Here is a 55,481-nt window from a genome sequence, read left to right on the forward strand (position 1 = left end):
TATCAATTAATTCCAAGCATAAATGGAATATTATAACGAATAAACTTGCAATCTATTGTGTATATGCCGATTAAATTTCTAACTACCCCCAGTCAAAAAGAAAAAAATACAATATACTTTGTTTCAAGATGTCTTTTTTTTTACTTCTTAAAGACCCAAAATTTTTGCAAAACAAAATTAAATCCTAATGAAACAATCAGTTCTACTATCAATTTAGAAAGCAAATAGTGACAGCTCAGAACTTCAACAAGAACATATATACCGGAAGATTTGAGCAAGATACTGCCCAATACGACGATAATAAATTTCCACAACTGACTACCGATAGACTGTCCTGTACGAGCAAACGACCAATATCTGTTTATGGTAAAATTGACAACAGCACCTAGAGCACCGCTGATAGCATTCGAAATGTGTGCTGGAACTCCCAATACGCTATAACAGAAAGAATATATCCCAAAATCTGCTACACCTCCTATAAAAGCAGACACTTGCGCCTTTAGAAATTCTTTCAGCTTGAATGCCATTTATCCTACATTTTGACCTTCTTCTCGCAACTTAGCTTGCTTCTCTTCTTTATCCTTCATATCCCCTAATGTCAATAATTTTTTTGTATCGCCCACATTGATAAAGAACAAAATGATACAAATCCCCAACACACTATAATCGATAGAACCTTTGACCAGAACCTCCAACAGAAGAACCAAGCAGATAATCACCCGTATCTCAGTAGGCCCCAACAGACCGGCATCTATAGTGTATTTGTCGGTAATACGATAACGCAATTGAGAAATAATCATCGCCCATCCATACAAGGATACTAACGCAAAGCCCAAATACTTAAAATCTCCTACCGTATAGAGAATATAGCCCAACCCAATAAACACAGTACTGACCCAATCCATGACAATATCTAGAGCAAATCCATACCATTTACGTGATTTATTGCGATAATAAGCGATACGACCGTCTAGTGAGTCTCCAAACCATTGAATGAAAAAACCAGGAATAGCAAACAGCAACAGATCTCTATTCACATATTCAGCCAACAGAAAACTGCCTAAAATCATCAGGGATCCTAAAAAACCTATCGCTGTCAAGCCATCCGAAGATATCCAGTTTGGTATTTTGGGCACCAAATAAGAAATCAACTTTTGTTCAGGCCGGCTTAAGATATTTGTACGTTTTCTGTCTTGGAATAGTTTCTTGTTAATTTTCTGTTCGATCATCATTCAATCATTTTAGAGCCAATTATTCTCTTTATACCACAATAATGTTTCCCGCAAACCTTTTTCCAGATCATATATAGGATTGAATCCTAACACTTCCTTGGCCTTAGAAATATCACATCCCCAGTTTTCTGCCGTCAATTCCTTCAGGCGCTCCGGATAGAGCACAGGAGTTTTGGAAGAACTTCTATACAGTCTTTGCGAAACATCCGCTACCACCTTTACCATGCCATAAGGCACGTGCATTCTCCACAATTTCTTTTGAAAGACCTCACGGAATATTTCAGCCATTCTATACCTTGAATACACCTGTCCATCCGTAATATTATAAAATTGCAGTCCTTCTTGAGGCAATACACACCCCTGAAGCAATACATCCACAAGATCTTTCACATACACAAAACTCAATTTTTGTGGTTTATTACCAATGTAAAGATCCAAACCGCGACTCATGGTCTCAAATACAAGAAATATATCACGCTCACGGGGACCATACACAGCTGTCGGGCGAAAAACAGAAATAGCCTTCTCTCCAAATTTTTCCTGTATCATCAATTCCGTTGCCGATTTGCTTCTTCCATACACTGTCAATGGACGATATGGCGAAGCCTCATGCATCCACGCAGAGGAGTCATAACCTATAGGCCCCAAAGCAGCCAAACTGCTCACATAGCAAACTCTCTCCAAAGGAAATTGAGCCGTAAAGGCAGCCTTCAGTATGCTTTCGGTATACCCCACATTGACATCCCACATAATCTCTTCGTTCTTGGCTCTTGTCAAAGCCGCAGCATGGATGATGTAATTATATTGTTCCCTGTCAAAAAGATATTTTAACGATTCAGTATCGCCGAGGTCGGGATAGACAAACTTATCAACAAAGGGACGGATATCTTCGATATTACTAGAAGGGCGGACAGCAGCATGCACTTCCAATCCCAGAGCCTTTGCAGCTCTCACAAGATGGTACCCCACAAAACCACTCGCTCCAGTAATAAATATTTTCATCGAACAAATTATTCTTTTCAAAGTGATGAAACATGTCTGCTTACCACAGGCATGAATTATTTTTCACTTCTTATATGTTTTTAGCAGCGTTCAAGAACTCTCCCGATGTAGCCTTCACGAGGCAGTGGGACGTATCAAAGTCGCTTAGCATTAGCTCATGCCTTTTATGTCCGTACGGATCATATTAAGTTTCTTTATGATGATAGAGCTTTTTCAAAAAGCCTGTAACGCTTGTAGAGATCGGCATTAATCTGCTCGATAGCATGGTTCATCAGATAATTATCATCTAGCATCCAAGAGCATTCGGCCTCCAAGATACCCGAAGGCATGGCATTCCGGATGAGATGACCATACAAACAAGCCTCTATTCCTAATTTTCTGTAATTTTCTAGTACACCCAACATCAATACACGCAAAGATTTTATTTTCTTCTTTCCAAACAATAATTTGAAAATACCTGTAGGCAACAGACGTCCTCTTTTTATTTTAATTAGAATCTCATTAATATTAGGAATACCAACCACAAAACCAATGATCTCGTCACCTTTTTCTGCGACTATACAATATTTAGGATCAACGATCATTTTCAAATCCTTAGCCGTATAATCAAATTCTTCGTCCGTCATAGGCACAAAACCCAAATTCTTATTCCAAGCCTTGTTGTATACAGACTTGATCTTTGCAGCTTCGTTCTTAAAATCCTTGAGATTGATTTCCCTCAAAATGATGCCCGAACGTTTCAAGCGCTCTTCCAGCTTATCCAGTAACAGTACTGAACGCTGACTAGCCTGATTTTTGGTCACTAGATACGCGCGGAGATCCGTTTTTTTATCAAAACCAAAACCTGTAATAAGATCTTGGTAATATGGATAATTATAGGGCATCATGGCCATAGGAGGACGGTCAAAGCCTTCTATCAATAAACCGCAAGTATCATTAGTGGTCAGGTTGATTGGACCTACCAGTGTATCACCTCCTTTATTTTTGATCCAATTTAGAGCAGCCCCAAGCAATTTGTCGGCCACTTCCTGGTCATTGATGCAGTCAAAAAAACCAAACTGTCCTTCTTGTGTCTGATTGAACGTATTGTTGTTCACATTCCAGATTGCTGCTATTCGCCCTACAATCTTCTCATCCTTATATGCCAAAAACAACTGTGCTGATGAATGCTTGTAAAAAGGATGCTTTTCTGGATTGAGCAGGTCTTCTTGCCCTAAAAACAACTCCGGAACATAATTGGGATCATTCTCATACAAGTCGTGCGGAAAATCGATAAACTTTGTACGTTGTTTCTTGTTTTCTACAGGTATGATAGTAATCATGTCCTTCACGATTTAGGTTTAACTGGCTACCGTTGCAATCTCCAATGCTTTGAAAACCTTAGCCATCTTTTCGACAGCCTCCTCTATCTGCGCAAAAGAATGCGTAGCCATTAACGAGAAACGTATCAGAGACTCCTCTGCTGGAACCGCTGGAGCCACGACCGGATTGACGAACACACCGTTATCTTGCAGCATTTTTGTAACAATATATGTTTTTTCGTTATTGCGCACAAAAATTGGAAGAATAGGGCTCTCGGTAGCACCAAGGTCAAAGCCATTATTCAACAACAATTTCTTTGCATAATGTGTATTTGCCCACAATCTCTCGATATGCTCTGGCTCTGTACGAATAATCTCAAGTGCCTTCAAAGTCGACGCCACCGAAGCCGGCGTCATACTGGCGCTGAACATCAATGATCGAGCTCGGTGCTTCAGAAACTCTATAGTATCCTTATCTGCTGCCACAAATCCCCCCAATGAAGCCAGAGACTTACTGAAAGTCCCCATAATCAAATCCACTTGATCAGTAAGGCCAAAGTGACTACCTGTGCCCGCTCCTTTCTCGCCGATGACACCTAGACTATGCGCATCATCACACAAGATAGCAGCATCATATTCCTCTGCTACTTTGATCAATTCGGGAAGATTCACAATATCACCTTCCATGGAAAAGATACCATCAGTCGCAATCAACTTCAAGCTGTCCTCAGGTAGCCGAGCCATTTTTGATCGCAGATCTTCCATATCATTGTGTGCATATTTAATGACTCTGGAAAAGGATAAACGACTACCATCAATGATGGATGCATGATCACGTTCATCCAATAGGATGTAGTCATTACGCCCTGTAAGACAAGACAGGGGGCCCAAATTGGATTGAAACCCCGTACTAAATAATATCGCAGCCTCTTTTCCGACATAATCGGCCAACTGTTCTTCTAATTCTACGTGGATATCCAGTGTCCCATTCAAAAATCTTGAACCGGCACAACCCGTTCCGTATTTTGCAAGAGCATTCTGCGAAGCTTCAATAATCCGAGGGTCTGTGGTCAACCCTAAATAAGAATTTGACCCAAACATCAAAACACGCTTGCCGTCAATCTGAACTTCCGTATCCTGCTTGGACTGAATGGGCCTAAAATAGGCGTACAAATCATTCGCCTTGATCGGCTCAAGCTCTCTCGTTAAGAACGCTGAGGTTCTTTCGCTTAATTTTCCCTTGCTCATACAGGTATATCTATTTCTCTTAACAATACTTCTTTTTACTTTTTGACCAAAAAACAATAATCGTCAAAATTATAAAACTATGGCCTATCTGTATATTTTTAGTCATTAAATGACGCTAATATAACATAATATAAGGGCATACAAATCCCTTCGGCCCAAATTCGATACGTTTTAATCGATTAAAAATCGTGCAAACATACAAAACTTCAACTTATTTTATTGTATCTACAAGTATTTAAAATAACATATAAATCTCATAAAGTTAAAGGATTGTTAACAAAACTGCAATAGCAAATATTTTAAGAACATCCAATGCATCCCCATTTACATCTTAAAATGCTTACCTTTGCCTACCAAATAATGTTTTTATATGGCTTTAGCACCTCAGATTAGTATAAAAAATAAAAGAGCATCCTTTGAATACCATCTGCTAGATAGATATACGGCTGGTATCTGCCTGTTGGGAACTGAAATCAAATCGATAAGAGAAGGAAAAGCCAATATCAACGACAGTTTCTGCACATTTTTCGAGGATGGACTATATATCCGCAATATGCACATCGCCGAATATTCCTTTGGCTCATTCTACAATCACGAAGCCAAACGTGACAGGAAACTATTGCTGACGAAAAAAGAACTGAAAAAATTGAAGGAAAAAGGTGAAGAAAAAGGATTCACCATTGTTCCCTTGCGGATATTCATCAGCGAGCGTGGTATCGCCAAGATGGAGATTGCGCTCGCACAAGGTAAAAAGGATTTTGACAAACGGGAAACCATCAAAGAAAGGGAAAGCAAACGCGAACTCAACCGGGCAATGAAACGCTAAGCTAATTACGTCCCGTCACTATCTCTGTCTGTTGGACCAAAGTGGTTTTGTACAACCGGATAGGAGTTTAATATCCATCTAAACCTAACCCTTCCAACACGGCGACTGGTTTTCTATCATCATCCAATGCCACAAAGGTAAATCTTCCTTGAATAGCCAGCTCCCTTCCTTCTTCGTACATGTGCTCCAGGTAAATTTCTACCTTAACCTTCAAGCTGGTACGCCCCACACTTTCCACACGAGCAATAGCCTCAATGATACTACCCGAAGGTATAGCTTTCTCAAAATCAATTTTATCGGTAGATACTGTCACCAACCTCTTTCGGCAAAAACGTGTCGCTGCCATAAAAGAAACCTCATCCATGATGGCCATAGCTTTGCCTCCGAACAAAGTATCGTGATGGTTGGTCAGAAAAGGAAAAACCGTCGTGCAAACTCGTGTTTCGGATAAATCAATTTTTTCTTGAAGTGTCATTCTTCTTGTTGTATTATATTACACCCTCACTCCCCTACCTCTATTCCGATACCTTTCAACAGCATCGAGGCATTGAAAACTGTGCATTTTCCATTCTTCAATTTGTAGTCAAAAAGCATTTCGCCATGCTGAACCTGTATATCAAAATGGTAGTTCTTGATCATCCCCGGATATTCTTCTTCCAAAGTTGACAGTTGCAAATCATGCGTTGCTACCATCCCTTTGCCTTTCATCCCTATCAATTTCTTGATAATAGCCCGTGACCCCAGGTACTTATCTACCGAATTTGTTCCTCTCAACATTTCATCTATCAAGAAAAAACTATCCGATGCCACTTCTACCACCCCTAATATAAATTTCATCCTATCCAATTCAGCCTTGAAAGTGGAAGTACTTTCGTTGAGATCATCTTTGATCCGCATATAAGTCACAAGACGATATATAGGTACACTAAAATAATCAGCACAGACGACTCCGCCTGCATACGCCAATACCGCATTGACACCGATCGTCCGCAGAAAAGTACTCTTTCCCGCCATATTGGACCCTGTGACTAAGGCCACACGATGATCGACCGCACTGTAGTCATTCGCCACAGCTTGTCCAGTCGGAATCAAAGGATGGTTCACCGCGCGGACTTGCAATCGATCTTCCTTTGGGTCATCCAGGATGACCGGATCACACCAAGTCGAATGGTTGTTACGCAAGGTGGCTAAGCTTAGTAACGCTTCAAAGTCTGCGATCACATCAAAGGTGTGCAAGACATTCCCTTCATAACTCCGCTTCCATTTTTGGATAGCTATCACTTGCTTGAAATCCCAAAGAAAAATCATGTTCAGGATGGCTCCTATCAAAATATTGTTGCGGGCATCCAATTTATCAACCAATAACCCTAGGTTTTTAAAGGCCCTTGAAAGTTTTTGGTTATCCGCTGTACGTAGTTCTTCTTGCAGTACCTGACTTAGCCCTGCCGAAAATTGCTCTTCTTCGATCATCTCAATAGCATCGGAATATGCAATCAGCGTAGCTCCAATTTTGTCAATCCGGCTCGAAAAATAACTCACCTTTCCCGCAAGAAATAAAGTCCATAATAAATGCACAATGACCAGCAACAACAAAATATTCCATATCGGCAACACAAATAAAGAAAACAGCACGCCCGCTAACAATAGAAAAGGAGCAACCGGAACATAAAACCGCATAAACGCATTCCCAAAGCGGAAAGCCTCATCTTGCAGATAACGCTGTAGAAAAGTCTTGATATTTACTTTTTGCCCCAAATTGAACAAAAGTTTGGTTTGGAGCATCTGTGTCCAAGCATGCTTACCGGCCAATTCCCGCGATGCTTCCTGCCGACGAAGTATGGCATCTTTGCCACTTGCTGAGGTCAACCAATTTGCCAAGCGTCCAACACCTTCAGGCGTAGCTGCCCTATTGATTTTTTCGAAAAGTGAATGCGGTCCAAAGACATCTAAATCAGATGCATAGGGATGCTTTCCATCTGCATACTCCACACCATCCAGATATATATTAGGCTGACCAGTTGCTACCTGTATCTCGTTCTCATTGACACGTAGAAAAGCTTTGGTCTCATCACTCTTCTTCTCCAATCGGCTCTGCCGTCTGACCAAGGCAGCAAAAACAAAAACAATGGTGAAAACGACGAGGAGCAACAGTCCTATATTATTGGTCTGAAAGACCTTGAACAACACAGCACCTCCTCCGACGATGACGATCAACCGAAAAAGGCTGTTTCTATTGATTTGTTTCTCCAAAAGCGCCAGTTCCTGTTTCGCTTTTTGAATGTTATTTTGATAAAAATCTTGCATCATGTATGTATACTATTACCATGCTTTGTCCCCAACCAACGGAACAAAACGGAAAGTATCGAGTTCAATACGTTCAAAATCATTCTCTCCCACCCGCAATATAGTGACCATTTTTTGCTCTTTCTCGTCTCCTACAGGGATGACCAATATACCGCCCAGCTTGAGTTGCTTGAGCATGACATCCGGCACAAAAGGTGCCCCAGCGGTCACAATAATCTTGTCATAAGGAGCATGTCGAGGTATGCCCTTAGAGCCATCTCCCAGAAAAAAATGTGCTTTATAACCCATATAAGGTAACACTTGAATCGTGCGGTTGTAGAGACTTTCCTGGCGTTCAATCGTGTACACCTCCGCTCCCAACTCCAAAAGAATACAGGTCTGATAACCTGATCCTGTTCCGATTTCCAGAACTTTATCTCCTTGTTTCACATGCAACAATTCAGATTGATAAGCAACAGTATAGGGCTGGGAAATGGTCTGTCCATCTCCTATAGGAAAGGCAATATCCCGATAGGCTTGTTTCCAAAACGTTTCGTCAAAAAAGAAGTGTCGGGGAACTTTACCTATGGCTCGCAAGACATTCTTGTCTTCAATACCCTTCTTCTCCAACTGTTTGACCAGTTGCTTCCTTGCTCCTTGTTCACGATAGTTGTCTACAAACTTATATGCCATTCTTCCCCAAAAATACCATTGTTAACCCATATTTTCATGTTTTAAATGTAAAACATTTGCGTTCAATTGCTTGGTAAGGGAATAAGGATCATAGAGGGGCAAAAACATTTTTCGTCTGTAATCAACAAAAAGGAAAAATTTAGAATTAGGCTTTTTTCAAAAAAAAGCCTAATTTGCCCCTATGAAAAAGATCATTCTATTATTCACAATTATCGTTGTCCTATTTACGACCACCACAGCACAACAAACAAACACAAATATTCTAAAAGTATTGGCCATCGGCAATAGTTTCTCTGAAGATGGTATAGAAAATTATTTGTACGACCTGGCCAAAGCGGCCAATAAACAGATTATCATCGGAAATATGTATATCGGCGGAGCTCCCGTCAAACGACATGTGGACAATGCCCAAAGCAATAAAAAGGCGTATGCCTATCGCAAGATAAATTTAGAAGGACAGAAAAAAAACACGAAAGGAGTCAGCCTTGAAGAGGCCCTAAAGGATGAGGATTGGGATTTTATTAGCCTACAGCAGGCCAGTCCTTTGTCTGGACAATACGATGTCATCATGCAAAGCTTACCTCAACTGGTTGAATACGTCAAAAAACTTGCACCCCAAGCCAAACTGGTTTACCATCAAACCTGGGCCTATCAACAGGATTCAAAGCACAAAGGCTTTGCCAATTACGACAAGAGCCAGACAAAAATGTACAACGGTATTGTAGATGCCACCAAAAAGATAGACAAGTCCAAGGTCTTTACATTTGTTGTTCCCGCAGGGACAGCTATCCAAAATGCACGTACGTCCAGTGTAGGAGACACCTATACGCGGGATGGATATCATTTGGAACTAAACTATGGAAGGTTTACAGCTGCCTGCACATGGTATGAAAAACTGTTCGGTTTGGATGTCCGCAAAAATCCTTGGAAGCCTGAAAAAGTCACAGACGTACAGGCCAAAATTGCCAAGGAAGCCGCGCATAAGGCTGTAAAAAAACCTTTCAAAGTTTCGAAAGTAAAGCTGTGAGTATATTAACCTTAGGAAAATGTAAGGATAGTTTTTACTGAGGGATAGGGATCACGATCTTGCAAACCGAAGTAAAGGGATAATATCTCCTGCGTCGGCAGATCGTATAGCCGAAAGATATGCCGACCTTGTATCACCCTGTGCGACAAGGTCGGCTGCACCCCAGGAAAACACAGGCTTCTTGAATATCTTATCGATAATAATATCTGCTATCAAACGGCTATGTCTTCCATTTCCATTGGGAAAACAATGAATGCTGACGATGCGATGTTTAAATCGTAACGCAATCTCATCCGGTGAATATATCTGGTTTTCTACCCAATAACGAGCATCATCCAACAGATATCTCAACTCCGTGCGGATAAGCCAACTTTTAACGCCGATATTTTTCTCGGTCGTCCTGAAACCACCTGCCCAAGCCCATACATCTCCATACATACGCTTATGTAATTGACAGATAAATTCTTCGGTCAGAATACGCTCTCTTTTGAGCGAATGGGAAAGTACCCATTGCATAGCTTGCTCAATGTTCTGCTGTTCGAACTCGTCGAGTTCCCCTTGTGTCGCAATGGAATCAATGAGCAGCCCATCGATCTCATTTGCATCCAAGGGTGTCTGTCCACTACTATACCGAAAGGCTAATCCCATAGTATCTTTGGCATTTCACGCGCTAAATCGATTGCTCTTTCTTCGATTGCTTTTTCAATACGATAATCGGAATTTTTCTGATTTTCCAGCTTCATCGTATTGGAGGTGCGCAATACAATTTCTTTTGCCAGTTCTTTTGCTTTGCGCTCTATCATAAGCTCCAAGGTACCATCCTTGGGTACGAAGCCATACACCAAATCCATATCCAAAGCTTTCGCAGCTTGGCGCAACGATTTAAGGGTCAAGGAGCCTTGTTGCTCTCTTCTTTCAAGATCTTGAACGCTTTGTTTGGTGATAGCCAATTTATCTCCCAATTGCTGCATGGACATTCCTAATGCTGTACGTATAGCTCGTATCCAGCCATTGGGAGGGACTGCTATATTTTTTATGGGAGCGAGTGCCTGCATTTTATCGCTCAAGTGCTGCACTTGTAATTTTTTCTTTGCCATGAGTCAGATTCTATCCTTACAATACACAACAAATGTATGGTTATATTATGACATTTAAAAATTTTTGTCAACATATATTATGACTTTTTATTAAAATAAGTAAGTTTATAATATGACAAAAATAAATAAAGGGCTTATGACTAGAATATGGGATGGTGATTGATTATGATCTAACTACTAATACGGATCTACGTCAACCTGTACATATACACCGGCGTTTTTTTTATCGAGTTCAAAGGCGGACAATGTATTTCTGATCAATTCTTTGACTTTGCCGATATGTATATGCACGCGTTCTATCTTCAGTATGATAGTCTGGATATAATGATTGCGTACACGGGAAACCAATGGTGGCTCGGGTCCTAGCACTCTATTGCCCAAATGGGTACGTAAGGCTTGAGCGAGTTTATGGGCTGAATCCTGTGCTTTTTCCTGGTCGGTATGTTTCACGTCAAGACGGATCAATCTTACAAAGGGTGGGTAATGAAAGTTCTTTCGCTCGGTCACTTCTCGCATAAACATCCCTTCGTAATCATGTTGTATCACTTGCTCGATAACACGATGTTGGGGAGTATAGGTCTGAATGATGACCTTGCCTTCTTGACTGCGTCGACCTGCCCTACCCGCCACCTGCTCGAACAACGAAAAAGCACGTTCGTAAGCCCGGAAGTCAGGAAAATTAATGATACCGTCTGCATTGATAATACCGATCAGGCTCACACGGCCAAAATCTAATCCCTTGGCCACCATTTGTGTACCGATCAATACATCAAATTCGTGGTTGTCAAAAGCATTGATAATCTTGTCAAAACCATACTTCCCTTTTGTCGAATCCAGATCCAATCGACCAATCCGTAGATGAGGCATGAGTATTTCCAATTCCTCTTCTATACGTTCTGTACCATAACCTTTGCTTTCCAGATGTGGCATACCACATGCAGGACAGATCTGAATGGGGTTTTCGTTGTGTCCACAGTAATGGCAATGCAGCATATCCGAGGTCTTGTGATAGGTCATGCTCACGTCGCAATTGACACATTTGGCGACGTAACCACAGGTACTACATTGGAGAAATGTCGTATGCCCACGTCTGTTCTGAAACAGGATAATCTGTTCTTTCCGCTCCACTGCCTGCGAGATGCTTTCCAATAGAGAAAGACTAAAATAAGCTCGCATCTCATCTTTACGGCTGGCCTCTGCGATATTTACGATCTCAATACTAGGCAATTGGGCGTCTCCATAACGCTTCAGAAGCTGTACCAAGCCATATTTGCCAGCTTTAGCATTGTAATAGCTCTCTATAGAGGGGGTAGCTGAGCCCAACAATACTTTGGCTCCGTGCATTCCGGCCAAATAAATAGCCGTATCTCGTGCATGGTAGCGGGGAGCCGGATCAAACTGCTTGTACGAGGTTTCGTGTTCTTCATCCACAATGACCAGTCCCAGGTTGGTAAAGGGCAGGAATACAGCCGATCTAGCTCCTATGACGACCTTAAATTCGTCGTTGAGTACCTTGTGCCAGACTTCAGCTCTTTCATTGTCATTGAATTTGGAATGATAAACCCCTAGCTGATTGCCAAAATGCAGTTTCAACCGTTCGGTGATCTGTGTGGTCAAGGCGATTTCGGGCAGTAGGTACAAGATATTTTCACCTTTGGCCAACACTTCCTCTATCAGCCGGATATACAACTGTGTCTTGCCCGAAGCGGTCACTCCGTGTAGCAAAACAACTTCCTTTTCAGAAAAAAGCGATTTTATTTGTGAAAGAGCAGTAGATTGCTCTTCGTTGAGCGTAAAATCCTTTTCCACCAAAACATCTACCCCCGCAAAACGGCTAACGACCCTCTCGTGTACTTCCAAAATACCCTTGTCGATCAGACCTGTAATTGCTCCTGCTCCACAGCCCGAAGCCTCCATAATATCCTGACGGCTGATATGGTCATGTTGTTTGCGCAATTGGATGAGGGCAAGCAAAGCATCCTGTTGCTTTGGAGCCCTGTTCAAGCTATCCAAGACTAGACGTAACCCCTCCGAATCCGCATATTCGGATGCTAAGGTCAGAAAGGTTTTGGTTTTGGGTTTATAACGCTCCTTGATTTCCTCGGAAATCAAAATAAATCCTTTTTCAAAGAGTGATCGCAGCAACGGAAATACGGTCTTCTGCCCCAGAATCTTTGCTATATCGCTGATTCGCAGTTCACCGGCTACGTCTAGTGCTTCCAACACCATATAGGCTTTATCGGACAATACCGCCCTATCAAAATCCCCATTGTCGGCTGCGACAATCTTGGTTTCCGAAGCCATCTTCAAGGCTGCCGGCAAAGCAGCCTGCATCACCTCACCCATATGGCACATATAATATACGCTGATCCATTCCCACAGCTCAAACTGCTTGGCTTGGACAATGGCCTGTTCGTCCACGACATCCAGAATATATTTTGCTTCGTATTGTACGGGAGCTTCTGTCGAAATCGATCTTACCAAAGCAGCGTAGATTTTGTTCTTGCCGAATTGTACGATGACACGCCCCCCTACAGATACACGAGAGGACATCTCAAACGGGACACGATACGTGTAGGTCTTTGCAATAGCCAAGGGCAAAATGACCTCTACAAAATAAGTCGTACGCTGTGCAAAAAGTTCGGTCGTGGACATACACAAACTTAGATAAAATTATCGAATTTCAACGACCCACACCCATTGCCTTGAACTTCAGCTCAAGGCAATGGATGATCCCTCAACACCTCAGCTACCACAAAATTGCTCCCGCCAATAAAGATGAGATCGCCTGTCTTGTAATTAGACTTAGCCTTATGCAAAGCATTAGAAACTTCACCGCATATATAACCATGCAGATCATACATTGCAGCCTTCATTTCCAGTTCTTCGGCTTCCATAGCGCGTGGCATATCTGGACTGCAAAAATAGTACATCGCATCTTTGGGTAGGTAAGGCAACATATGATCCAAATCTTTGTCTTTCATTGCACCAATAACAATATGAAGCTGGTTATAAGATATATTTTGCAGGTTTTTAATAACTTCTTTTATGCCGTCTTCATTATGTCCCGTATCACAGATCACCAAGGGATCCGTGGATAAGGTTTGCCAACGACCTTGAAGACCGGTAAGTTTTTGTACGTTAGCCAATGCAGTATATAAGGTTTCGCCTGAAATGTCGAAATCCTTCTTTCGAAGCTCGTCAACGACACTAAGTACTCCCAATATATTCTTCTGCTGATAAGAACCTGTCAAATCCAACGTAAACTCCCGACAATCTCCTTTCTCACACACATCCACAACTTGTGTGCTTGCAGTCTTTTCCTTCAAGGACAACACATACTTTTGATCCGCAAATACAATCGGAGCATTCAACTGTTCGGCGATAGCCCTAAAGACAGGAGCAGTGATCCCATTGGTCTCGGAGATCACTACAGGTATCTCCTTCTTGATGATGCCCGCTTTTTCCTGGGCAATCTCTTCCAAGGTATCGCCGAGGATATTCATATGGTCCATGCCGATATTGGTAATCAAAGACACTTCGGGCTGAATGATATTCGTACTGTCAAGACGACCGCCCAAGCCCACTTCAATCACGGCTACATCGACCTGCTGTTGAGCAAAGTAATCAAAAGCCATTGCCACGGTCACTTCAAAAAAAGAGGGTTGTACTTCTTCTATCAGATCCTTTTGGCTATTGACATAATCTACCACAAACTGTGCGTCAATCCATTCACCATCGACACGGATACGCTCTCTAAAGTCCACTAGATGAGGCGAGGTGTACAAGCCTGTTTTATAACCTGCCGATGCCGAGATAGCGGCGAGCATGTGGGAAGATGATCCCTTGCCGTTTGTACCGGCCACGTGAATGGTCTTATAGGAATTTTGCGGATTGCCAATAGCATCGCATAAAGCGATAGTACGGTCGAGATTTTCCTTATAGGCCGAAGCACCATCACGCGTAAACATTGGTAACCGATTGTATAGGTAATCGATGACCTCTGTGTAGGTTTTCATAAAATGAAAGTTATATTTATTCCGATGTAAAATCCAGTATCACCATCCCCGCTTGAGATACAGGGGCATTAGCTAATGTATTTAATTTCGCTTTTCTTAATGCCTGTTCACATTGTTCTATGCAAGCTCGACTTGTTATTGTACTTCCTTTTAGTGTATAACTTGCAAAAGTTATATTCCCTTTATTATCCACCTTAAACTGTATAGCTATTTTTCCATCCGGAAGCCCTTCACACTTAGGCCATACCGGAGGAACTACAAACCTGCGGTTTTCAATAGACAACATCATATTTCCAAACCCAGAACCCCCTTCACCATAATTACTATCCATAGGGTCTCCCAATGCCGAACCTTGGTTGCCCGGCGTATTACCGGTACCGTCACCTCTTCCTGTTCCGTTATTTGATTTGCTGGATTTAAAAAGCGCTTTTTCATTTACAGTAGGTGCAGCTTTCTTCTCCTCTTTCGTCGTCGTAGTTGCCGGATTGGTGACCGGTTTTTCAGTTTTGGTAACAGCCAGAGCCTCTTCCATATCCTGCGTGGCTACAGCTTTATCGGATACTTGATGGGTAGGGGTCTCCTGCGGTGTAGTAGTTGGATTGATTCTGTCCGGTAACGCATCATTGGCATTTTCAGACATTGAGGGTTCCTCTATACTCATGTAGTCGTCTCCCATACCTTCTTCAGATGTACCATAATTGACAATAATCCCACCCATACCATATTCGGGAAGCTGAGGCTGTCCAAAGACAATGAAGAAACCTATAAGGGCCAAAACAGCCATTACAGCAGTAGAATAACCCAAGGCCTTGGGCATATTATTCTCTTCTTGATATTGATGATAGTACATATACTGACTCCTTAACTGTTTGACCGATAAAATGTTTAATCGTTTAATCGATCTAATTTCTTAAGGGCAAAAAATGTTTTGCCCCTACATACTCAAACCTCTAATCTCTTTTAGGCTCTGTAGCCAACACCAACTTTATTTTGAGACGATTGGCCACATCCATGACCGAAATTACATTTTGGATCGGCACAGTGCTATCTGCATACAACATGATTGTCACTTCCTCACCTGGTGTTATTTCCGACTGCAAACGTTCTTCCAATGCTTCCAATGGAACAACCTGCTTATCTACATGGTACAACAGGTCACCCGTGATGGATACCGTCACGGTCTTCTTGGCCACAGACTGTTCCCCGGCACTCGACTTCGGAAGCAAAAGTTTGACCACCTGCGGGTTGGCCACAGCCGAAGCCAACAGGAAGAACAACATCAAAAAGAACATGATATCGTTGAGTGCAGCGGTATGCACTTCAGCAGTTGGCCTATTTCTTCTATTTCGTAAATTCATTTTAATCAGTTGTCAGTAATCAGTGGACAGTAATCAGCCTCTGATCAAGTTCGCAAATCGCATTACTCAATACGCAATACCAATTAAGCTCCCGGCTCGTCCAATAGATCGATGAACTCTACTGCCTCAGTCTCCATGCGAAGGATCAAGCGCTCGACCATCATATTCAAGACGTGATAACCGATATAAGCCAAGATACCGATGGTCAGACCGGACGCCGAAGAAACCATCTTGACATACAGACCTCCCGATACCGATGCAATATCGATACCTCCGGCAATCTCCACTTCACGGAAAATCTGTATAACGCCAAAGATTGTACCCACGAAACCAAGCATAGGTGCAATACCGGCGATGATACCCAGGATATTGATATTTTTTTCCAGACGGGACACTTCCAGTTTTCCCGCATTCTCAATAGAAGCTTCTATATCTTTGATGGGACGTCCGACACGGGTCAATCCTTTTTGCAGCATACGGGCCAATGCCGAATTGTTCGAACGACAGACAGCTATGGCCGAATCCAGCTTTCCACTCAGCACATTACTTTTTATCTGTGCCATCAATCCGCTATCGGTCTTGGAAGCATTGCGAATGGTAATATACCGCTCAATGAAAATGACCAATCCCAAAAAGAAAAGCAGGATAATGGGTATCATAATCCATCCACCTTTCATCAATAACTGGATAAGGTTCAGGTTCTCCTGCGGAGCTGCCAATTGAATAGCTTGCTGTTGTACTTGATTCAACGTATCTACTGCTACAGCGTCTTGTAATAATGACATAGTATGTTATATTAATATATATTGTTTACTTTATAATATTATCGCAACTTATCCCCCCAAGCATCAGCCTTTATATGCTTTCTCACGTATCGCAAAGCCGAATCCCGCTCTTCTTTCGTGGCGTATGTATCCCAAATGACCCTTTTCAGATTCTTGGCCAGATTAGGTGTAATTACCCGAACGGATTTATGTCCGTCTTTGTTGAATGCTTCAGCCTCCTCATAAGCTTTGGCCAAGGTAGGATGAGTTCCAATGACAACGGTGTACTTGTGTTGCACGGCGGGCGTATCCACCGGCACTTGTACCACCTCATTTGGCAAGCTGTCCAGAGGCTCGACCAAGGTATCTCTTTGTGACAATATATCCGTCGTATCCACTTGTGGAACGGTATCTTGTGCCGGACCGACAGTAGTGGCATCTCGCTTTGGAGCCCCCTGATAATATTGACTGTAATAATAGTACAGACCTGCTATAACCAAAACTGCCACAGCAGCAATCAAGCCATAAATAAAAGACCTATTGTTAGAAACCTCTTCCTCCTCTTCAAAAGCGGTCTCTGCAGCGTCTTCTTCCACCGAGGTCTCCACTATCTCTTCTTCCTTTTGGTTTTCGACGGGAGGTTCTTCCGTCACAGCTTCTTCCTTAGGGTCTTGGTTGCTATCCGCAATAGAAGTTTGTGCCACAGGGGGGGCTTCGACAGCAGCAAAGCCAAAACCACTCAGATCCAAAGGCTTAAAAACATAACTATTGCCATACCCGATCAATTGCCCCAAGTTATCCAACATCACTTGCCCTTGCGTCAATACCTGCCCCTGAATATGCGAAACAGCATCCGCTACTTTTTGCTCCGCCTCAGTCCGTTCACAACCCTCCGTTTGTTGGATATAGGTGATCAGGTCATAGCCATCGGTTGCTTCCGTATCCAATTCGATAAAGGTCACCGGTGGTAGATACACATTTTTATGGGCATCAAAACTAGCTGGAGTATGCACCCGCTTGAACACACCGAGCCCTTTCACATAGACCGATGTGTTCTTCTTCAATAAAACGTGTATTTGTTTTCCTATATTCATCGATATCCCTTAAACGCTAAAGTCCACAAATTTATGATCTTCTATGCTTAAAACGAAAAGTTGACACCTCCAATTAAATTAAAACCTAATCTTGGGTAGTATAAATAACGTTGATATTCTTTGTTGAAGATATTATTTGCCTTGACAAAGATACCCAAATTCGATAAAGCTTTATACTCAGCACCTGCACTCAGATCAAAGAAAGACGGGAGAGTCACGGTATGATAATCGGTTGAATAAATAGGACTTTCCGTCTGATCGTAGGTATATGCTCTGCCGTAGGACGAATCGTGGAATAACGCCTCTGCATCGATATACAATTTTTCAGAGATATTGAAACGTGCATTGGCTGCCAGTCGGATTGCCGGCGTAAACCAGGCTTCTTCCTGTTTAGCCATTGTATAGCCATCCAAATTTAGGCGTCCGCCTAGATTGACCAATTCGGACAACCGGACATTGATCTCTCCTTCGATGCCAAAATAACTTACCTTATCATCTCCGTCACCGTCATAGACGAGATCAAAGCGAAAAGGATTGTCTTTGTTGTTGACAAACAATGGCATACTTTCCAGCGATTTGTACATGACCTTGGCCTTGTAGCCGAATGTAGCTCCCGCATTCCCCTTGATACCGCCGAAGATATTCAATCGCTCGATCATGTTTTGGAATCCCTGTTCAGGGCCCAAATAGGGATTGAGTTGTGAAAAAGCACGGTAAGAAGCTTTATGTACACCACCATTGATTCCTCCAAATAGATGAATATATTCAGGCACAAGCGAAAAATCAATCTCCGCAGATGGGAAGATATTAAACCTACTCGAATCGCCAAATTCAGACACCAGATTCGCACCAAATGTCAAGGTATAGTTCTTTCCCTTGAAAGCAATATAAGGGTTGATACTGGCCAATGAATTATTCAGCTTACCGTCTTTGGCTGTATTGGATGTCCCATCCAAAGCATTCACATCCACAGCTACATTTGCCCCTATATTGAACGTACGTACACGCTTGTTGAGATAGGCCGACAGAGCCAATGAATTTTCCTGCGAAGAGAACTTATCTTTAAATGTATAGGCATCGAGTTTGGCCGAATAAGAAAATGCTTCTTCATTCTGCGGATCGAAATTGCTGCTCAGCTCTCCCGTAAAATAAATGTCGTTGAATCGCTGAGGCTCTTTTTCCGGATTGAGCGAAGTTCCGTCTACAGCTTCCGGAATACCATAAAAACGTGTTGCATACCGATTATATCCCAATACACCGTCCACCGTAAAATTGGACAATACCCTTCTACCAAAGACACCTACTTCCTGGCGGGAAAACTTCTGCTCATCAAGACTCCCTTTTTGATTCAAGTGCTTGACAAAGCCTCCGAAGCGGAGATCCTCGTAATCTTCGATCGCAATATAAGCTTCTCCCAAAATAGTATTAAAATTGCCTATCCCCAATTTGACGTAGTTGCTCGTGATATCTTCATTCCTTGTAAAAGGCAGCTCCTGCACATTCAGCTCCTTTAGTCCCGTGTTGATATCCAACTTCTTGTCCACGATATTGCCATAGCTCAGTTTTGGCATATAGCTACGCTTGTTGGTCATATCGGGACTACGGCGGATCTTGACCGCATCTGCAAGAATAGGTTTATAGTCTCGAACGATATTGAACGAATCGATTGTCACCGGTTTGGTCGGATCCTCCTGCTGCGCCAGTGCCTGATGTCCTAACCCAAGTAACAATGCTACAACAGCACAATGCTTAAAAGCGGTTTTCTGCAACTTCATCTGTATCTTCCTATTTCTTGTTATTTCAATTTACTTAATTGCTCTTTTGCCGTTTTGACAATTCCGTCCTCTTGGTCTTCATAGTTGTCTATGATACTTTCCAATGTAGCCTTGGCCTGGAAGTTATCACCCTTAGCAGCATAAGCATTTGCCATCAAGATAAAACCTTTTGCTACCCAATAGTCATACGATGAAAATGTATTGGAAATATCCATCGCCGATTCGATAGTCTTGTCGTATTGTTTGGCCTTAAACTGTTGTTCAGCTACAAGGTATCTTGCCTCTGCACCGGTCACGGTCTTACTCTTCAAAGCGGCCAGATTCAATTCCTTGGTCGCATCTGCTGCTTTGTTGGTTGCTAAATAAGCTTTTGCAGCATAGAGGTGGGCACGGGCAATATCTTCTTCCGAGGACTTTTCATAGTTCTTGACCAGATTGACATAATTCAATGTCTCTATATAGTCGCCGATATGAAAGTAACTTTCCAACAGGTTATTGATGGCCCAGCCATAGTTTTCCTTGTATTCGGAGGTCAGCTCCAGTTTTTTCAAAACTTGTACGGCCTCGTTATATGCCTTGTTACGCAGGTGTAGCTTAGAGACACTGACCAATGTACGCTCGGTGTACGCACTGGTCCAGTCGTTCATGATAATGTTGTAATCGTGCAACGCTTCCTTATCCTTGCCCAGTGCGGCATAACTTTCTGCTCGGATGAAGCGGGCAAATTTCTCTTGTATAGGTTTTGGAAATTTATCAAAATAAGCATTCACAGCCTCTACCGCACCTTGCCAATTGCCACGTTCGAAAAGATTGCGCGCTACCGAAAAGGTGTAGGCATCCTGCTCCGACGTTGTGAGGTTTCCGATATTGGTTGAGGTAGCGTATCTGATATAGCCTGTAGCATCATTGTTGTCCAAATAGATATTTTCGATGGAACGGATAGCTTGCTTGGCCTCATCCGTGATAGCGTATTCATTGACGACCCGTTGGAAGGTAGCCAATGCCGCATCGTTATTACCTTGATTGTACTGCACCAGACCAATGGTCAGCAAAGCCCGAGGGACATAAGAGCTACGTGGGTACTTCTCGACCATGGCTTGCAGTCCAGAGATCGCCTTGTCATACTCATGTGTCAAGAAATGCGTATAAGGAACCTCAAAGGCTACATCATCGGCATAATTCGAGTTCGGAAACTTTTCGATGACGGCGTTCAATGTAGCGATTTTCGCTGCTGTATTGCCCTGCAGGCCTTGGATAATCCCTCTTTGGAACAAAGCATAATCCTGGCTCTGTGCCTTCGCACTGATCAGCCTGTCGTAATAGGTCAGCGCACGTTCGTAGTTCTTGGCGCCAAAATAAGAATCTGCCAAACGTGCAATAGCATCATTGCGTGTATTCAGATCTATACCATCCGGACCAGCTCCCGACAAAAAGCGTTGGAAATAATTGGCCGCCGTATTGTAATTATCATTCCGAAATGCAGCATAGGCCAAGGCATAGTTTGCATAGTGGTAGACATCCGTATTCTTAGCGGCAGGCAGTTGCAGGAACTTATTGAAATTGGCCACGGATTCTTTGTATTTGCGCACCTCATACATAGCTTCGGCTTTCCAATAGGTAGACAAAGCATAAATCTCTTCATCATAACGATTGCTTTCCGAACGCATAAACATCGAGATGGCATTTTCAAATGCCCGTTCGTTGTAGTATTCCAATCCCCTATAGTAGGTTACTTTTTGGTAGGCAGCCTTGGATTCGCGGGTAGTCAAATCTATAGATTCCAACGCGTCTACTGCCGCACGATAACTTTTTGTGCTCAACAGCACCTCAGCCAACAACGTTTTTGCTTCCTCTTTACGGGATTGAGGGTAGGTAGTGATATATTCCTGTACGGCATCCAAGGCGACTTGATGAAAATCCAACTCGTAGGACAACTTGGCGTAATTGAACAATCCCTCTTCTTTGAGCTGAGGATCAAAATCCAACTTAGAAGCCCTAAAAAATGCATTCCGGGCAGATTGCTTATTGTCGGTTTTCAAAAAAGCATCTCCCAGTGTGATCATGGCACTCTGGTAGTACTCATCGGGTTCGGTCATTTTTTCCAATTCCGTGATGGCTTTCTCGTAGTCACCAAGCTTGTAGGCAATGTAACCGATTTGATAACTGTCCTGATTGTTTTGTGTTTTACCTTGATCTTGGGCTTGGAATTTGTCGTAATATTCCTTTGACTTGGCCAGATCACCCTTGATAAAATAGGTCGCTCCCACAATCCGAAACATCTCTGTCTCGTGTTCCTGCTTTGTGGTCTGCAAGATTGGCAAGGCGTAATTCAATACATCGTCATAACGCTTGTCCAAGAAATACAAAGCTGTAATATAATAAGGGTAGCTGTTCTCAAATGTCTTGGAACCGTTCAACCGCTCAAATTCATTCAGTGCTGTTTTATATTCTGCATCCAGATAGGATAGATATGCATAGTAATAGATAGAAGCCTCTTGATATTGGCTCTTTTCGTCCTTTAGACGCTCAAACAAGGGTTTGGCGGCAGGATAATCATTGGTCATAAAGTAGGAATAGCCCAATTTGAACCTATATTCGGTATTTTCAGCCCCAGCCAGGTTTTTTGAATCGATCTTGGTAAACCATTCAATGGCTTTGGCATAGTCCTTCTTGGCATAATAAGACCGGCCCATCTGAAAAAAGGCCGCTTTGGCATGCGCTCCTACCGGATAGTCCCGGATATACTTCAAAATCTGACTTTCGGAGTCACTTTCCTCCAATTCCAATGCACAAACGGCTTGATAGAAACGTACAGTTTCTTTGATCAGTGACAATTCTTCCGTCTCATCGAGCTGCAACGTAGATTTTGTACGTATCTCTTCTACTTTGTCAAATTGCTTGGCCGCAGAGCTGAATTTTCCCCGTTCGAATAGTTCCAGCCCTGTCTTATAAGCCCTGTTGATATCCTGCCAAGCCGTCTGTTGCCCCAACACCGGCACAGCCAACAAACTAAAAGCAACACCTAATCCGTAAATCTTTTTGCGCACCATGAAATGTAAAATCTTAAATCTTATCTTCTGCCGTATAAACCTTAAAATATCTTCAAAAAGACACTTTATACTTCATTATACGAAATTAATGCATCAATTGCAAGTTTTCCTCAAAAGTTGTTAACATCTGTTAGTAACCCCGAATTATAACGATTTTATTACCCAAAAAACATGCCCGACGAGGTTTCGCCGAGCATGTTTTCACATTTATTAACGTTTCGGAAACTGAACTTTGCCAAAGTTTAGAACTTTGGCAAAGTTTTAAGCTATCCCCCCCTCTGACCTGCCAACAAATAAAGCACCGCCATACGCACTGCTACACCATTTTCGACCTGATCCAATATGATGGAATGCTTGCTGTCGGCTACATCCGAGGTAATTTCCACCCCCCTATTGATGGGACCTGGATGCATGATGACAATCTCTTTGTCCAAGGAATCCAATATCTCTTTATTCAGCCCATAGAGCATCGTGTATTCGCGAAGCGAAGGAAAATAGGCAATATCCTGTCGTTCCAGTTGTATGCGCAGCATATTGGCTACATCACACCAGTTCAAAGCTCTGCGCAGATCATGCTCAACCTTGACACCCAGTGAAGTGATGTATTTCGGGATAAGTGTGGTAGGTCCACACACCATCACCTCCGCTCCTTGCTTTTGCAGGCACAAGATATTAGACAATGCTACACGGGAATGCGTGATATCACCAATAATAGCGACCTTCTTTCCTGCCACATCACCTAACCGATCCCGAATGGAAAAGGAATCCAACAGGGCTTGCGTAGGATGTTCATGGGCACCGTCGCCGGCATTGACGATCTGCGCATCCACATGTTTGCTCAAGAAGACGCCTGCACCCGCATATGGATGGCGCATCACGACCATATCCACTTTCATCGCCAGGATATTGTTGACCGTATCGATCAAGGTTTCGCCCTTACTGACCGAGGAAGAGGAGGCCGCAAAATTGATGATATCGGCCGAAAGCCTTTTTTCTGCCAGTTCGAAGGACAATCTCGTCCGCGTGGAGTTCTCGAAGAAAACATTGGCGATCGTAATATCCCGCAGAGAGGGTACTTTCTTGATAGGGCGATTGAGCACGTCCTTAAAATTCTGTGCCGTATCCAGTATGAGCTGTATATCGTTTGCTGTCAGGTCCTTGATACCCAAAAGATGTCTGGTACTTAGCTGCTCTGTAACTGTTGACATTTTTTCAAAAGTAAAAAGTAAAAAATTATCTAAAGATGAGCTCGCAAGCTCGGTTAAAAGTAAAAACCTACAAAATACCGGCTTTTACTTATTTCTTATCCGTGATTAACTCAATGCTATCTCCCCCGTCTGCCTCTTCCCAGCTCACAATGACCTTTTGCGAATCGATAGAATCTACTTGGATACCGATATAATCGGGCTGTATAGGGATCTGCCGCGAAAACCGTCTATCCACGAGCACCAGCAGTTCGATTTTCAGTGGTCTTCCAAACGCTTGAATAGCATCCATCGCTGAGCGAATGGTACGTCCGGTCCAAAGCACATCATCCACCAAAATCACAGCTTTGTCCTCTACAATAAAATCAATCTGCGTACTATTGGCCAAGATTGGGGAAGTTCCTTTCATCCGAAAATCGTCCCTGTAAAAAGTAATGTCCAAGATACCTGTCGGCACATCAAGCCCCGTCATTTCTTTCAGTTCCCTAGCGATACGCTCCGCCAAAAAAGTACCTCTAGGTTGAATACCTATTAACACCGCATTGGAAAAATCACTATGATTCTCAATAAGTTGCTGGCAAAGCCGTCTAATGGTAATCTGAAACTTGGGACCGTCTAGTAAAATCGATTGTTTCATGATGGGAATATTTAGGCAAACCTACTATTTTTTTGGGAAAAACAGGAGATAAAAGTTTACTTAACCTTCCGATTTAATTCCTATCTTTTTTTATTTTCATAAAAATGCCCCCGGAAAGTGTCCAACTTTCCGGGGGCATCGTAAATGTCTACCCTTTATTCTTTCTTACTTACTGCTGCATCATAAAACTGAATTCATTGACCAGCTTTTCAAGCTCAGGTTTTAATTCCGTATCATTATGCGAATTGACAACCTGTTGCAGTCTGACCAAACCAGACAATCCCATACGGATATTTCGAGTCTCATGGTTGCTCTTTGTCTGTGCGACAGCCATATAGTACCGTAGATTCTCGGCAATAAATTTGATATTCCTTCGGACGACCTCTTGTGCTATACCTTTTTCACCAACCTTGTACATAGCATCGACCAGTGGCGTATAGCTCATCGGTTCGGACATTTGGTAGGTTTTCTTTGGCATATTCTCATACGCATTCAATACGACCTTGCGAGCATCTTCCTTCTTATCTTCACTGAGTAAGGCTTGTGCTGTCTCTCCAAATATCGAGCTCACGTACAGACTGATATATCGGTACGAATCCGGGTCAAGATATTTGGACTGACCGATATTGCCCCATTGGTATTTATTGATGATCGAGCTGTAGATCTCCGCCGTATCCGAAATCGCACCATACTCTTCGGGATTGAGATCTGTCTCAACCGGCATCAACCGCATCGCGAAGCCCTCAGACACAAGATACTTGCCTAGACCTAGATTATTTTCGTCCGGTGTCGTGGTCGTAAAGTAAATCGGCCGCTCCCAATTATTGTTGACCAATATGGCCATCATGGAGAGTTCGGCACGGCTGACGTAGTTCAAGCTGTAATCCCACTGCATAGTGTCCGTAATACTTTCTTCCCAATCCTTTGGCACAACCTTATTGGCCATGACAGCCTCTTTATTGATAGGTAATTGGAACTTCTTTGTCGGAAGCAGATTCACATATTCTCCACTTTGAAGCTGTGCCATATTCTGTTGATTGTCGGACAACATAATATTCAGCAAGTCGCTGATGTTGACATAGCCCGGAATCTGCATATCCTGGTAATAGATCACATCCCGCACGCCGTCCTTGAACTTTTCGGGGTCGATATTGATGGGCAATGCATCGGCATCATTGACCTTTTCCAGCATCTGACGCATATACCAATCCGACGAGAGTAAGCTCAGATTGACCACGCGCACATCCGTACGGAAACCTTCGACCTCCTGCACGTACCACAAAGGATAGGTATCATTGTCCCCATAACTAAACAGTATAGCATTGGGTGCACAGGATTCCAGATAGTTTTTGGCCATATCTCTTGCGAGGAATTTCTCGGACCGATCATGATCATCCCAGTTTTGTGAAGCTAACAGTACTGGTGCGGCCAATAATCCTATACCTGTAGCTGCCAGTCCGGCAACTTTGGCATTCAGTTTCTTAGTGAAGAATTCCCGCAATGCCAATACCCCCAAACCGATCCATATCGAAAAAGCATAAAAAGACCCGGCATAGGCATAATCACGCTCTCTCGGTTGTAAAGGGGTTTGGTTGAGGTACAGCACGATAGCCAGACCTGTAAAGAAAAACAACAAGAATACGACAAGAGCATCCTTTTGGTTTTTCCCAAAATGCCAGTACGCTCCGATAAGCCCCAACAATAATGGCAAGAAGAAATAAGTATTGCGGGAAGGGTTTTCTTTTTCGGAAGTAGGCAGGTCGTACTGCCCTCCTACCAACATATTATCGATGGGTTTGATCCCCGATATCCAGTTTCCTTCGGTCAAGGAACCGTGACCCTGCACATCATTTTGCCTTCCTACAAAATTCCACATGAAATACCGTGCATACATATGCCCTATCTGATATCCAAAAAAGAATTTTAGGTTATCCGCAAAAGTTGGTTTTTCAGTCTCTCCCAATCCCAGATAATCTCTGTAAAAACGAGGATGTCCTCCCTTTTCACTATAGATACGGGGGAAAATCGTTTCTCTATCGTAAGCATATTCCGTTTTCTTCTTGGCCACTACATATTTGTCTTTATCTTTCCGGTAAACTTTGCCCGCATCAAAAAAGTCGGTAGGGCGTGCATCAAAGTATTTGCCCTTGAACAACGGCTCATCGCCGTACTGCTCACGGTTCAGATAGCTCAAGAATGTAAATGCATTGTCCGGATCACTGTTATTCAGTGTAGGATTAGCTTTCGCCCGCACCAAAATCATAACGAAAGAACTGTAGCCGAATATAATAAAACCCAGAGAGATCAGAGCGATATTCAATATGGGTTTGATCTTCTTAATGGAATACCAGACTCCGTATAGTAGCCCCCCTATAACCAGCAGCGCAAAAAATGTCACGCCTGTACCAAATCCCAAACCGAGCGTATTGACAAAAAATAAGTCCGTGTAAGCCGCAAACTTGATCAAGTACTGGATCACTCCCCATAGGATAAAGCCTAATATGACTACACCGATCAACAAAGCTTTGATAGCCCCTTTGGTCGTGACCTGCGCAGACCGCCGAAAGTAGATCAACAGCGCAATGGCCGGAATGACCAACAAATTCAACAAGTGAACTCCTATGGAAAGCCCCATGACGTAGGCGATCAATACCAGCCATTTGTCGGCACCAGCCTCATCTGCTCTCGCTTCCCACTTTAAAATAGCCCAAAAGACCACGGCCGTACATAAGGAAGACATAGCGTACACTTCGGATTCTACGGCTGAGAACCAAAACGTATCCGTAAAGGCGTACGCTAAAGCACCGACCAAACCTGCTCCCATGATAGAGACAACATAATTGTTCGGCACAGCCAATGTGCGATCTGCCTTGCCTACAAACAGTTTCCGGCCCAATGCTGTAATAGACCAAAACAGGAACATAATGGTTAGTCCCGAACATACAGCAGAACCCACGTTCATCCAAAAAGCAATTTGGGTACGATCGCCCATCGCCAGGTTGGAGAAAACATTCTGGATCATCAAAAAGAGTGGAGCCCCAGGTTGGTGTACGATCTGCATTTTATAAGCCGATGCGATAAATTCGCCACAATCCCACCAACTCGTAGTACGTTCTGCCGTAACGACATATACCAAAGTAGCAAGGATCGCACAAAACCAGCCTAATAGATTATTAATCTTATTGTAGTTCATATCAAAGTTTCAAGTTATTCTTCATTATATGACCTGTAGACACATTCATCTCTACAAAAAGCCGCCTCGAAAATAAGGAATACATCGTTAGGAACGAACATTTAATTTACATTTTAACAGTCTTTAGCAAAAACAAAACGCAGTCTCTCGCAAGATTTACTTCGTAGAGCTCATTTCGTTCGGTTAGCGTAGCGTATCTTGTGAGTTTTATAGTAGATCAAGTTTACAAACTTGCCTTATTTTGCTTCCAAGTTATACTTCGTTAAACTTGAAAGAGCATAGAGAGTTAGGGCAGCAAACAATTTATTCCGATGAAAATCAGCACAAACCAAAAAAACAGCTATTTTTTATTTGTATAATCCGAAAACAGCCGTATATTTGCATCGTCAAACAGAATAACGCCTATTTGACGGGTATAATGTCCCATAGTATAAGGGTAGTACAAGTGATTTTGGTTCATTTAGTCTTGGTTCGAATCCAGGTGGGACAACAAAAAAAGAGAGCTTTAAAAGCTCTCTTTTTTTGTTTAGTCCAATGACACTTTCCACACCTTTATCATTTTATCATCTCCCGCCGTTGCTAGCAATCCTAAGCGGGAATTGTATGCCTGTGTGTTGATCGATAGATAATGTGAATCTACACCCTTGTCTCTTGAAACATTTTTTTGAAGTTTAAGATCCTTATTCCAGACTTTGATCGTTTTGTCCCGGCTCACTGTCGAAAACAAGGGAGAATCACCCAGCTCCATAATCCCATATACGGTAAACATATGCGGTATAATATTCGCTTGCATCTCCAGCCCGGGATAAGAAAACCTGTACAGCTGCGCATCCCTTCCTCCGCTCCATAGACTATCCGCCATAAAACACAGGCTGGTCACAGACTTTTCATGCACCTGCTTGGCTGCTACTTGATGGTAATCTTCTGTTTGGACCAAATAAATATGACCGCCCTTGTCCCCAAAAGCCATGCACTTTTCTTGTGCATCTATGGCAATAATACGTACGGTCGTGTCCGATATCTTGAACGTGTACAACAATTCAAAACTATTCAAACTCCAGATATAGGCTCTTCCATCCTCTCCTACGGCAATCAGCTCCTGTTTGGCTTTTAAAGACTTGATACAAAAGACAGCTCCTGCCTCCACCTTCAATTTCACCTTTAATACCTGTTGTACGGTATCGACAACAAAAATATCCCCCGAACGCATCCCGATTGCCAGTAGATCGGTATCCGGTATAGCATACAGGGCATACACCGAGCTGGGTACTGTACAAAGTATCCGCCGAAACTTTAAGGTTTCCCAATCCCACTCCACAACCCCCCTGTCATTTCCAGCAGAATACAAGACACCTGCATCGGCATTGCTTTCCAATGTATAGATAGGATTTTGATGTCCTGTCAGTGTATGTATGAGTTCTAAGTCTACCATATTACAGTGGTCAGTTATCAGTAGTCAGTGTGACCAGTAGTCAGCAATAAACCAAAACTTTAAACCTTAAATCAACTCCCCTGCGGAAATCTACAGACAGATTCGAAACAGAGAGTCCTTACTCCTTGATCCCCTACTGATGCCTTCCTTCCAGATTTTTGGCAATAGTCTCCAACGATATTCCTTTTTCACGTAGCAATACCAATATATGAAAGAACAGATCCGAAGTTTCGTCAATAAATTCCTGCTCAGATTGAGCTAATGCGGCAATAACCGTCTCTACGGCTTCTTCTCCTACTTTCTGGGCAATCTTGTTCAGCCCTCTGTGGTGTAACCTATTTACATAGGATTCGTCCGTAGGAAAGTTATAACGATGTGCTACGATACGTTCCAATTGGAACAGGAAGTTGTGCCTATATCCAGTGCTAAAGCAGCTTCTGGATCCGGTATGACAGGTCGGCCCTTCCGGACGTGCCAGTATCAATATGGTATCTTGATCACAGTCTATATGACAACTTTCCACGTGCAGGAAGTTGCCGCTCTCTTCGCCTTTGGTCCACAACCGGTTCTTACTACGCGAGTAAAAAGTCACTTTGCCTTCCGATTGTGTCTTCTGCCAAGCTGCCTCATTCATATATCCCAACATCAGCACCTCCAGTGTCTGGGCATCCTGAATAATTACCGGAACTAAACCGTCACCTTTGCCAAAATCTATCATTCTTTTAGTATATTAGGGTATTGAGGATTGAGTATTGAGATATGCGTATTGAGATATGCGTATTGAGAATTGAGAATATTGCAATCTTACAAATCCTCAAATTATCTCATTTCCAAATCTCCAAATTATCTCATTTTCAAATTCCCAAATTACCTCATTTTCAAATTATCTAACCACGATCCCATTGCTACGCAAGGTATTTTTCAGATCGGGGATCAAGATCTCTCCATAATGGAAGACCGAAGCGGCCAATGCGGCATCCACATTACTTTGCTGAAATACATCAACAAAATGCTGTACATTGCCTGCTCCACCCGATGCGATCAGCGGAATATGGATCTGCTCATTGATTTTTTTCAACAAACCATTGTCAAATCCATTCTTTGTCCCGTCATGATCCATTGAGGTCAGCAGAATCTCTCCGGCTCCTCTACTTTCGGCCTCCTTAATCCATTCTTCTGTCTGTATCTCTGTCTTGTCCCGTCCTCCTCGAAGATGCACAAAATTCTTACCATTGATCAAACGGGTATCTACCGCTACCACAACAAACTGTGTCCCAAATGCCTTCGCCAAATCATCGATGAGCTTAGGGTTGCGCACTGCCGCCGAATTAATGGAAATCTTGTCTGCCCCACTGTTGAGCAGTACCTCCGCATCAGCCAGTTCATTGATTCCACCACCTATGGTAAACGGAATATTGACCTGGCGGGCTACAGCTTTGACCAGATCAACCGTCGTCTTACGCTTTTCGTGCGTAGCCGTAATATCCAAAAAGACCAATTCATCGGCACCCTGCTCCGAATATTGCCAGGCCAATTCCACCGGATCTCCTGCATCGCGCAGATCCACGAAGTTGACCCCCTTTACGGTACGTCCGTCCTTTACATCCAGACAGGGAATAATACGCTTTGCTAACATCTTATACAAGCTGTAAGCTTTAGACTAAAAGCTGTAAGCCTATTGCTTATAGCCTAAAGCCTATTGCTTAAAATTAAAACTTAATCAAGGCCTTCAGATTCCAATCCTTGATCTCCTCTATCGTGATCTTATTTTCGTAAATAGCTTTTCCAACGACACAGGATTCCATGCGTCCCAAAGCATTCAACGCTTCTATATCTTTCATCGAACTGATCCCTCCCGAACCGATCAACTTGATGATGGGCGAATGATCCAACAATTTTTGGTAAAGCTCTACGCCGGCTCCTCCCAATTTGCCATCCTTGCTGATGTCCGTACACAAGAAACGGAAAAATCCAAGTGAAAGACACTTGTCAATATATTCGATCAGCTTGATGGGTGAACTTTCCAACCAACCTGAGTATTTGATGACCTCATCCAATACATCTATGGCGATCACAATGTGATCCGCATATTTCACACGACCTTCGTTGAGCTTGCTCAACTCTTCCAAAAATGTCGGGTTGGTGATCGCCTGTGTACCGACAATAACCCTGTACACACCCGCATCGATCAGCTCTTTTACCTTGTCTATACTACGTACACCTCCTCCGTATTGTACTTTCATCTCGGTACGACGTACAATATCAAAAAGATACGATTGGTTCGAAAAATCGCCTTTGGCACCATTCAGATCAATGATATGGACCAGCTCGGTACCGTTGGCATGGTATTTTCTTACCTGCTCCTCCAATGAAATATCGTACGTAGTCACATCTTCGTAAGAACCTTCTCTCAGTCGGACTACCTTTTGGTCTAAAACATCAATTGCGGGAATGATATACATAGTTAAATTAAAAAGTTAAAAATCAAAAGTTAAAAATCGCATCAAACACTTTATATAGAATATATAAGGTCAATGATTGCTTAATTATATTTTAGAAAAATTCAACAACAATTGCTCGCCATACTTGCCCGATTTTTCGGGGTGAAACTGTACTCCGAAAAAATTATCCTTCTGTAAGGACGCAGAAAAAGTAAGGCCATACGTACACTTTGCAATAGTATAAGTAGCATCATACTCTATAAAATAAGAATGAACGAAGTAAAAGTACACATTATCTGCTATATCACGGAATAATGGATTATTATTATCGAGTTGAACACTATTCCAACCCATGTGAGGCACTTTGTGGTCGATACGCTGATTAAAGTGTAATGTTTTCAAAGGCACTACCGACAGCATCTCAGCCTCACCCTCCTCCGAAAAAGCGGTCAGCAACTGCATACCTACACATATACCCAAGACAGGCTTCTGCAATGCCAATATCGTATCGACCAAGCCTGTCTCTTTCAGTTTCTGCATAGCTGCACCGGCATGCCCTACACCGGGAATAATCACACGATCGTACAGATCAAAATCCTCCTTTCGATTGATCATCCCATAAGACACCTGCACCCGTTCGAGCGCAGCTGTCAAAGAGAAAATATTTCCCGCACCGTAATTTACTATTCCTACCATTCTTTATTAGATAAAGGATAAAAGAACAAAGATAAAAGACCTTAATCCTTACTCCTTATTCCAACAATCTTTGCTCCTAAAGTACCCCTTTCGTACTGGGCAACTGCATATTGTCTGCATCCCGGCGCACAGCCTTTTTAATGGACTTGGCAAATGCCTTGAAAATTGCTTCTATCTTGTGATGTTCATTGTCCCCTTCGGCCTTGATATTCAGGTTGGACTTGGAAGCGTCTGAAAAAGACTTGAAAAAGTGGAAAAACATCTCCGTAGGCATATCCCCGATCTTCTCACGGCGAAACTCGGCATCCCACACGATCCAATTGCGTCCTCCAAAATCAATCGCCACCTGCGCCAGACAGTCGTCCATCGGCAGGGTGTACGCATAGCGTTCTATTCCCCGCTTGTCGCCCAACACTTTCAAGAAGATCTCCCCCAAGGCTATTCCCGTATCTTCGATCGTATGGTGCTCATCGATATGTAGATCTCCCTTGGCTTTGACCGTAAGGTCTATCGCACCATGACGGGCGATCTGATCCAGCATATGGTCAAAGAATGGCAAACCTGTATCTATATCAGCCTTGCCCGATCCGTCCAGATTAAGCTTAATGTATATATCCGTTTCGTTGGTCTTGCGATGATGCTCACCCGAACGTGTACCCAATTTTAGAAATTCATATATAGACTTCCAATCGGAGGTTTCCAATGCAATCACATCCGTAGAGAACTCCACATTTTCGTGTTTGCCCAACTCATCGTTATTACGTAGCCATATGGCTTTTGCGCCAAGGTTTTGTGCTAGCTTGACATCGTTCACTCGGTCACCTATGACAAATGATTCGGATAGATTATAGGCGTTTTCGGCAAAATACTCACCCAACATTCCTATTCCCGGCTTGCGCGTAGGGGCATTTTCATGTGGAAAGGTACGGTCTATATGCTCCTTGGCAAAAACCACACCTTCTCCCTCAAAAGTATCTCTAATGAAATGGTGTACCGGCCAAAAATTCTCTTCCGGATGGGAGTCCGTCCCCAGACCGTCTTGATTGGACACCAAGATCAATTCAAAATCCAGCTCTTGAGCAATCTTCGGCAAATACTGCAATGCTCCCGGATAAAATTTGAGTTTGGCAAAAGAATCAATCTGCTCGTCCTCCGGTTCCAGAATGAGCGTCCCGTCACGGTCAATAAACAACAGTCTTTTTAACTTATCAGCCATAATGGATTATGTATAAAATTGCTGCATGACAGCCAATAATTTTTTGTTTTCAGTAGGCGTACCTACTGTAATACGTAAACATCCCTCACACAACTCGATTTTAGAGCGGTCACGGACAATAATACCGTTGCCGACCAGAAAATTATACAATTCGCGGGGTTCTTCCAACCGAACCAAAATAAAATTGGCATCGGAAGGAACAATATGATGAACCTGTTCTAGTTTGGTCAATTCCTGATTGAGCCATTCCCGTTCGCGTACGGTTTCCTTGATCCATTCGTTGACAGAGCTGATGTTGTTCAAAGCTTTCAACACCAATTCCTGTGTCGCTTGATTAATGTTGTAAGGAGGTTTGATCTTGTTAAATACCTCAATGATCTCCTTACTCGCAAAAGCCATTCCCAACCGAAGGGCAGCAAGCCCCCATGCCTTGGACAAAGTCTGCAAAACGACCAAATTAGGAAATTCGCCCAGTTCGTAAGTAAAGGATTTATGTTTTGAAAAGTTGATATAAGCCTCATCTACAACGACAATTCCGTCAAAATTTGTCAATATCGTTTCCACATCTTGTCTACGGATGCTATTCCCCGTCGGATTATTGGGCGAACAGATGAAAATCAACTTGGTATGTGGATCGATCGCTTGTGCTATACGATCCAGATCCAGCTGATAGTCGGATGTCAGATTGATCTTTCTGGTCTCCACATCATTGATATTGGCAGAAACCTCATACATCCCATAGGTAGGTGGCACGAGAATGACATTGTCGACACCGGGCCTACAAAAAGCACGGTATAGAATATCGATGGCCTCATCACTTCCATTTCCCAGAAATATATTTTCCACGGGCACACCCTTGATACCTGAAAGCTTAGCTTTGACTTCTTTCTGCAAAGGATCCGGATAGCGGTTGTACGCATGATCCAAGGGAGAGCCAAATGCATTTTCATTAGCATCCAAAAAAACCGATGCTTCGCCCTTGAATTCATCCCGTGCAGATGAATAGGGAACTAAATTTCTGATATTGGCACGTAACAAACGGCTTAAATCAAAAGTTGTGCTCATGAACAAAAAAAATTTTGAGGTGTAAAGATGAGGAAAAATCTACAAAAACACTAAACATTAAACCATTTTCCCTCAATGGAAAGCTCAGCATGTGGAAAAACCGCACGGGCTTCCTCCAAAAGTGGAGACAAATCTTTGTATCGTGCAGAATAATGTCCCAACAAAAGTCTTTTGGCCTGTACAAGATGAGCTACCTGCGCAGCTTCATATGCTGTAGAGTGGAGCGTCTCCTCTGCCCGGTCAAGCATATCATGCATAAATGTGGTTTCGTGATAGAGCAGATCCACATGATCGATATATGTCATATACAGTTCATAAGCTCGGGTATCCGAACAGTAAGCGTAGCTCCGAGGGATAGGTGCAGGCCGTGTCAATTCTGCTGCACGATAGACCGTCCCGTCCATATCCACACAGTCTATACCCCTTTTCAGTTGGGGCAAAAACACCGTTGGGATATTCAACTGTTCGATTTTTTCCCGAATGAGTGGGGCAAGCCGCTGTCCCTCATCAAATCTGAATCCTGTGGTCGGCACACGATGCTGCAAAGGAAACGAGGTGACCGTCAACAAGTTGGTTTTGAGGACTACCTCTGCCCGATCAGCATGGGTCTCATGAAAGATCAGGTTGTACCGAAGTGTCGTGTCCGAGTACTTAAACTGCAGATCCATGATCTCCTTCAATGCTGCAGGGCCATATAGATGCAGATCAGTTTTGCGCCCATTTAGGTTCATGGACGATAGCAACCCAACCAATCCCAAGTAATGGTCTCCATGCAAATGGCTGATGAAAATGTGTGATATTTTATTGGATTTGATGCCATACCGAACCAATTGCATCTGTGTCCCCTCACCACAATCTATCAAAAAGAACTGTTCGTTGAAATTGAGCAATTGAGCCGTAGGGTGCCTATCGTATATCGGCGTCGCCGAGCTGTTGCCTAAGATCAATACCTCAAATTTCATATATCAATTTTTCCCTTCCAAAAGTTCCCGCTGTATCTCGTTTCCAAAAATTGCGTCTTCGGCTTCCACAAGTGATGTGCTGACGATAAAATATGTGTCGAGTTTGGCTACTTTCAACAGATGGGCCACCTGCGGCTGTAGTCCAGTCAAGATAAAAAGTCCGCCTACGGCTTTGCAGAGCCTATGAGCGAGCAACCCTATCCGCATACCAGCTTCGTCGATATCATTGACCTGTGACAAATCCAACACAATATTGCGTTGTCCCGAGGTGTTACGCAACATAAATTCTCCTTTTAAAAATGCAGCTTCCTCTGCATTGATTTTCTCGCAAAGTGGCTCAATGACCACATAACGCTCATGTTTTTCGATCGTATAGCGCATGATGTGTATATTTTTCAGTCCAACAAGGCTTCCAAAGCTTTACTGACATTGGTTTCTACCCGAGCCAGCACGTCATCGCTCGCCGGGTATTGGAATTTTTCTCCCGTTATGTGCTCAAACAGCTCAATGTACCTTTCCGAAATGGATTGGACAATCTCATCTGTCATTTCGGGGACCTGCTGCCCCTCTTTTCCTTGAAAACCATTCTCGATAAGCCATTGACGTACAAATTCTTTGGACAACTGTTTTTGAGCCTTCCCTTTTTGCTGACGCTCAGCATACCCTTCTGCATAGAAATACCGTGAAGAATCCGGTGTGTGTATTTCATCCATCAGATAGATCTGCCCATCACGTTTTCCAAATTCATACTTGGTATCCACCAGAATCAGCCCCCTCTCGCGAGCTATCTCTGTACCACGTTGAAAAAGTGCGTGTGCATATTTTTCCAACTGTTCGTAATCTTCTTGATTGACAATGCCACGGGCAATAATGTCTTCTCTGGAAATATCTTCGTCATGCCCTATCTCCGCTTTTGTCGATGGTGTGATGATCGGCTGAGGCAACTTGTCGTTCTCCCGCAAACCTTCGGGCAGTGTCACGCCGCACAGTTCCCTACCTCCATCTCTATACGTACGCCAAGCATGTCCCGACAGATAGCCACGGATGACCATCTCGACCCGAAAAGGCTCACACATCTTGCCGATGGTTACACTCGGATCGGGCACAGAGATAACCCAATTCGGCAAGATATCTTCAGTAGCTTTAAGGAATTTTGCAGCAATCTGGTTCAGCACCTGTCCTTTATAAGGAATGGCTCTAGGCAACACCACATCGAACGCAGAAATTCGATCCGAAGCCACCATGACCAGATAATTATTGTCTATGGTGTACACGTCCCTTACCTTGCCACGGTAAAAAGCAGTCTGCTTTTTGAAATTAAAATTTGTCTCTCTTATTGCGCTCATCTGTGAAAGTTATGTACAAATGTAAGTTAAAAAATAAAAAATGGCGGAAATAAGTAGGGGCAAAACTACATGTTTGCCCCTACTTATTTTTCCTTATTCAAATCGCCATAAGCTTCCAAGATCCGCTTCACCAACTTGTGACGAACCACATCACTACCGGTTAGGTAGATGATATCGATTCCAGTGATGCCTTCCAATATCTTGACGGCAGTAGAAAGTCCGGATTGCGTTTTCTTCGGCAGGTCTATCTGTGTGAGATCCCCGGTCACGATAAACTTGGCCGTAGGCCCCATACGTGTCAAAAACATTTTCAACTGCATGTCTGTCGCATTCTGTGCCTCGTCCAATATCACAAAACAATTGTCTAAGGTACGTCCACGCATGAAGGCCAATGGTGCAACCTCAATTGTTCTATTCTCCAGATATCCTTTGAGTTTTTCGGTGGGGATCATATCATCCAAGGCATCGTACAAAGGTCTTAGATAAGGATCTACCTTTTCTTTGAGATCTCCCGGCAGGAAACCTAGGTTCTCACCAGCTTCGACAGCAGGACGTGTCAAGATTATCCTTTTGATCTCCTTGTTGCGTAGCGCCCGCACAGCCAGGGCTACAGCAGTATAGGTTTTTCCCGTTCCGGCAGGACCAATGGCAAACAGTATATCATTTTTCAGGATACTATTGACCATCTTCAACTGATTGGGCGTACGGGCACGTACGATCAAGCCATTAGGGCCATATACAATCGGCTCCCCTTTTAGTGTAGGCGCCGTCACCTCCGTTTTCTCTTTTGCCCCAAGGGAAGAGCCGTTCGGCTTCACCTTGCGCAACAGTTCTTCCAGCTCTAAACCAGACAGGGCATTGAACTTGGAAACATGATCCAAAACTTCCGAAAAGAAGCCTTCAAACATTTTCTGTTCATTCTCTTCACCCAGTACTTTTAACTCATTGCCCCGCGCCACCAAACGCAGCTTGGGAAAGCTATCCTTAATGGTTTCAAAATTCTCATTTTGCGCCCCCCACAATGGCACTAAATTGGCCCGATCCAAATTGATGACTAACTCACTCAAATCAACTGTATTTAATGATTATATTTTCGGAATAAATATACTTATGTTTTTCGATTTGTCTCACAGTTTTTCCATTTTATAGTAAAAATCAACCAAAAATACGAACTACCAAATAAGTTATCTAAGATTTCTAAAAAAAATGATTATTTTCCACAGGACATCATTTTTATGAACGGTAGTTTTGCTACTTTTGTACTTTATTTGCTAAAAAATCAACGAACCTATTCGGCACGTATCCAATATATAGGTGTCGAACGCAGAGTTTAATATGGGAGTAATTACATTGACAACAGACCTTGGTTATCGCGACTTCTATCAAGCCGCGCTCAAAGGGAGCATTATCACGCTGCTTCCGAAGGTCCGGTTAGTGGACATTACCCATGAGATACCCTCATTTGATATACAGAATGCTGCTTTCGTCCTACAGAATGCCTATCACTACTTTCCAAAAGGCACTGTGCACATCATCGGGATAGACACCGTGTTTCAGAAAGATTGCCGATATCTGGCCATGAAATACAACAACCATTATTTTGTAGGCGCGGACAACGGGATATTCAGCATTATACTAGGTAGCAACAAAGCAGATCATCTCATCGAAATCGAATTGACCCAAGACCTCCGTTTTCTGCACTTTCCCCTAGCAGATGTATTGGCCAAAGCAGCCTGCCATATCGCCAAAGGAGAGGATATCAGTGCTTTAGGTTCTCCTATAGACAACCCGTTGCAAAAAGTCACCTTACAGCCCATCATCGAAAACAACATCATCAAGGGACATGTGTCCTATATCGACTCTTTCGGCAACGTGATCAGCAATATCAGCAAAGAGTTGTTCAATAAGGTCCAAAAGGGACGGGAGTTCGTACTTCATTTCAAACGTAATGAGACCATAGACAGGATGAGCTGGCATTACAACGAAGTATCTGAAGGCGAAAAACTGTGTCTCTTCGGCATCAGCAACTATCTCGAAATCGCCATCAACAAAGGCAATGCCAGTACCTTGCTCGGCTTGCATCCTGACGAGACCATTATTGTCGAGTTTTTTAACAAATAGCATTCTCAACCGTAATAATACAGTTACGTCCATGATTAATTGATAAATATTATAGATTTTTACGGCTATCGAGCACTTTAATATTATCATGTACGCCAAACTTGTATTTTTCATCCTTATCCTATTTCCTTTTTATTCCTTTTCCCAAAATGGATCGCTAAAAGCTATTATCGTAGACAGCGCCCAAGCCCCAATTGTAGGTGCGAGCGTAGCCTTGCTCAGCTCTAAGACAGGCGCTTACCTGAGAGGAACACAATCCTTGGGCAAAGGACAGGTCAGCATAGACAACATATCGCCGGGAACATATACATTCAAAGTGTCTTATGTGGGCATGTCGGATATCATCCGGGAAAACATCCGCATCGGGGCTGGCAAGACCTTGGATATGGGTACAGTGACACTGATTCCGATAGGAAAGGAACTGGGTGAAGTCGTCGTACAGGGACGGTTGCCGGATCTGCAATTGGACATCGACAAAAAAGTATTTGATGTATCACAGAGTATGGTGAGTATCGGCGGAACAGCTGAAGATGTGTTGGGCAATGTTCCTACGCTACAGGTAGACGCCGACGGATCGGTGAGTCTGCGTGGATCTACCGGAGTCCGTATCCTGATCAACGGCAAAGAATCGGCTATGGCCGGAAGCGATATCAGCAAACTATTGCAGTCCCTACCGGCCGAGGCCGTATCCAAGGTGGAGATCATGACCAACCCATCCGCCAAATACGATGCCGAAGGACAATCCGGTATTGTCAACATCGTACTGAAAAAAAATGTATTGACAGGTTTTAACGGTACGGTAAACGCTTCTATAGGCAATTATGACAACTATACGATCGGGACATCACTCAATTACAGAGACAACAAATTCAATTATTTCGGGACATACAACTTTAACAACCGTAACAGTTTCGGAGAATCTTCGGTGACGAATACCCAACGGATAGACGGTGTCGTGACCGATGCAAGCGAAATCACCCACACCCATTCAGAGACGTTCAGAAAAGGAAGAAATCATTCTTTTCGTATTGGTGCCGATTATTTTGCAACAGAAAAAACAAATTTCAGTCTAGGATCAAATTTCAGTATCCGTGACAACGACAGAGGCGCAGACCTACTTTATCGTTACATCAACTTACCGGAATTGGGTACAGAAAGCCCACGCACCTCCCGACAGTCCGAACAGGATTTTGGATACGACCTCACACTGGATTTTAGGCAGGCCCTACGCAGAAAAGGCGAAGAGATCACGGCAAACATCACCTTTGGGGATGACAGGGAAGACGGAATAAATGACTACCTACAGACTTTTGACAATGGTCGTTTCCGTGAGGAGCGCAAAAACCAAACGAGTGAACGGGGGAAGAATTGGAATTTTCAGTTGGACTATGTATTGCCTTTGGGCGACAACCACAAGTTTGAGGCAGGCTATAGGACGATATTGAGAAATTCGGACGAAAGCCAATATTCGGACACCTTATCCCAGGATGGGAATTTCAAGCCGGATTTTGACGTGAGCAATGATTTTGAGATGCAGAGTGCTGTACATGCCTTGTACGTGAATTACCAAAGAATGCTGACGGAAAGACTGGGTATGCAGGTCGGACTACGCGCTGAGGATGCCTTTTTGCACACGGTCTACGCCAGTTTGGATCCTAATGTATCTACCGAACCCGGCAATCTGGACTATTTTCGGGTATATCCCAGTGCTTTTTTGTCCTATAAGGTCAATAAAGAAGGTGATAAGGTACAGTTGAGCTATACACGCCGTGTACAACGTCCAAGGGGGCGACAGGTCAATCCTTTTGTCAATATGTCCGATGCCACCAACCTAAGGCAAGGAAATCCAGAACTCATGCCTGAAGATATCCATGCAATAGAGCTTGGTTTTGCCAAAACCTACGAGAAATGGAATTTTGTGACCTCGGCTTACTACAGACGTGTGAATGACATGACACAACCTATTCAATATGATATCGATGATCCTATCGTCGAAAAATATCTGGAGGACAAGAATGCAACTTTCAGCCGTTGGCAGAATGTGGGTAATCGCAACAGTACAGGTATAGAAGTGGTGGCCAAAGTCAACCTATTCCGTTGGTGGGACATGACTGCCAATGTCAATATGTTTTACAGCAACTTGATCCCATACACAGAATTTGATATAGCAAGGCCCGAAAATTTTGCATGGAATACCAATGTCACGACAAATGTCCGTTTCAACTCCACCTTGTCCGCCCAAGTGAAAGGAGATTACCGAGCACCAATGAAAACCTTGCAAGGACAAATGAAATCCATGTCCGGCGTGGATTTGGCAGTACGACAGGATGTTCTGAAAGGCAAAGGCAGTGTAGTATTCAATGTAAGAGACGTTTTTGACAACAGAAGGTTTGGCATAGAGACCTTACTGCCGACCCGACATATTGAGAATGACATGCGCTGGTCGAGACGCATGTTCAATCTTTCGTTCTCCTACCGTTTTGGCACGCAAGACAACTCCAAAAATAAAAGAAGAAATAATATGTCCAGCGATGATGCAGGTGTAGAGTATTAGGGAGCAACTGATCGGATATATTGTTTGGTAATGAAACCCCATTGTGCATTATATGCGTTTTTTTATTTGCTTTTAAACGAAATGCCTTAACTTGCATCTAATCGTGAAAACATAGATACATGAAAAACACCTTGTTGTTCAAAATCGTTGTGTTGCTCTTTTGTCTGTCCCCTATGGGTGGGACCATGGCCAATATAAGTCTGGACACAGATACTTCGCTCTTCGAAAACCAACGGAAACGTGTAAATTTTCTGTTGGAAGAACGTAGCAGGAAATTTGGCGAATATGATCAATCTCTTCAGGAGAAGACCGGTATTTTCGGGCTTTTCAAGACAAAGGCCGATATGCAGAAATCTATTGACATCCTTCAGGCGATCGCCATCACCGACAACAATATCTTTCTGGAAACCCGTAAGCTCCTTGATCTGAAAGATACCGAACGTGAACATTTTCAACGCATGGCAAAGGAATTTGACGCACAGGTCACGGCCTACATGAAGACTGTCTCCAAACTACAGGAGGAAAATGACAGCTTGCGTCTCAAGATCAAGGAATTGGAACAGGAGGAACACAGTAGCGGAGTCATATTCTATGTTCTTGGGCTGGTATTTATTGGCTTACTTATCGTCATATACCTGCTCTATAAGAAACTGCATCCCAAAACACCGCAAAACACCTCTTACGTCATCAGCCAATCCGATCCGAATAAGGAGAAGGATGAAGCGTGATCGACATCCCACATAGTGCACACATCTCACATGTGACCAAAAAATTGACTTTACTTTGATATGAAGCCCTATGGATATGTGTACCTTTGCTCGTTGTAGATCAATAGTTGCAGTACATAGATGGCTAGACCAAGATTGAATAGTAGTGATTCGCATTCGGAAGATTTACCGAAGCCTAAGATAAACAAAGTCTTAATCCAAAAAGCTTCCCAAATCTTCTCCTACCTCAAACCTTATAGAGTTAGGTTTGGGATAGGTATGTTGTTTCTGATTTTGTCCAGCTTGACCATGTTGACTTTTCCTGCCTTGTTAGGTGCTATGATAGACGCCGCTCAAGGAAAGAAAACATATCCTTGGCTATCCGATAGCCTGGTATTCATTGGAAGCCTATCCCTCAGCATCCTGTTCTTTCAATCTATCCTCTCTTTTTTCCGAATCCGCATCTTTGTGGAAATAGCCGAAAAAACATTAGCCAATATCCGCAAGGATTCCTATCTCAAACTCATTACCCTGCCTGTGGATTTTTTCTCCAACAGGCGTGTGGGCGAACTCAATAGCCGCCTTTCGGCAGACCTTTCACAGATCCAGGATACCATGACCACCACACTGGCTGAGATCATCCGGCAATCGATCAGCTTATGCTTTGGTGTAGCTTTGCTCATTTTTGTCTCTCCCAAATTGGCCTTGATGAATCTATGCATATTGCCGATCATGATCGTGGTAGCTTTGTTTTTCGGCAGGTTCATCCGAAAGCTGTCCAAACAAACACAGGACCAACTGGCCGATTCCAACAGCATTGTGCAGGAAACATTATTGGGAATCAGTAATGTCAAAGCTTTTGTCAACGAATATTTTGAAGCACAACGCTATAACCATAAGTTGAATACTGCCGTAAAACTCGCCGTACGCGGAGCAACATTCCGCGGTATATTCGCCTCCTTTATTATTTTTTGCATTTTTGGCGCAGTGATTACCGTGATCTGGTATGGTGCGACATTGGTTTCTGCCGGCGAAATTTCGGTTGGGGATCTGACGACATACATACTTTATTCCATGTTTGTGGCAGGTTCTATGGGTAGCTTTCCCGAGCTATATGCCGGTATCCAACGGGCTTTGGGCGCAAGTGAAAGGGTAATCGAGATATTGAACGAAAAGTCGGAAGATATCCAGGTCGCGGAGGAGGACAAAGTCATCGGCAAACGTATACAAGGCAAGCTGACTTTTGAAGATGTAGCTTTTGCCTACCCTACCCGCAGCGACGTACAGACATTAAAAAACATTTCCTTCACAGTAGATGCCGGTCAAAAAGTAGCTATAGTCGGCCCTAGTGGCACAGGGAAGTCTACTATCGCATCACTTATCCTACAATTCTACCGACCACAACAAGGGATTATCTATTATGATGATGAGCCTGCATATTCCTATAGTTTGACCGACATCCGAAATCAAGTCGCTATCGTCCCGCAGGATGTGCTGCTGTTTGGTGGAACGATTCGGGAAAATATCAACTATGGCAAACTTGAAGCCAATGCCGAAAGCGTGGTTGAAGCCGCGAAAAGAGCCAATGCACATGAGTTTATCATGAGCTTTCCGGACGGATACGATACAATCGTCGGCGAAAGAGGGGTAAAACTTTCCGGCGGACAGCGTCAACGTATCGCCATTGCACGCGCACTCCTAAAAGATCCTGCCATCCTTATATTGGACGAGGCGACTTCTTCATTGGACTCCGAATCAGAACGTCTCGTGCAGGAAGCTTTGGAAGAATTGATGAAAGGACGGACCTCCATTATCATTGCACACCGCCTTTCCACGATCAAAAATGCCGACAATATCCTGGTCATCGAAGACGGAAAAGTAGTAGATAGCGGAAACCATATTGACCTCTTGACAAAAGGTAGTGGATTGTACCACTATTTGTACACATTACAGTCGTCCCAAAAATTAGAAAGTTAAATTCTTGTTAATTTAACTTTCCTTAAAACCTTTTGGAATGACAGTTGTTTGCAATGTATAGACTAGGGTAAAACTTTAAAAAATATTTATATCATGAAAAATAAAAACGGATTGGTAGCCTTCGCCTTGTTGGGCTTAGCAGCAGGAGCAGCAGCGTATTACCTGTTAAACACAGAAGATGGCAAGAGACAATTGGACAAGGCAAATTGTGGTATCAAAAACTTGACCAAATCCCTAAAAGAGCTATCTAAAAAAGAAGCCAAAAAGGCAGCAAAATTAGCCAAATCGGCGAAAGAAGACTTGGAAGCATTAAAGTCTCGTGCAAAAGACATGGGAAAAACTGCAGTGGATAAGGTAGCAGACAAAACAAACGATTTGGCACAAAAAGCAGCGAGCACGGCCAACAAGATTGCCAGCAAAACCGAAGAGATTGCTGCAAAAGCAAAATCGGAAATTTCCAATGCTTAATAAGAAATAACATCTATATAATAAAGGCTGTCTCCTATGTTTGTTGTAAGCAAATGTAGGAGACCAGCCCTTTCCCATAAAAGAACCCTGCAAAATCGTATCTTTGCATACGGATGAGTCTGTTGCAGCAAATAAAATCATTGATCGTCAAAGACCTGACTTTGGAATGGCGTTCGAAGTACGCCATCAACGGTGTACTTCTTTATGTGGTATCCACCGTATTTGTATGTTATCAAGCCTTTAAGTCTGTCGACACCGTTATCTGGAATGCCTTATTCTGGATTATTTTGCTTTTTGCCTCCATCAATGCAATCAGCCGATCCTTCGTACAGGAAAGTCCCGCAAGGCAACTGTACTACTACAGTATAGCAAGCCCCAAATCCATCATCCTCTCCAAAATCATATACAACATCCTCCTGATGGTTTTTCTGTCGGCCATAGCCTATTTGGTCTATTCGCTGATCTTCAAAAATCCGGTAGGCGATCCGTTGCTATATCTACTTGCCGTACTGTTGGGCAGTATTAGTTTTGCAACAGTATTCACGATGGTATCCGGCATCAGTTCCAAAACAGGCAACAATAGTACGATCATGGCCATACTCTCTTTTCCGGTGATCATCCCTTTGCTGATCGTCTTGATCAAACTCTCGCATCAAGCATTGGAAGGAGCCGACAGAGCAAGTAGTTATGGCGAAATCGGTGTACTGTTGGCAATAAATATGATTACGATTACCATTTCTTTATTGTTATTTCCTTACCTTTGGAGGGACTAAAAAACAGGATTTGATGAGAAAAATCTGGTGGAAAATATTAGCGGCAAGTTTTGTATGCATTTCTATAGTCGCTGGTTTCATTGGACCGGTACCAGAGCTACCGATCTTGAACGAAACTATCCGCAATGTGTACTTTCACGTACCAATGTGGTTTGCTATGATCACACTATACACCATATCCATGGTCTATAGCGTTAAGTATCTCAGCAGTGGCAAGGTTGAATTTGACACTATCGCGGTAGAAGCCGTGAATACAGGTATCGTTTTTTGCTTCTTAGGGCTTCTGACCGGTATGCAATGGGCCAACATCACCTGGGGCGACCCTTGGCCGAATGATCCCAAGCTCAACGGCTCGGCCATAGCCACCTTGATGTACCTGGCCTATCTGGTCTTGCGCAATGCCCTCGAAGAAGAGCAAAAAAGAGCTAAAATTTCAGCCGTCTATAACATATTTGCCTTTCCGATCATGGTTGTGCTCCTGTACATCCTCCCCAAGCTGACAGATTCCCTACATCCGGGAAGCGGAGGCAATTCGACCTTTGGCGATTTGGATATGGACAACTATATGCGGCCTGTATTTTACACTGCTGTTGCCGGATGGATACTCACCGGTGTATGGATATGTACACTCAGATACCGTATCCGCTTGATTGAAAACAAAAGAACTCAACTGTCCTAACATCATGAAAAAAATATTTTTGAGCACATCTTTTCTATTTCTGTCGTTGCTTTCAGCTTTTGCACAGTCTAATGGAGTGGAAATGGCCACAGGTTTGCGCAGCTCCGGCAAAATATGGGTCGTTGTGCTGGTCGTACTGACATTGTTTATCGGTATTTTTATTTACCTATTCACGATGGACAGACGTATTAAAAAACTCGAAAAAGACAAATAGACGAACAAGGACTTACAAAAAAATGTTTCCATAATGATTATCAGTCAAAGTAGACAATTTACACCTGTTAATATCTTCTTGGTAACCGTTATTGGGGCAATCCTCTGTTTAGGTGCTTTTTTTCATTTGCCCCAGGATCTGACCCCTATCGTTCTTGAACCGGCGGTCAGTAATCTGACAGGTTTGGAAATCGGCAGCAACCTTTCTCCTGCTGCCAATGTGCTCGTCACCTTGGTACTCACACTAGCCCAAGCTTTTCTTCTGAACAGTGTGATCAATCATTTCAATTTTATGGGGAAGCCAAATTTCCTAACGGCACTCCTGTACATGACATTGGTCAGTCTGTTCCTACCTTTTCTGGTTCTCTCCCCGACATTGATATGCAATTTCATCACGATATGGATGGTATCCAAGCTATTCAATATCTATAAGCAGCCCGATGTCAAAGGATTAATGTTTGATTTGGGAATGATCATTGCCCTGGGTAGTTTGATCTACTTCCCGTTCATCGTCATGCTGCTGCTGCTATGGATCGCATTGATTATATTCAGACCATTCATCTGGCGGGAGTGGGTAACCCCAGTGCTGGGATTTACGATTATCTACTTTTTGATCGGTGTCATTTATTACTGGATAGATCGCTTTGATGAGTTTATAGCTATTTTCTCGCCCTTTACAAATTCTTTTCCCACGACGTTGCAAGTGGATATACACGACTATTTTGTAGGAATACCCATTGGTATTGCCATGATCATGTTCTTGTTTGTTCTCCAGGACCAATACTACCGAAGTGTCGTCCAGATACGGAAATCCTTTCAATTGCTGTTCTTTATGCTCCTGCTGATCGTGGCTTCTTTCTATCTGAACGAAAAAATCACCATCAATCACTTTTTGTTGTGCGCCCCCCCCCTGTCCATATACCTTGCATTCTATTTCAGCCACGCCAAAACGAAATGGCTATACGAAACCCTTTATTTTATCATCATCCTGACCATTCTTTATTTTCAGTTTGTGTAGAATGACCGTTAGAGTCTACAAATTCAAGCACACGTGACACGCGTGCACCTTTCTGCGACTGCACATATCAATCCTATAATTTTTCAAAAAAACAGGTAACAATATGTACATAACGTGGATATAATGACAAACGATTTTAAAAACACATTAAATTCTACAGTCATGAAAAAATTATCTACTATCAAATTATTTGTATTGGCAGGATTGATACTGGGAGCAGTCTCCTGCTCAAAGAACAATGGAGAAGACGTTTCACGTTTCGCACAGCCAAATGCCACAAGTTTTAAGGACATCAGGGCCAAAGCTTTGCAAGACCTCGTGCAGACCGAAACATTCAAAGCCGAAGACGGTATTGACTTTACATCGACAAAAGGTGTTAAGTTAAGAATCTGGGGCAATTGTCTGGAAGATCAGGCGGGTAATACTGTTTCGGGAGATGTCACACTGTCATTTGTCGAAATATACGACCGTGGGAACATGGTGGCGACCAACAAACCGCTGATGGGAATCAATGATGAAGGCAAGAAAGAACCCCTGGTGACCGGTGGTCAGTTTAATATCGAAGTAAAACAGGGTAATGAAACCTTATCTTCCGGTTGCTACTTCACGCTGGAGGTACCTGCAACCAACACAGGCGGATTAGATCCCGGTATGACCTTGTGGAAAGGCAAAATCGATGCAAACGGTGACCTGGCATGGGAAGAAGACAAAGGGGGAGAAGGACAGGAACGTCCGCTGAATCCGAATGAAGAGAATACCTCTTACGATATTTTCGGTCAAGAATTCGGTTGGGCAAATGTGGATCGCTTTATGAGTTATAGCGGCCCCAAAACCCAAATCAAGGTTACTGTACCCAACGGATACAATCATACTAATGCAGGCGTATTTTTAGCTTACGAGGATAGTCCTTATACATTAGCTCAGTTGGATACATACGACACCGAAGGCAAGTTTTTCACCGAGCATTACGGTTTTGTTCCCGTCGGTCTGACAGTACACGTGATCTTCACGTCGGAAAGCAATGGACAGATCATCTACGCAATCAAACAGGTCACTGTCGCAGCCGGCTCGACGGTAGCGATCAGCGAAAATGATCTCAATACGACGACCAAAAACAACCTGGTCAGCCTGATCAATGCTTTGAATTAAAAAGGTTCTTTTATATAGTGGTTTATTCTGCCCTGTCCGATTGTCGGACAGGGCCTTTTAATACCCAACTACTTTAAAACAAAGGATTAATTTTCCAAAAACATCCCATAAACAACTAAAAATCAAAACCTTAACCTTTTTTAACAAAATGAACCTACGGAATACTTAAAAAATGGATAGCTTTGTACCGAAAAAAGCAAAAAATCAATACAAATAGATTTATACTTTGCCAACTCAGATAAGTTTACTTTTGGTAGCTGAATTAAGATTATATGCATAAAATATTTACCCTAGAGCCACTTAATATATTATTGGGAGTATGCTTGATTGCCTGGTCAGTACAATCGCATGCTCAGACGACTTCCTCACACTCTCCATATTCACAATTTGGCTTGGGACAAATACGCGAAGATCTAGTACCCCAAAACAGGGCAATGGGTGGTATTTCGACAGGATTGAGGTACCAATCCGGCTTAGCTACCTTTAATCCGGCAAATCCCGCCAGCTATTCGGCATTCAGCCGTACGATATTGGAAGCAGGCCTCTACGGCAACATGACCCAACTGGGTAAAGGCTCTACAACAAACCACATGGCTGATTTTGCCTTTTCACACATCGCTATTGGCATTCCCCTCGGACAAAAAGCAGGTGGGGTAGCCGTAGGCTTGATGCCTTTCTCTGATGTAGGATACAATTCTTCACAAAACATCACACTAGAGAACATCCAATACAAGAAGACTTCCAACGGAGAGGGTGGACTAAACAAGGCTTTTGTCGGGTATGGGCTGAGCCCAATCAAAGGATTCAGCATTGGAGCCAATGCAGGTTTGTTATTTGGCAGTCTGTCCGACATATATGCCGTCTCCTTTCCCTATACACTTGAGGCATACAATATGAGACGCGAAGAATCCAGGCTCATAAGAGGGCTGGTCTTGGACTATGGAGCGCAGTATTCTACGTCCTTGGGTAGCAAAATGAACCTAACGTTAGGCTATTCGGGCACATTGAATAATGTCGTGTCCAACACAAGCACCGTCACTGTATCCCGCACGGAAGGTTCACTGGACCCCGACTTTCAGAATATCGCCTTGGACACCGTATTCTCTCAGACGTATCCCAAACGGGATATCAATCTACCTTTGAAGCACAATGTAGGCTTCACACTATCCAAAGGCTACAGCTGGATGGTAGGAGCTGACTTCAAGTATGCGGATTGGACCTATTTTCAGACGCGGCAGGGAGAACCTAAGCTCGGAAAAAGCTACGGCATAGCCATCGGCGGACAGTTCAAGCCCGACGTCACCTCCTTCCGCTATTGGAATATCGTAGACTATAGACTGGGATTCAGATACAACAATACGCCGATACGTTTCAATAATCGCGACATCAACGATATGGCCATTACGGTCGGATTAGGCCTCCCTCTACCGGAAACAAACTTTGGAAATACATTTTCCAGAATCAATATTTCTGCTGAGTTTGGCCAACAGGGCACATTAAACGACAACCTCATCCGCGAACGGTATATCAATATTAACCTTGGATTTACCATCAACGATCTGTGGTTCCGAAGAAGAAGTTTAGATTAAGGAATATGATCCTCGCACGACATATCACGCATGCAATACCCCTATTAATACCTTTTTTAATAGGGGTATTGTCGCTATGTAGCTGTGAGAATGATATGAAGGACATTGACGATATCGAAAATATCCAAAAAGAAGAAGCTGTCGATATATCGATCGATGTTAAAATCATATACAGTGACTCAGCTGTGGTCAAGGCCGAACTGACCGGCCCCGAATTACGGATATATCATGATAGCACAGGCAATTATGAGTTTCAAAAGGGGTTACAGATTATTTTCTTTGATAACGACGGAAAAGAAACGCAACGGATAAAATCGGACTACGGTGTACAAAGAAGCATAGAAGGGATTACCGAATTTCGAAAAAATGTCGTGATCAATATGGCAGACGGTTCGGTGATCAAGACCGAAGAGCTGTTTTACGATGAAAAGAAAAAGGAGTATTATAATTCTGTACCTATAGAAATGCAATTTACAGATTCCCGAGGCAATATGCAAGCGACTTCCTTTCGTTCAGATGTAGATTTTAAGAACATCCGTGGGGAGAGTATGACAGGCTTCATGATTCCAAGCAGCGGGCAGGTTCCATCGTTTGGGAGGTGATGTTATTTATATCAACAAACGTAAGAAACCGGAGATGAAAAAATTAAGCCTTATAATTTTGAGTGCAATTGTATTTGTCTCATGTACGACACCAAGACAAATAAACGCCTCTAATTCAGAATATGGAGTAACTGCTTATGGATTAAGGGGAATAGATTACGAACCTCCTCTTACAAAATCCTTATTTGAAGACAAAAGTTCTACAATTTCCGAAGAGAATATTCAAACAATATTGGATGGGTAGTATAACCTTTCAAATAATTTAAGAAAAAAGATAGTGACTTGAACGAAAACGAAACTACAAATCGCATAAAAAACCAAGCAATACTGCTGACTATAGAAGAAATTGGAAAACAAATCTCCAATTTTCTGAATAAAGGAAAATAAAACCCAGACTAGCTAACGTACAAACCTATCCGCTGATCCATGCTATCGCACGAACTATGAAGTGCTCTCCGCAGGAAACCGAACGAAGTGAGCTCTACGAAGTAAATCCTTTCGTATGACTTTCTTATTAAGCTCGGCTATATCGCATATAAAAAAAATTACTCCTGATTTTTTTCTACAGGTATTCGTGAATGCGAAGCATTTTATCTAAGTTTGGGTTAGCTTACCATACGGCTAAGAAGCATTTAACCGCAAAAATGGATGAACCAACAATAAACTTTGAATAATTGAGCATTGACAGGGCAACACCGACATATTGACCACTCCATTGCGTTCATTGATACGGAGATTGAACCTAAGAACGGAAAAATCCTTGACATTGGAAGTATCAAGGATAACGGGGCTTCATTCCATAAAACTTCGGTAGCCGAGTTTATACAGTTTCTCAACGGAACGCAATTTATTTGTGGGCACAATATTTTCAATCACGATATAAAATACATTGGCAAAGCACTCAATGACATAGGAATAAACGCTACAAGCATTATTGACACCCTATTTCTTTCGCCATTACTCTTCCCAACTAATCCATATCATTCCTTACTCAAAGACGATAAGCTACAATCGGAAGACACCAATAATCCGCTGAATGATTCTATCAAAGCAAAAGATTTATTTTATGATGAAATTTCGGCTTTCAAACGAACGGATGAAACACTGAAACAAATTTTCTATTTGCTTTTAAACGACCAAAAGGAATTTTCCGCTTTTTTCAGATTCATAGGTTTTACGGGAGTTCATACAAGTCGTGAAAGGTTGATTCACAATAAATTCAACAATAAAATATGTGAAAACATAGACCTTGCAAAAATCATCACAGAACACCCGGTTGAATTAGCCTATTGCCTGTCGCTGATTAACGCTAACGACCGCTACTCCATTACACCGCCTTGGGTGTTGAAAAATTATCCCGGAGTGGAACAAATTATGTTGCGTTTACGCAACAAACCTTGTATAAGCGGCTGTGAATACTGTAATCAGGCATTAGACGCACACAAAGGACTTAAGAGATTTTTTGGTTTCGATTCATACCGAAGCTACGGGGGTGAACCGTTGCAGGAAAAAGCGGTTAAGGCTGCCATTGACAACAAATCAATTCTTGCCGTTTTCCCCACCGGTGGCGGCAAATCCATTACGTTTCAAGTGCCTGCTTTGATGAGCGGAGAAAACGCAAAGGGATTGACAGTCGTTATTTCCCCTTTGCAATCGCTCATGAAAGATCAGGTTGACAATCTCGAAAAAATCGGCATTACGGATGCAGTAACCATAAACGGGTTGCTTGACCCGATTGAAAGAGCAAAATCTTTTGAAAGGGTTGAAGACGGTTCGGCTTCTATGCTCTACATATCGCCCGAATTACTGCGGTCAAAAACCATAGAAAGATTGATTTTAGGACGGAAAATTGTCCGTTTTGTCATTGATGAGGCACACTGTTTTTCATCGTGGGGACAAGATTTTAGAGTTGATTATTTGTACATCGGCGATTTCATCAAATCCATTCAGGAAAAGAAAAATCTGGAAGACGGTATCCCTGTTTCGTGTTTCACGGCAACGGCAAAGCAAAAAGTGATAGAAGACATACGGGATTATTTCAGAGAAAAACTTTCGCTTGACCTTGAACTGTTCACCTCAAAAGCATCAAGAACAAACCTACAATACAACGTTTTTGAAAAAGGCGACGAAGAACAAAAATATCAAGCCGTTCGGGATTTGATCGAAGTAAAAAACTGCCCGACTATTATTTATGTTTCAAGAACACAGAAAGCATACAAACTTGCGGAAAGGCTCAAGGAGGATGGTTTTAGTGCAAAACCGTATCACGGGAAAATGGACAAGCAGGAAAAATCTGAAAATCAGGATTCGTTTATCAACGGAGAAACTCAAATAATGGTAGCTACTTCGGCTTTCGGAATGGGCGTTGACAAAAAAGATGTCGGAATGGTCATTCATTATGAGATTTCCGATTCGCTCGAAAATTACGTTCAAGAAGCAGGCAGGGCAGGACGAGATGAAAAAATTACGGCTGATTGTTTTGTATTATTCAATGAAGAAGATTTAAGCAAGCATTTCATTCTTTTAAATCAAACCAAGCTCTCCATCAAAGAAATTCAGCAGGTTTGGAAAGCGATAAAAGACATCACACGATTTCGTTCGACAGTTTCAAACTCTGCTTTGGAGATTGCGAGAAAAGCAGGCTGGGACGACAATGTTGTTGACATTGAAACAAGAGTAACGACTGCCGTTGCCGCATTGGAGGAGGCAGGATATTTGAAGCGAGGGCAAAATATGCCGAGAGTGTTTGCAAACAGTATTCTTTCCAAAAATGTACAGGAAGCCATTGATAAAATCAATGCTTCGGAAAGGTTTGAAGAAAAACAGAAAGAACAGGGAGTTCGGATTATCAAGAAACTTTTTTCAAGCAAAAGCAGAAAACAATCAAGCGAAGAAACAGCAGAATCAAGAGTTGATTATATCTGCGACCATTTGGGAATTGTAAGAGAAGAAGTGATAAATGTTGTCAATCTTCTTCGTGAAGAGAAGATTTTAGCCGATGCAAAAGATTTGACCGCATTTATCAAAAAAGGAGAAAATAAAAATCGCTCGCTCAATATTGTTGATATATTCAGTAAAATCGAAAATTTTTTGCTTCCATTTTTGGAAGAACAGGAAAAAGTATTTCATATAAAAGAACTGAACGAACAAGCGGAAGAAAGAGGCCTTGGCGAGATAAGCACCAACAAAATTAAAACTATCTTCAATTTTTGGGCAATTAAAAATTGGATAAAACGGCAAAGTTTAGAATCAAAAAACCACGTTGCTGTTCTTTCATTACACCCGAAAGAATTATTGAAAGATAAATTAGAGAAACGACACGTTTTAGCAAAATTCATCGTGGAGTTTCTCTATGAAAAAAGTAATGAAAACACATCGGAAGATGATACAGGAAAAGAAGAAGTTTTGGTTGAATTTTCTGTTCACGAGTTGAAAGATGCTTATGAAGCGAGTGCCGGACTGTTCAAAATGGACATTAGCATTGACGACATCGAAGACACGCTCTTTTACTTGTCAAGAATTGAAGCGATAAAAATTGAGGGTGGTTTTCTTGTTGTGTATAACCGTTTGACCATTGAACGGACAGAACAAGACAACAAAAAAAGATACACAAAAGACGATTATCAAAAACTACATCAGTTTTACGAAAATAAAGTTCAACAAATTCATATTGTTGGCGAATACGCCAAGAAAATGATTGATGACTACAAAAGTGCTTTGCAATTTGTGGAAGATTATTTTCAGCTAAACTATTCTTCATTCCTCAACAAATATTTCAAAGGCAGTCGTCAAAATGAAATAAAGCGAAATATCACACCTACCAAATTCAAACAGCTTTTTGGAGAGCTTTCACCAACGCAATTAAAAATCATCAACGACAACGAGACAAAACACATTGTTGTTGCGGCAGGTCCGGGAAGTGGAAAAACAAGAGTTCTGGTTCACAAATTGGCTTCGTTGCTTCTGATGGAAGATGTGAAACACGAACAGTTGCTGATGATTACATTTTCAAGAGCAGCAGCAACCGAATTTAAAAAACGATTGCTTAAACTGATTGGAAATGCGGCAAACTATATTGAAATAAAAACATTCCACTCTTATTGTTTTGATTTGTTGGGTAAAGTCGGTAGTTTGGAAAAATCAGGCGAAATCCTAAGAAAGACGATTGAAAAAATAAAGAATAACGAAGTCGAAGCAAGCCGAATAACAAAAACCGTTTTGGTCATTGATGAAGCACAAGACATGGACAAAGACGAGTTTGGTCTAATAAGTGCTTTAATGGAACAAAACGAAGAAATGCGCGTAATTGCGGTTGGCGATGACGACCAAAATATTTATGAATTTAGAGGTGCGAGCTCAAAATATTTGGAGCAATTCATTCGGGAAAATAGTGCAGTGAAACACGAATTAATAGAGAATTACCGAAGCAAAAGCAATCTTGTTGACTTCTCCAATCAGTTTGTAAAACGAATTGCTTACCGACTAAAGCAAACACCAATCATTGCAAAGCAAAACGACAATGGACAAATAAAGATTGTACGTTATCAAAGTGGAAACCTCATCAATCCACTTGTACAAGACATGCTGACAACCGGACTTTCGGGAACAACCTGTGTGCTGACAAAGACCAATGAAGAAGCGTTGCAAGTTACGGGATTACTTTTAAAGA

At 42.6% G+C, this 55,481-nt stretch carries 48 protein-coding genes; 16 read left to right on the plus strand and 32 right to left on the minus strand.

Features of this window, described 5'->3' with window-relative positions; all coding sequences use genetic code 11:
• Positions 1 to 140: 140 nt before the first annotated feature.
• The 5 genes from G5B00_RS15185 to spt all read right to left on the minus strand — a co-directional run bounded on the left by G5B00_RS15185 (position 141) and on the right by spt (position 4,783).
• Entirely contained in the window at positions 141 to 527 is a 387-nt protein-coding gene (locus G5B00_RS15185) for a GtrA family protein (RefSeq protein WP_163877308.1), read from the minus strand.
• Complete coding sequence (locus G5B00_RS15190; protein WP_317168854.1) at positions 528 to 1,232, minus strand: CDP-alcohol phosphatidyltransferase family protein; 705 nt, start codon at positions 1,230 to 1,232, stop codon at positions 528 to 530.
• A 9-nt stretch (positions 1,233 to 1,241) separates the two neighbouring features.
• Positions 1,242 to 2,234: an NAD-dependent epimerase/dehydratase family protein gene (locus G5B00_RS15195; protein WP_163877311.1), complete on the minus strand. Its 993-nt coding sequence runs from the start codon at positions 2,232 to 2,234 to the stop codon at positions 1,242 to 1,244.
• A 194-nt stretch (positions 2,235 to 2,428) separates the two neighbouring features.
• Positions 2,429 to 3,556, minus strand: coding sequence for a hypothetical protein (locus tag G5B00_RS15200; RefSeq protein WP_163877315.1), 1,128 nt, complete (start codon positions 3,554 to 3,556; stop codon positions 2,429 to 2,431).
• Between the two features lie 18 nt (positions 3,557 to 3,574).
• Complete coding sequence (gene spt, locus G5B00_RS15205) at positions 3,575 to 4,783, minus strand: serine palmitoyltransferase (protein ID WP_163877317.1); 1,209 nt, start codon at positions 4,781 to 4,783, stop codon at positions 3,575 to 3,577.
• 370 nt (positions 4,784 to 5,153) lie between these two features.
• Between spt and smpB the strand changes: the two genes are divergently transcribed.
• Entirely contained in the window at positions 5,154 to 5,609 is a 456-nt protein-coding gene (gene smpB / locus G5B00_RS15210) for an SsrA-binding protein SmpB (protein ID WP_163877320.1), read from the plus strand.
• Between the two features lie 67 nt (positions 5,610 to 5,676).
• Here the strand turns inward: smpB and G5B00_RS15215 are convergent, their stop codons facing one another.
• From G5B00_RS15215 to G5B00_RS15225, 3 genes are read right to left on the minus strand one after another with little or no spacing between them, the layout of a single operon-like run.
• Positions 5,677 to 6,084: an acyl-CoA thioesterase gene (locus tag G5B00_RS15215; RefSeq protein WP_163877323.1), complete on the minus strand. Its 408-nt coding sequence runs from the start codon at positions 6,082 to 6,084 to the stop codon at positions 5,677 to 5,679.
• A 26-nt stretch (positions 6,085 to 6,110) separates the two neighbouring features.
• On the minus strand, positions 6,111 to 7,916 hold the full coding sequence (locus G5B00_RS15220) for a MutS-related protein (protein ID WP_163877326.1): 1,806 nt from the start codon (positions 7,914 to 7,916) through the stop codon (positions 6,111 to 6,113).
• A 12-nt stretch (positions 7,917 to 7,928) separates the two neighbouring features.
• Positions 7,929 to 8,585: a protein-L-isoaspartate(D-aspartate) O-methyltransferase gene (locus G5B00_RS15225; RefSeq protein ID WP_163877330.1), complete on the minus strand. Its 657-nt coding sequence runs from the start codon at positions 8,583 to 8,585 to the stop codon at positions 7,929 to 7,931.
• 181 nt (positions 8,586 to 8,766) lie between these two features.
• On the opposite strand from G5B00_RS15225, the gene G5B00_RS15230 reads away from it, so the two are divergent.
• The gene (locus G5B00_RS15230) at positions 8,767 to 9,612 is read left to right on the plus strand and encodes a DUF4886 domain-containing protein (protein WP_163877332.1); all 846 of its coding nucleotides are present in this window, start codon (positions 8,767 to 8,769) and stop codon (positions 9,610 to 9,612) included.
• Between the two features lie 51 nt (positions 9,613 to 9,663).
• Here G5B00_RS15230 and G5B00_RS15235 read toward each other — a convergent pair whose 3' ends face one another.
• From G5B00_RS15235 to G5B00_RS15350, 24 genes are all read right to left on the minus strand, one after another.
• Positions 9,664 to 10,260, minus strand: a complete 597-nt coding sequence (locus G5B00_RS15235; protein ID WP_163877335.1) for a mobile mystery protein B — start codon at positions 10,258 to 10,260, stop codon at positions 9,664 to 9,666.
• Entirely contained in the window at positions 10,251 to 10,709 is a 459-nt protein-coding gene (locus G5B00_RS15240; protein WP_163877338.1) for a mobile mystery protein A, read from the minus strand. Before G5B00_RS15240 ends, G5B00_RS15235 begins: the two co-directional genes overlap by 10 nt.
• A 177-nt stretch (positions 10,710 to 10,886) precedes the next feature.
• Positions 10,887 to 13,364, minus strand: a complete 2,478-nt coding sequence (gene priA / locus G5B00_RS15245) for a primosomal protein N' (protein WP_163877341.1) — start codon at positions 13,362 to 13,364, stop codon at positions 10,887 to 10,889.
• 62 nt (positions 13,365 to 13,426) lie between these two features.
• On the minus strand, positions 13,427 to 14,728 hold the full coding sequence (locus tag G5B00_RS15250) for a bifunctional folylpolyglutamate synthase/dihydrofolate synthase (RefSeq protein ID WP_163877344.1): 1,302 nt from the start codon (positions 14,726 to 14,728) through the stop codon (positions 13,427 to 13,429).
• A 16-nt stretch (positions 14,729 to 14,744) separates the two neighbouring features.
• A complete protein-coding gene (locus G5B00_RS15255; protein WP_163877346.1) occupies positions 14,745 to 15,578 on the minus strand; it encodes an energy transducer TonB in 834 nt (277 codons plus the stop codon).
• A 100-nt stretch (positions 15,579 to 15,678) separates the two neighbouring features.
• A complete protein-coding gene (locus tag G5B00_RS15260) occupies positions 15,679 to 16,086 on the minus strand; it encodes an ExbD/TolR family protein (protein ID WP_163877349.1) in 408 nt (135 codons plus the stop codon).
• An 83-nt stretch (positions 16,087 to 16,169) separates the two neighbouring features.
• A complete protein-coding gene (locus G5B00_RS15265) occupies positions 16,170 to 16,871 on the minus strand; it encodes a MotA/TolQ/ExbB proton channel family protein (protein WP_163877353.1) in 702 nt (233 codons plus the stop codon).
• Between the two features lie 38 nt (positions 16,872 to 16,909).
• Positions 16,910 to 17,944, minus strand: a complete 1,035-nt coding sequence (locus tag G5B00_RS15270; protein ID WP_163877356.1) for a hypothetical protein — start codon at positions 17,942 to 17,944, stop codon at positions 16,910 to 16,912.
• 47 nt (positions 17,945 to 17,991) lie between these two features.
• Positions 17,992 to 19,719: a hypothetical protein gene (locus G5B00_RS15275; RefSeq protein WP_163877359.1), complete on the minus strand. Its 1,728-nt coding sequence runs from the start codon at positions 19,717 to 19,719 to the stop codon at positions 17,992 to 17,994.
• 20 nt (positions 19,720 to 19,739) lie between these two features.
• Positions 19,740 to 22,769 carry a tetratricopeptide repeat protein gene (locus G5B00_RS15280; RefSeq protein ID WP_163877362.1) on the minus strand — a complete coding sequence of 1,010 codons (3,030 nt, stop codon included), beginning with the start codon at positions 22,767 to 22,769 and terminating at the stop codon, positions 19,740 to 19,742.
• Positions 22,770 to 23,035: 266 nt separating this feature from the next.
• The gene (locus G5B00_RS15285; RefSeq protein WP_163877366.1) at positions 23,036 to 23,977 is read right to left on the minus strand and encodes an aspartate carbamoyltransferase catalytic subunit; all 942 of its coding nucleotides are present in this window, start codon (positions 23,975 to 23,977) and stop codon (positions 23,036 to 23,038) included.
• Positions 23,978 to 24,065: 88 nt separating this feature from the next.
• The gene (pyrR, locus tag G5B00_RS15290; RefSeq protein WP_163877368.1) at positions 24,066 to 24,611 is read right to left on the minus strand and encodes a bifunctional pyr operon transcriptional regulator/uracil phosphoribosyltransferase PyrR; all 546 of its coding nucleotides are present in this window, start codon (positions 24,609 to 24,611) and stop codon (positions 24,066 to 24,068) included.
• Between the two features lie 169 nt (positions 24,612 to 24,780).
• Positions 24,781 to 27,804 (minus strand): DUF2723 domain-containing protein, encoded by a 3,024-nt coding sequence (locus G5B00_RS15295; protein ID WP_163877371.1) that lies wholly within the window; start codon positions 27,802 to 27,804, stop codon positions 24,781 to 24,783.
• 526 nt (positions 27,805 to 28,330) lie between these two features.
• Complete coding sequence (locus G5B00_RS15300; protein WP_163877374.1) at positions 28,331 to 29,236, minus strand: WD40 repeat domain-containing protein; 906 nt, start codon at positions 29,234 to 29,236, stop codon at positions 28,331 to 28,333.
• Positions 29,237 to 29,369: 133 nt separating this feature from the next.
• Positions 29,370 to 29,954 carry a bifunctional phosphoribosyl-AMP cyclohydrolase/phosphoribosyl-ATP diphosphatase HisIE gene (hisIE, locus tag G5B00_RS15305; RefSeq protein ID WP_163877377.1) on the minus strand — a complete coding sequence of 195 codons (585 nt, stop codon included), beginning with the start codon at positions 29,952 to 29,954 and terminating at the stop codon, positions 29,370 to 29,372.
• A gap of 165 nt (positions 29,955 to 30,119) precedes the next feature.
• Entirely contained in the window at positions 30,120 to 30,872 is a 753-nt protein-coding gene (gene hisF, locus G5B00_RS15310) for an imidazole glycerol phosphate synthase subunit HisF (RefSeq protein ID WP_163877380.1), read from the minus strand.
• Positions 30,873 to 30,945: 73 nt separating this feature from the next.
• The gene (locus G5B00_RS15315; protein WP_163877383.1) at positions 30,946 to 31,698 is read right to left on the minus strand and encodes a HisA/HisF-related TIM barrel protein; all 753 of its coding nucleotides are present in this window, start codon (positions 31,696 to 31,698) and stop codon (positions 30,946 to 30,948) included.
• A gap of 84 nt (positions 31,699 to 31,782) precedes the next feature.
• Complete coding sequence (hisH, locus tag G5B00_RS15320; RefSeq protein WP_163877386.1) at positions 31,783 to 32,373, minus strand: imidazole glycerol phosphate synthase subunit HisH; 591 nt, start codon at positions 32,371 to 32,373, stop codon at positions 31,783 to 31,785.
• 76 nt (positions 32,374 to 32,449) lie between these two features.
• Complete coding sequence (hisB, locus tag G5B00_RS15325; protein WP_163877389.1) at positions 32,450 to 33,589, minus strand: bifunctional histidinol-phosphatase/imidazoleglycerol-phosphate dehydratase HisB; 1,140 nt, start codon at positions 33,587 to 33,589, stop codon at positions 32,450 to 32,452.
• A gap of 6 nt (positions 33,590 to 33,595) precedes the next feature.
• Positions 33,596 to 34,654 (minus strand): histidinol-phosphate transaminase, encoded by a 1,059-nt coding sequence (gene hisC, locus G5B00_RS15330; RefSeq protein WP_163877391.1) that lies wholly within the window; start codon positions 34,652 to 34,654, stop codon positions 33,596 to 33,598.
• A 50-nt stretch (positions 34,655 to 34,704) separates the two neighbouring features.
• Complete coding sequence (locus G5B00_RS15335) at positions 34,705 to 35,616, minus strand: ribonuclease Z (RefSeq protein WP_163877394.1); 912 nt, start codon at positions 35,614 to 35,616, stop codon at positions 34,705 to 34,707.
• A 3-nt stretch (positions 35,617 to 35,619) separates the two neighbouring features.
• Positions 35,620 to 35,997, minus strand: coding sequence for an STAS domain-containing protein (locus G5B00_RS15340; protein WP_163877397.1), 378 nt, complete (start codon positions 35,995 to 35,997; stop codon positions 35,620 to 35,622).
• 14 nt (positions 35,998 to 36,011) lie between these two features.
• On the minus strand, positions 36,012 to 36,962 hold the full coding sequence (locus G5B00_RS15345; protein WP_163877400.1) for a phosphoribosylaminoimidazolesuccinocarboxamide synthase: 951 nt from the start codon (positions 36,960 to 36,962) through the stop codon (positions 36,012 to 36,014).
• Between the two features lie 83 nt (positions 36,963 to 37,045).
• Positions 37,046 to 38,029 (minus strand): PhoH family protein, encoded by a 984-nt coding sequence (locus G5B00_RS15350; protein WP_163877403.1) that lies wholly within the window; start codon positions 38,027 to 38,029, stop codon positions 37,046 to 37,048.
• Between the two features lie 268 nt (positions 38,030 to 38,297).
• Here G5B00_RS15350 and G5B00_RS15355 point away from each other — a divergent pair, with 268 nt between their 5' ends.
• The 14 genes from G5B00_RS15355 to G5B00_RS15420 form a co-directional block, all read left to right on the plus strand.
• Positions 38,298 to 39,083, plus strand: a complete 786-nt coding sequence (locus G5B00_RS15355; protein ID WP_163877405.1) for an S-adenosyl-l-methionine hydroxide adenosyltransferase family protein — start codon at positions 38,298 to 38,300, stop codon at positions 39,081 to 39,083.
• An 88-nt stretch (positions 39,084 to 39,171) separates the two neighbouring features.
• Positions 39,172 to 41,637, plus strand: coding sequence for a TonB-dependent receptor (locus G5B00_RS15360; RefSeq protein WP_163877410.1), 2,466 nt, complete (start codon positions 39,172 to 39,174; stop codon positions 41,635 to 41,637).
• A 119-nt stretch (positions 41,638 to 41,756) separates the two neighbouring features.
• Entirely contained in the window at positions 41,757 to 42,365 is a 609-nt protein-coding gene (locus G5B00_RS15365; protein WP_163877413.1) for a hypothetical protein, read from the plus strand.
• A 120-nt stretch (positions 42,366 to 42,485) separates the two neighbouring features.
• Positions 42,486 to 44,321 (plus strand): ABC transporter ATP-binding protein, encoded by a 1,836-nt coding sequence (locus G5B00_RS15370; protein ID WP_163877416.1) that lies wholly within the window; start codon positions 42,486 to 42,488, stop codon positions 44,319 to 44,321.
• Between the two features lie 93 nt (positions 44,322 to 44,414).
• Positions 44,415 to 44,789, plus strand: a complete 375-nt coding sequence (locus tag G5B00_RS15375; protein ID WP_163877419.1) for a hypothetical protein — start codon at positions 44,415 to 44,417, stop codon at positions 44,787 to 44,789.
• A 113-nt stretch (positions 44,790 to 44,902) separates the two neighbouring features.
• Entirely contained in the window at positions 44,903 to 45,562 is a 660-nt protein-coding gene (locus tag G5B00_RS15380) for a heme exporter protein CcmB (protein WP_163877422.1), read from the plus strand.
• A gap of 13 nt (positions 45,563 to 45,575) precedes the next feature.
• Positions 45,576 to 46,241 carry a cytochrome c biogenesis protein gene (gene ccsA, locus G5B00_RS15385; protein WP_163877425.1) on the plus strand — a complete coding sequence of 222 codons (666 nt, stop codon included), beginning with the start codon at positions 45,576 to 45,578 and terminating at the stop codon, positions 46,239 to 46,241.
• A 4-nt stretch (positions 46,242 to 46,245) separates the two neighbouring features.
• Positions 46,246 to 46,455 carry a CcmD family protein gene (locus G5B00_RS15390; RefSeq protein ID WP_163877428.1) on the plus strand — a complete coding sequence of 70 codons (210 nt, stop codon included), beginning with the start codon at positions 46,246 to 46,248 and terminating at the stop codon, positions 46,453 to 46,455.
• Between the two features lie 33 nt (positions 46,456 to 46,488).
• Positions 46,489 to 47,472, plus strand: a complete 984-nt coding sequence (locus tag G5B00_RS15395; RefSeq protein ID WP_163877431.1) for a DUF6427 family protein — start codon at positions 46,489 to 46,491, stop codon at positions 47,470 to 47,472.
• Positions 47,473 to 47,634: 162 nt separating this feature from the next.
• Positions 47,635 to 48,621 (plus strand): hypothetical protein, encoded by a 987-nt coding sequence (locus tag G5B00_RS15400; RefSeq protein WP_163877434.1) that lies wholly within the window; start codon positions 47,635 to 47,637, stop codon positions 48,619 to 48,621.
• 272 nt (positions 48,622 to 48,893) lie between these two features.
• A complete protein-coding gene (locus tag G5B00_RS15405; protein WP_163877436.1) occupies positions 48,894 to 50,210 on the plus strand; it encodes a hypothetical protein in 1,317 nt (438 codons plus the stop codon).
• 5 nt (positions 50,211 to 50,215) lie between these two features.
• A complete protein-coding gene (lptC, locus tag G5B00_RS15410; RefSeq protein WP_163877439.1) occupies positions 50,216 to 50,812 on the plus strand; it encodes an LPS export ABC transporter periplasmic protein LptC in 597 nt (198 codons plus the stop codon).
• Between the two features lie 34 nt (positions 50,813 to 50,846).
• Complete coding sequence (locus G5B00_RS15415; RefSeq protein WP_163877442.1) at positions 50,847 to 51,056, plus strand: hypothetical protein; 210 nt, start codon at positions 50,847 to 50,849, stop codon at positions 51,054 to 51,056.
• 437 nt (positions 51,057 to 51,493) lie between these two features.
• Positions 51,494 to 55,481: RecQ family ATP-dependent DNA helicase (locus G5B00_RS15420; protein ID WP_205966442.1), on the plus strand; the 3,988-nt coding region annotated here is incomplete at its 3' end.

This window comes from Parapedobacter sp. SGR-10 (assembly GCF_011030405.1).
Classification (GTDB): domain Bacteria; phylum Bacteroidota; class Bacteroidia; order Sphingobacteriales; family Sphingobacteriaceae; genus Sphingobacterium.

Coding starts and splice junctions, on each gene's coding strand:
- G5B00_RS15370 (WP_163877416.1), top strand. CDS start 42,486: ATGGCTAGACCAAGATTGAATAGTAGTGATTCGCATTCGGAAGATTTA.
- G5B00_RS15235 (WP_163877335.1), bottom strand. CDS start 10,260: ATGGGATTAGCCTTTCGGTATAGTAGTGGACAGACACCCTTGGATGCA.
- lptC (WP_163877439.1), top strand. CDS start 50,216: ATGATCCTCGCACGACATATCACGCATGCAATACCCCTATTAATACCT.
- hisIE (WP_163877377.1), bottom strand. CDS start 29,954: ATGATAGATTTTGGCAAAGGTGACGGTTTAGTTCCGGTAATTATTCAG.
- G5B00_RS15405 (WP_163877436.1), top strand. CDS start 48,894: ATGCATAAAATATTTACCCTAGAGCCACTTAATATATTATTGGGAGTA.
- G5B00_RS15285 (WP_163877366.1), bottom strand. CDS start 23,977: ATGTCAACAGTTACAGAGCAGCTAAGTACCAGACATCTTTTGGGTATC.
- smpB (WP_163877320.1), top strand. CDS start 5,154: ATGGCTTTAGCACCTCAGATTAGTATAAAAAATAAAAGAGCATCCTTT.
- G5B00_RS15315 (WP_163877383.1), bottom strand. CDS start 31,698: ATGTATATCATTCCCGCAATTGATGTTTTAGACCAAAAGGTAGTCCGA.
- G5B00_RS15200 (WP_163877315.1), bottom strand. CDS start 3,556: ATGATTACTATCATACCTGTAGAAAACAAGAAACAACGTACAAAGTTT.
- G5B00_RS15300 (WP_163877374.1), bottom strand. CDS start 29,236: ATGGTAGACTTAGAACTCATACATACACTGACAGGACATCAAAATCCT.
- G5B00_RS15195 (WP_163877311.1), bottom strand. CDS start 2,234: ATGAAAATATTTATTACTGGAGCGAGTGGTTTTGTGGGGTACCATCTT.
- G5B00_RS15345 (WP_163877400.1), bottom strand. CDS start 36,962: ATGAGCGCAATAAGAGAGACAAATTTTAATTTCAAAAAGCAGACTGCT.
- G5B00_RS15395 (WP_163877431.1), top strand. CDS start 46,489: ATGATTATCAGTCAAAGTAGACAATTTACACCTGTTAATATCTTCTTG.
- G5B00_RS15190 (WP_317168854.1), bottom strand. CDS start 1,232: ATGATGATCGAACAGAAAATTAACAAGAAACTATTCCAAGACAGAAAA.
- hisF (WP_163877380.1), bottom strand. CDS start 30,872: ATGTTAGCAAAGCGTATTATTCCCTGTCTGGATGTAAAGGACGGACGT.
- priA (WP_163877341.1), bottom strand. CDS start 13,364: ATGTCCACGACCGAACTTTTTGCACAGCGTACGACTTATTTTGTAGAG.
- G5B00_RS15260 (WP_163877349.1), bottom strand. CDS start 16,086: ATGAATTTACGAAATAGAAGAAATAGGCCAACTGCTGAAGTGCATACC.
- G5B00_RS15390 (WP_163877428.1), top strand. CDS start 46,246: ATGAAAAAAATATTTTTGAGCACATCTTTTCTATTTCTGTCGTTGCTT.
- G5B00_RS15295 (WP_163877371.1), bottom strand. CDS start 27,804: ATGAACTACAATAAGATTAATAATCTATTAGGCTGGTTTTGTGCGATC.
- G5B00_RS15335 (WP_163877394.1), bottom strand. CDS start 35,616: ATGAAATTTGAGGTATTGATCTTAGGCAACAGCTCGGCGACGCCGATA.
- pyrR (WP_163877368.1), bottom strand. CDS start 24,611: ATGAAACAATCGATTTTACTAGACGGTCCCAAGTTTCAGATTACCATT.
- G5B00_RS15230 (WP_163877332.1), top strand. CDS start 8,767: ATGAAAAAGATCATTCTATTATTCACAATTATCGTTGTCCTATTTACG.
- G5B00_RS15400 (WP_163877434.1), top strand. CDS start 47,635: ATGAAAAAATTATCTACTATCAAATTATTTGTATTGGCAGGATTGATA.
- G5B00_RS15220 (WP_163877326.1), bottom strand. CDS start 7,916: ATGATGCAAGATTTTTATCAAAATAACATTCAAAAAGCGAAACAGGAA.
- G5B00_RS15280 (WP_163877362.1), bottom strand. CDS start 22,769: ATGGTGCGCAAAAAGATTTACGGATTAGGTGTTGCTTTTAGTTTGTTG.
- G5B00_RS15380 (WP_163877422.1), top strand. CDS start 44,903: ATGAGTCTGTTGCAGCAAATAAAATCATTGATCGTCAAAGACCTGACT.
- hisH (WP_163877386.1), bottom strand. CDS start 32,373: ATGGTAGGAATAGTAAATTACGGTGCGGGAAATATTTTCTCTTTGACA.
- G5B00_RS15185 (WP_163877308.1), bottom strand. CDS start 527: ATGGCATTCAAGCTGAAAGAATTTCTAAAGGCGCAAGTGTCTGCTTTT.
- G5B00_RS15265 (WP_163877353.1), bottom strand. CDS start 16,871: ATGTCATTATTACAAGACGCTGTAGCAGTAGATACGTTGAATCAAGTA.
- G5B00_RS15375 (WP_163877419.1), top strand. CDS start 44,415: ATGAAAAATAAAAACGGATTGGTAGCCTTCGCCTTGTTGGGCTTAGCA.
- spt (WP_163877317.1), bottom strand. CDS start 4,783: ATGAGCAAGGGAAAATTAAGCGAAAGAACCTCAGCGTTCTTAACGAGA.
- G5B00_RS15250 (WP_163877344.1), bottom strand. CDS start 14,728: ATGAAAACCTACACAGAGGTCATCGATTACCTATACAATCGGTTACCA.
- G5B00_RS15255 (WP_163877346.1), bottom strand. CDS start 15,578: ATGTACTATCATCAATATCAAGAAGAGAATAATATGCCCAAGGCCTTG.
- G5B00_RS15215 (WP_163877323.1), bottom strand. CDS start 6,084: ATGACACTTCAAGAAAAAATTGATTTATCCGAAACACGAGTTTGCACG.
- hisB (WP_163877389.1), bottom strand. CDS start 33,589: ATGGCTGATAAGTTAAAAAGACTGTTGTTTATTGACCGTGACGGGACG.
- ccsA (WP_163877425.1), top strand. CDS start 45,576: ATGAGAAAAATCTGGTGGAAAATATTAGCGGCAAGTTTTGTATGCATT.
- G5B00_RS15340 (WP_163877397.1), bottom strand. CDS start 35,997: ATGCGCTATACGATCGAAAAACATGAGCGTTATGTGGTCATTGAGCCA.
- G5B00_RS15355 (WP_163877405.1), top strand. CDS start 38,298: ATGGGAGTAATTACATTGACAACAGACCTTGGTTATCGCGACTTCTAT.
- G5B00_RS15270 (WP_163877356.1), bottom strand. CDS start 17,944: ATGAATATAGGAAAACAAATACACGTTTTATTGAAGAAGAACACATCG.
- G5B00_RS15225 (WP_163877330.1), bottom strand. CDS start 8,585: ATGGCATATAAGTTTGTAGACAACTATCGTGAACAAGGAGCAAGGAAG.
- G5B00_RS15240 (WP_163877338.1), bottom strand. CDS start 10,709: ATGGCAAAGAAAAAATTACAAGTGCAGCACTTGAGCGATAAAATGCAG.
- G5B00_RS15275 (WP_163877359.1), bottom strand. CDS start 19,719: ATGAAGTTGCAGAAAACCGCTTTTAAGCATTGTGCTGTTGTAGCATTG.
- hisC (WP_163877391.1), bottom strand. CDS start 34,654: ATGAGCACAACTTTTGATTTAAGCCGTTTGTTACGTGCCAATATCAGA.
- G5B00_RS15415 (WP_163877442.1), top strand. CDS start 50,847: ATGAAAAAATTAAGCCTTATAATTTTGAGTGCAATTGTATTTGTCTCA.
- G5B00_RS15365 (WP_163877413.1), top strand. CDS start 41,757: ATGAAAAACACCTTGTTGTTCAAAATCGTTGTGTTGCTCTTTTGTCTG.
- G5B00_RS15360 (WP_163877410.1), top strand. CDS start 39,172: ATGTACGCCAAACTTGTATTTTTCATCCTTATCCTATTTCCTTTTTAT.